The following is a 57,671-nucleotide window of genomic DNA, read 5'->3' as shown; positions in this document are numbered from 1 at the left end:
CATGCCTGGAAACCTTCTCTGTGATATTCCCTATAAGCAGCCCGGCAATGCCGCCCTTGCCAGAACTCCCGATAATGATTAAATCCGCGCCAATTTCTTCGGCGTAGTCGCAGATGCTTTCAGCTGGAGTTCCTTCAAGAACCCGAAAGGATGCGTTTGTATCTCCAAGTCGCCTTTTTGCTTCAAAGAAGATGTGGTCGACACTATTGCTGATGATTGCTTGAGTTGAATGCTGCGCCTGGCTGTATCCAAGGGAGGAAGGCGGGGCTGGCATCCCTTCAATGAGGTAGCCATGAAGCGCAAGGCGCGATTCCCCTGTGATATCTACACGCCTCGTTTCAATTTTTTCTTCATAGACATTCACAACCGTCAATTTAGTTTCCGTATTCCCTTTAACCAAGACCGAAGCAAGGTTCAATGCCTTATCACTCCCATCACTGCCATCGTATGCCAAAATGATTTTTCGGAATTGGACTGGCATTGGGGTTCCTCCTTTAAAAGTGTATTTTCAGAATCTTGCGTCTATTTTATTTACCCTTTCTCGGTTAAACATATTCCATTTTTTTGTTTTTCCGCAAAAATTGTAGATTCCCATTTTCACCCCCACAAAACTTTTTACATCATCGAACCTTTTTGCAAAAGGGGAATGAGGTGATTTGCAATGAGTTCACAGGTACATCCAACCATTAGGAAATGCCTACAGCATTTAGACATAATTGAAGCTGATGATAAAGTTAAGCAAATTGTCTATATGTATATGCAATCCCTTTATAAAGAAATGAACGGCCTAAATCAGGAGGATATTCCGAAAACGGGACTTTCCGGGTAAAAAGCATACGAGAAATCGGATGCTTTTATTTTTTTGCGAAAGTCTTAGGCATTAAGGGGCAGGAGCTGGGAGAGTGTAGATTATCCGCGGCTTGGGTATTAGATACTAAGAAAAGGCACTATGATCCCTATACATCCCATGTTTCTTGGCCTAACAACCAGGAGGTTTTCATACAGGAGGGCATTATGAGAAGGCTATTGTTCAGCGGACTATACGAAAATTGGAAAAAGTGGCATATGACCCAGGTTATCGTCCTGTCCCTAGCGACGATGTTTTTGGGGTTATTGGGCTCTTTTCACTTTTTCTCGAAGGACGCCGATATATCCGCGTTAAAAAATGAATTGAACAAGGCGACCGTTATATATGACGTGCACGAGAAGGTGGCTAGCAAGGTTACGGCCAATAAGAGTGAAGGGACGCCAATTAAGGATGTTCCGGAGCATATGAAAAACGCGGTTGTCGCAATCGAGGACCACCGTTTTTATAAGCACGGCGGAGTGGACTTGATTGGAATTTCACGGGCCTTTTTCCGTAATCTGATTGCTGGCGGCGTCGTTGAGGGGGGAAGCACCATTACCCAGCAGCTGACAAAAAACGCAATCCTTGATTCCGAGAAGACGTATACCCGGAAATTAAAGGAAGCAATCCTTGCCAGGGAAATCGAGAAGGAGTATTCCAAGGATGAAATACTCGAAATGTATTTAAACACCATTTATTTTGGCGACGGTGCGTGGGGGATTAACCGTGCTGCGAAAAAGTATTTTGGAAAGGAAGTAAAGGAGCTTACGCTTGGTGAATCGGCGATACTTGCCGGGCTCATCAAAGCTCCATCCGCCCTCAATCCTTACAAGCATCTGGACAAAGCTATAAAACGCCGGGATGTTGTCCTCGGCATGATGGTTGAGCATGGCTTCATTAAGAAGGAAGAGGCGGAAAAGGCAAAACAGGAAAAGGTAACCCTTGTGGATAAAAGTGTGGATCCATTCAACGGCAAGTATCCTTATTATGTCGACGCGGTTTTTGAGGAAGCAATTAAAACGTATGGTTTTACACAGGATGAACTCTTGACCGGCGGCTATAAAATCTATACGGAGATGGATCCTAAAATGCAGGCGGCTGTGGAAGCAACCTATAAGGATGACTACCTGTTCCCAGCCGGGAAGGACCAGCTTGTCCAAAGCGGCGCGGTCCTGGTCGATGCGAAATCTGGCGGAATCAGGGCTCTTGTTGGCGGCCGCGGCGAGCATGTATTCAGGGGCTACAACCGCGCGACCCAGCTGAAAAGGCAGCCAGGCTCAGCCATTAAGCCGATTGTTCCCTATACGCCAGCGCTCGAGGAAGGCTGGAAAATAACCGACATGGTCAAGGATGAAAAAATGAAGTTTGGCGATTATGAACCGAACAACTACAACGGCAGGTTTGATGGGGAAATTCCAATGTATGAAGCCGTAAAGGATTCGAAGAACGTCCCTGCAGTGTGGCTTTTGAACGAGCTAGGCATTGAAAAAGGCCTTGAATCGATCAAAAAATTCGGTCTCCCCCTTGATAACGAGGACCGTAACCTTGCCGTCGCTCTTGGTGGGCTTCATACAGGGGTATCCCCGAAAAATATGGCGGAGGCGTTTTCTGTTTTTGCCAATCGGGGAGAAAGGGCCGATGCCCATACGATTGTCCGGATTGTCGATGCTTCCGGAAAAGTGGTCGCCGAGAGAAAGGAACAGAAAACGAAGGTTACAACACCTGAAGTGGCCGACAAGATGAATACGATGCTGCTCGGGGTTGTTGAGCACGGAACCGGTAAAGGAGCCAGGATTGAAGGCCGGGAAATTGCCGGGAAAACAGGATCCACCCAAGTTGACATCCCGGGAATTGATGGTGTTAAAGATCAGTGGTTTGTCGGATACACTCCGGACCTGGTCGGGGCGGTTTGGGTCGGTTACGATAAGACCGACAAGAATCATTTCCTGACAACAACTAGCAGTGAAGGAGCCGCGGTTATTTTCCGCAAATCCATGGAAGGCGCGCTTGCAGGAACACCGCCTTCAAGCTTTAATGTCCAGCACATTGATGAATTGATTGCCCAAAGAAAACGTGCCGAGGAAGAGAAGAAACGCAATGCGCTGTGGGATGAACTGAACAGCGGTGCGAAGAAGTGGGAAGAACGGGTTAAAAAAGAACGAGAAAAATGGGAAAAGAAAACAAAGGACAAAGGGAAAGGCAAAGACAAAGGGAAAAAGGAAAAGGGTAAGGGTAAGGATAAGGATTGAAGGATGGCGGGGGAAACCCCGCCATTTTGTTTTGCGTTTTGTGAAGTTACGAGGTTTGAAAGTTGGGCTTGGAATGCTGTAGGTTGGTTATCGGGACAAGAGGGGTTGTGAGTCCGGAGTCAGCTCATGTTTGGACACGGAAGTGTGTTTTCATAGTTTGTGAGTCCAAAGCTGGCTTATGTTTGGACACAAAAGTGAGTTTTCGAAGGTTGTGAGTCCAAAGCCGCCTCATGTTTGGACACAAAAGTGGGTTTTCATAGGTTGTGAGTCCAAAGCTGCCTTATGTTTGGACACAGAAGTAAGTTTTCATAGGTTGTGAGTCCAAAGAGGCCATGGGTTTGTACAAAGACTTGACCTTTCGTAGCATCGGTGCCTGAATAAGCCAGAATTCATGGCAGCATTTTTCTATAAAAATTTCGTAGAGTAGCCAAAGAATGGTGTACCCCAAAATAAAAAACAGGGCACGCGCCCTGCTTTTAAAACTTCGGCAATATATAGTTAATCAAAAACCAGAGGACTCCGAAAAAGATGACCAGGTATGCCGCGTACTTGATGAACGTGCTACCCACGCGGGAGCTGTCGGAATGTTCCTCTTTCCTTACTTCGACATTGCGCTTTTCTTCCACTTCGAACACCTCGTTTCCGCTGGTCAGCCCAGCCAATTTATTAGCAAGTAAATTACGACGATTGCGCCAATCAGTGTAAGGATAGTCCTAATCATGGCGTACCATCCTAAATCTGGAACGTTTCGCTTGTATTAAGGAAACGCTTTTCGCTCTTTCGCAATATCGAGAGTTCAGAAGTGCAGATTTTCTGGATGCCATCAAGATGCTCCTGGACGTTTTCGCCTTCCGCAATGATTTTCACGGCCGTTCCGGGCTCCAAAGTTAATAGGAAAGAGACGAGTTTAGGAAGATTAGCCGCGTCGACTGCCCGATTCCTGCAATACAGGTAAGTTGATCCATTGAATTGCTTGGCAGCCTGAAAAATATCAAGCATTTTCTTCATCATGAATCTATTGAGGATAATAACATTAGCTGACATGATTTCTTTCATCGTTCTTTTCTCCTTTGCCATTTGTCCTATTTTACGTTGTGGTACTTATTTACCCACCCCGATGTTCACTGAAACCACAATAATGCGCCCATCTTTTAAATGCGGTTTTGCCTAATTGCGCGGCTGGGTATCTTTTAGGTATAGTTAGGACAGCGGAGCCGCCTTCTCCTCTAAGGAGGGAGGTGGCTAGTACGTTCCCAGAGAGGAGAAATGCAAAGTGTTAACCCTCATTAAAAACGGGGAAATTTATGCCCCACATTATCTTGGTAAAAAAGACCTTTTAATCGTTGACCGGAAGATTGGCTGCATCGCCGACCAAATTGACGTCCCGGAAAATTTCGCCCCTGTAACGGTTGTCGATGCGGAGGGGAAATATATTGTACCCGGTTTTATTGATGCGCATGTACATATTACCGGAGGTGGCGGCGAGGGGAGCTACCGGACCCGGACTCCCGAATTGCAGCTGACCGATGCGACCCTCGCGGGTGTAACGACAATCGTCGGAGTACTGGGTACCGACGGAACAACTAGGACAATGACAAACCTGATTGCCAAAGCGCGCGCCCTTGATGAAGAAGGCATTACCTGCTATGTCCATACCGGTTCCTATCAGGTTCCATTAAAGACGCTTACCGGTAAAATTGAAGACGACATCATCCTGATCGATAAAGTAATCGGAGCGGGGGAAGTAGCGATTGCGGATCACCGTTCCTCACAGCCAACAGCCGAAGAAATGGCGAAAATTGCATCAGCAGCAAGGATTGGCGGACTATTATCGGGGAAAAGCGGAATCGTGAATGTGCATGTCGGCGACAGCTATAATCATTTAAAGATAATAGAAGAAGTGGTCGAAAAGACGGATATTCCGATCAGGCAGTTTTACCCGACCCATATTAACCGGAACCACCATCTATTCGAAGAAGGCATCCGCTTTGCGAAAAAGGGCGGGTATGTCGACTTCACAACGAGCTCGATTCCGAAGTTTTTTGATGAAGGGGAAGTAAAACCGTCCATCGGCTTGAGAAGGATGCTTGACCAGCATATCGATATTTCACAGATTACGTTTACTTCAGACGCACAGGGAAGCCTTCCGGATTTCGATGAATTCGGAGAGTTGCTAGGATTGAAGATTGGCAAGGTTTCAACACTGTACGATGAGGTCAGGGATGCGATTGTCCAGGAAAGAATCCCAATTGAAATTGCCTTAAGGGTCATCACTCAGAATCCTGCCGCTATCCTGAAGCTTTCTTGCAAAGGGATGATCGCGGAAGGAAAAGATGCAGACATTGTTATACTAGACAAGGAAACCCTTGCGATTAATGATGTTTTTGCAATGGGCAGAATGATGGTCCGTGATGGAACCGCGATTGTAAAAGGCACTTTTTCCTAACAGGTTTCTTTTCGGAAAATAAACCCTTTTTTGGGAATTTTGTTTGACAAACGGCAAGTCCTGGTGTTAACCTAACTTAGTATAAAGTGAACCTTCCCCAGCGGTGGTTTTCCGCTGAGGGTTAAGTGGACCAAACGACCCATTAAGAGTGGAGTAAAAAGGAAAAGGAGGGGCGCGTCATGCTCAGAATTGTTGAAAAATGTTATACAGCTGAATATGGATGGAATTGCACCCTGCCCCTGTTTCCGCCCTTTGCCGCCCATTAATTGAAGGAGGCAAAGCTATCCAGGCAGGCTTGGCTGCGTTCCGAATGAACGCAACATGGTTTGTCTCCTATAGTAGATGATTATTCAGGGACATATCGCAGTGCTGCGGTATGTCCTTTTTGGTGTCTTCTGAATAAAATCATTGAAATGGCATGGGGCACGGCTAACAAAGAGGAGTTGGTTTTACATGTTTTCTGTTTTGAAAAAATTGAGCTGGTTTTTTAAAGAAAATTGGAAAAGGTACACGGTATCGATTATCCTGCTCGCCATCGCGGGGCTTATCGATATCCTGCCGCCGAAATTGATTGGGATGGCAATCGACGATATCCAGACAGGTGCGATGGCAAGGGAGATCATCCTTCGCTATGTCGGGATTCTTTTGCTTGTTACGGTCCTATCCTATTCGATCACGTATATTTGGCACTATAAGCTGTTTGGTGGGGCATTCCTCGTCGAGAGAAAGCTGAGGAGCAATTTTATGCGACATCTTCTCAGGATGGCGCCGCCATTTTACGAAAAAAACCGGACAGGGGATTTGATGGCAAGGGCGACGAATGACATTAAGGCAATTTCCATGACGGCCGGATTTGGAATCCTCACTTTAGTTGATTCGACTGTCTGGATGCTGACAATCCTTTTAACAATGGGGTTTACAATCAGCTGGAAATTGACGCTCGTGTCCATCATTCCGCTGCCAATCATGGCGATCCTAATGAATGCGTACGGAAAGAAGGTTCACGGTAGATTTATGAAGGCGCAAAACGCATTCGGCGAACTGAATGACCGCGTTCTTGAATCAATAGCGGGGATACGTGTCACCCGCGCATACGTCCAGGAAAGGGAAGAGCGAAAGACATTCCACAGCATGACAGAAAGCCTTTTTGAAAAAAACATCGCCGTTGCGAGAATCGATTCGCTCTTTAACCCTACGATTAAAATCCTTGTCGGAGTCAGCTATATGATCGGCCTTGGCTATGGTGCGAAGCTGGTTTTTAGCCAGCAAATCACCCTGGGTGACCTTGTTTCGTTCAACGTGTATCTCGGGATGCTGATTTGGCCGATGTTTGCCGTTGGTGAGCTGATTAACATCATGCAGCGCGGCAATGCATCACTCGACCGCGTTCAGGAAATCCTCGCTTACAAGGAGGATGTTAAAGACAAGGAGGAGACGGTTAGCGCCAAATCTCCTGACAGTATCCATTATGATGATGTGACATTCCGTTACCCAAGCTCGAGCCAGGACAATCTTGCCCAAATAAATGTCCGCCTGAACCAGGGAGAGACGCTTGGCATTGTCGGAAAAACGGGCAGCGGGAAAACAACGTTCATCAAGCAGCTTTTACGCGAATATCCGGCTGGGGAAGGCAGACTGGCGATTGCGGATGTGCCAATTGAGGATCAGCCACTTGAGGACGTCCGCGGCTGGATTGGCTATGTTCCTCAGGACCATGTGCTTTTTTCAAGGTCGATCCGCGAGAACATTTTGTTCGGGAACAAGGAAGCAAGTGAAAATGAGCTTCAGCAGTCAATCGACTCGGCGGACTTCCGGAAGGATTTGGCCAATTTGCCGGAAGGGCTCGAAACGCTTGTCGGCGAAAAGGGCGTTTCCTTGTCCGGCGGGCAAAAGCAACGGATTTCAATCGCCCGGGCGATGATTAAGAATCCGGAAATCCTGATTCTGGATGATTCACTTTCTGCGGTTGACGCCAAAACAGAACAGCAAATCATCGAAAATATCCAGAGGGATCGCGCCGGAAAAACAAATGTCATTACGACCCACAGGATGTCGGCGGTCCAGCATGCTGACCGGATCATTGTGCTTGATAACGGGCGAATCATTGAAGAAGGTACACACGAAGAATTGATGGAAAATGGCGGCTGGTACAAAGAGCAATACGAACGCCAGCTTGCTGAAACGGCCGCGGAGGAGGGAGTGTCACTGTGACAACTGGAAAAAGATTATTTAAATACGCTCTGCAATTCAAAATGATCATTTTTGCGGCTCTGGCGATGCTCACCATATCCGCTGCTGCAGACTTAGCCGGGCCATTCATTGCTAAACGGGTCATTGATAATCATATTCTCGGCATAGAATCGACCTGGCACGAAACATCGAAAGGAAACGAAGCGGTCGAGTTTGAAGGCAGCTATTACAAAAGGGATGCTTATTTTAAAACTGGTGAAGAAAAAGGGAAGCCCGCCCAAATTCTCCAGGCCGGCTCCAAATTTGTCTTCGTCGGCGAAAAGGTAAACGGGGATGGTAAACGAAGCTTTAAAGATGGCGTCCTAAAAATTGAAAAGGACGGCCGGACGGAAAGCTATCCGGCAACGCAGCTAACTGCGAATGACGTAATGAGGTTTTCGGCGCCGGAACTGCCGCGCATCATTAGCCTGCTTGCAATGTATTTCGGCCTTCTGCTCGTATCGGCATTTTTCCAATACTGGCAAAGGTTCACGCTGCAGAAATCGGCCAACCGGATTATCCAGAAAATGCGCGAGGATGTTTTCGCGCATATCCAGAAGCTGCCTGTCCGCTTCTTCGATAATTTGCCGGCCGGAAAAGTTGTCGCGAGAATCACGAACGATACCGAAGCGGTACGGGAGCTATATGTGACCGTCCTGTCGACTTTCTTTACAAGCGCAATCTATATCGGGGGCATCTATATCGCCCTGTTCATCCTAAGTCCGAAGCTCGCGGCGGTCTGCTTGCTGCTTCTGCCAATCCTGTATGCGTGGATTCTTATTTACCGGAAGTTCGCATCGAAATACAACCATATCATCCGGTCGCGCAACAGTGAAATCAATGCAATGGTCAACGAGTCTATCCAAGGGATGAACATCATCCAGGCTTTCGGCAGGGAAAAAGAAACCGGGGCCGACTTTGAAAAATTGAACAATGACCATTTCAGGAACCAAAACAAGCTCTTGAACCTGAATTCCCTGACTTCCCATAATCTCGTCAATGTGCTTCGGAACATTGTTTTCGTCGCATTCATCTGGTACTTTGGCGGTGAAGCGCTGAACGCGGAGGCGGCCATCTCGCTCGGTATGCTGTATGCGTTCGTTGATTACATCAACCGTCTATTCGAACCGGTCGTCGGAGTCGTCAACCAGCTTGCGAACCTGGAGCAGGCACTGGTCGCCGGCGAGAGGGTGTTCACGCTGCTGGATGAATCCGAAGAAGAAGACAATGGAGCCGACCTACCGAATTACAAAGGGAATGTCCGGTTTGACAATGTGTCTTTTGCCTATAAAGAAAACGAGTGGGTGCTAAAGAACATCTATTTCGAAGCGCGTCCCGGAGAGACTGTCGCGCTTGTCGGGCATACTGGCTCCGGAAAAAGCTCAATCATGAACCTGCTCTTCCGGTTCTATGACTGCCAAAAAGGCGCAATCACCATTGATGGGGTGAATGTAAAAACAATCACCCGCAACGCGCTGCGCCGCCATATGGGCATTGTGCTTCAGGACCCGTATCTGTTCACAGGAACTATCGCTTCAAACGTCAGCCTCGGCGATCCTTCGATTTCAAGGGAACGCGTCGAAAAAGCGCTTCGCGATGTCGGCGCGGAGGAAATCTTCAAACATCTTGAAAAAGGCTATGACGAGCCGGTCACCGAAAAAGGCGCCACATTTTCAAGCGGCCAGCGCCAATTGATTTCTTTTGCAAGGGCGCTCGCATTCGACCCGTCCATTCTAATTCTTGACGAAGCTACTTCAAGCATCGACAGCGAGACAGAAGCCGTCATTCAGGAGGCAATGGAGGTCCTTAAGAAAGGGCGGACAACGTTTATCATCGCCCACAGGCTATCGACCATCCGAAATGCCGACCAAATCCTTGTCCTCGATAAGGGCGAAATTGTCGAAAAAGGCAATCATGATGAATTGATGGAACAAAAAGGCCGCTACTACCAGATGTACCAGCTCCAATTTGGGAAAGGGAACCTGGCCGTATAATAGACGAAAGCCCGCCATGTAAGGCGGGCTTTCGTTTCGGTTTTAGGTATAGGAAGAGGCGGCGGACAAAAAAACTATATGGTTCAACATGGAATTATAGTCATATTCTACCTATTTCCCAACAAATATAGTGAATTAGAATCACTGAATCAATACTAGTAATTGTAAAAAAATCAGGAAAGATAGTCGATTTTAAGATGACTGAATATTCACTATAATGGATAAAACCACACTACTCCTTTTAAAAGAATTAAAAACTACTCTGTTGGTGTGAGTTCATCATGACATACATAGTTGCATGGCCATTCTATTATAAGGGAGGAATCCGAATGAAGAAAAAAGTTTTCCTAAATGCTGTGGTGGCGGGACTATTAGTATTTTCCGGAACAGGCACAGCTGTGTTTGCCCATGATGAATTTGGAGGCGGAGAAGAAAAAGGGGAGAATTTGGCCGGAGTGGAATTGTCAGTGCCTCTTCTTGAAGGAAGCAAGAATGTTGGCAACTTAAAGGAAGTGGCGGCTGTCCCCCTGAAGCAAATTCGGGAAGTCAAGAATACAACAGGAGATGTATACGGCTATAAGGGCTATGCCTACCTTGGAACGCATTCCGCAAATGGCGGCGGTGGAGGCGTAAGGGTTTTTGATATGAAGAATCCTTCCAATCCAGTTGAAGTTTCCTACTTTGCGGCCATTCCAGGCACATGGCAGGAAAAAGTCATTGTAAAATCGGTAAACACTCCGAATTTTAAAGGTGATTTAGCTGCCGTAAGCGTCCAGAAGGTAGACCGGAACAACCCCAATGCTAAGGGCGGTTTTGCCTTGTATGATGTCACAAATCCCGCTCAGCCAAAAGAACTCGGTTTTTGGGAAGATACCTCAGGATCGCGGGGAACCCATGAATTGTATTTGACTGTACAGGGAAATAACGTCTATGTCTTGACAGCGAATTGCTATGCCGACTTTTACTCGCACGGTGAAAAAATGGATGTAAACATTGTGGATGTTTCAAATCCTGCAGTGCCGAAAACCATTTATGAATTTGACCCGCGTGACTATATCGGCGAAGTGAGCAATGAAAACTATGATGGTTACAATTGGACGGATGAGGAAGGCGTCAAACGTGTGGCGTTTGCCCATAGTGTAAAAACCGATGTAACAGGAAAAACGGCATTCCTCTCCTATTGGGATTTGGGAACCATCATTCTTGATATCACTAATGCGGATCAACCAGTTTATCTTGGCAGGACCGATTTTGCCAATGAAGTGCAGGGTGCAGCGCACTCAATGGACCTGGCAAAGGGCGGGGACGTCCTTGTTGAAACGAGGGAGGTATTCGGCCCGACAAGGGATGGCTTTGAATCCGCATATGGATATACAATGATTTATGATATTAAAGATAAGACAAATCCAAAGCTTCTCAGCACATTCAGAACTGACTTTACCGAGAAAATTCCTGGTGGGGCAACGGTTCATGATCCAAAAGTCCACGGAAACACTCTGTATTTGTCCCATTATTCAGGCGGAGTAAGGACTGTTGATATTTCAGACCCATCTTCACCGGTTGAAACGGGCGTGTACATTCCAAGTAAATCGAATATCTGGGGAGTTTTTGTTGACCGGAATTACGTTTTGGCTTCCGATATTGGCTCGGGTCTGAAGGTTTTGCAAAAAAACTCAGGCACAGCCAAAGGTGAAACAAAATAGTTTGAAATCCATGTCAAAAACCCGAATAACTTTTCCGTTATAGAAATTGCCGTAAAACCACGCGGGCTTGCCCCGTGGATGTAAGGGCATCGCTCAAGGATGGTCTTTTGACCATCCTATTTGAGCGACTTTAAGAAGTATTTTCTTGCGAACAGGTGTTCCTTAATGGTAAAATAAATGTATAAAATTGGATTGGTACTTGATGGAACTTAGGTGGTAAATAAATGAATTTATCACTTTAATCATTGTAAGTTTCTAGTATAGAAGCGTATAAAAGTATTAATTTTAAGAAGTTTTATTCTCTTTTTGGCACGGTAAATGAAGCAACGGTGAAACGATATACACAAGCGCAAAAGTCAAAAAATTTATAGGAAGGAGTATGTTTTAAATGAATGCAGCAAAAGAAAAAAAGAAAACAAGAAAAAAGAATCCGCCTTCGGAATTCAAAAAAGTGTTGAATGTCATTCGTAGCATGCATACTCCCCTTCATATTATCGAGGTCGAGCTTGATGTTTTGCTTTTGCAGCACTACAGAATGAAACGGATCGGCGAGCACTTACGAGTCATTCGAAATACTGTATTAGGTGAACTATACAAAAACTATCTTCAAATGGCTCGAACGAAAAAATATTACACGTTGCTAAAACGATACGGTTGGATATCGTGTGAACTAACAAAAACCCCCGATGATGCTAGATTACTTGAAAAAGAACTCACTCAACTAAAAGAACAGCTTTCAGAATTGCGGGATTCCCATAATGTCACATTTGATTTTGCCAGAAAGTATGGTGCAAGACTGCGAGAAAAGAAGTTTCAGTTGCTGGACGCTGTGACGGTATGGTCTGTCTGTGAAATGGCGTGGAAGACGATGGAAAAAATAATGTTTAGCGATGGAGAAAAACCATACTTTTATAAAAAAAGCGATCTCATTACTTTTCAAGGCAAACAAGCAGAACGTTGCATAATCTTAAAACACAACAAGAAGACGAATGAATTCTATGTAAGCTACCACGGCATGAACTTCCCTTTGAAAATCAAGCAGAATGATTTATTTATTACAGAAACTCTTTCTCATATTCGTAACTACTACATGGTGAATGGTACAGAAATTGACCGAATAAATGTAGACCGACACTTGGCGGGTAAGCCTATCCTTCCTACATATCGGATTCACAACAATCGCATCGTACGAAAAGAAATCAGAGGCAAAATAAGATATTTTGTTCAAATCACACTGGAAGGAAATCCGGTTTCAAAGCGTAAAAAGGACGGCTCTTTCCGCCATACTCTCGGTACCGGGAGAATTGGCGGGGACATTGGTACCCAGTCCATCGGAATTGTTTCAAAAGACCAGGTATTCTTAAAAAATTTAGCCGAACGCTCTTCGAATACATTTGAAACCGAACGAAAGATTGTAAATATTCAACGGTATTTAGACCGTTCTCGAAGGACAACGAATCCTAAAAACTATAACGTCGACGGAACGATAAAAAAAGGAAAGAAAGAATGGATCTTTTCAAAGAAATATAAAAAAGCTCAAAAGAAATTACGCAACCTGCACCGAAAAGCAACTGAAAGCAGAAAGTACGCACATAACGAAGACATTAATCGATTGCGTTCCGTCGGGGATGTATTAATTATCGAAACCATGAACATCAAGGGACTGCAAAAGAAAGCAAAAAACGATGGCAAAATCGAAAAAACCGGGAAATGGAAACGAAGAAAACGCTTTGGCAAAAGTATTTTGAGGCGAAGCCCTGGCTATTTTATTCAACAAGCCAAATATCGGTTTGCCTTAACGGGCGGAAAAGTGAGCGAAATTAATACGTGGACATTTAAAGCATCTCAATACGACCACATGTCAAATACAACTACTAAAAAGCAATTATCGAGACGATGGCACGTTTTACCTGATGGAACTAAAATTCAACGCGATTTATATTCAGCTTTTTTACTCTATTGTTCAGACAATGAGGGACAAAAGCCCGACCCAGAACGGTGTCAAATTGAATTTGAAAACTTTCTATTATTATATAACGAATGTATTCAACTAATTATAAACAACCGTAAAGTTGTCTTAAATAGCGGCATTAAAATATCTTAAAACAAATCCGGGGGTATGACTTAGCCTCCATTTTCGAAAGAAAAGAAAACAAACGCCAATGTGGTCAACAGACTGCTTGTTTGTTGGTTCTCACCCCTATAGCTAGTGCGTAACGCCGATGGGAGCTTGACTCCATGTACGCTTGCGAGAAACTATATGTGAGAACCCACAGGGCTCGCCCCGTGGAGTAAGTCAGTCGGGTTTTTGTTTTCAGTTGGAGTTTTGCTCCATATGGAATTAATAAGTCAGCGCCGCGCGGCAGTGGAGATAGTCATCGCTTACGAGCAGGCTGTACGCAAAGTCCCCTGTGTCAAAAATCGAAATCGAAGTCGGATTTTCGGGGAGAACGTCCCTGCCGACCCTGTATGTGCCCAGCCGCTCACCGACTGGCAAATACGTCGGGCAGACAGCGGTCCAATCCAGGCCCGAATCCTTCAGGATAAGCCACGCCTTTAAATGTTCTTCCGCATCCTTCGTGCTTGTCCTCCGCGACTCCGGCGACTGGAACCGGTACAGTTCGGGTGCTGTCCGTGCCTGTGTAATGCCGGCTGTGCTAACCATAATGATCCGACTTATTCCGTTTTCCTTCATGGTGGAAACAATATGCGGCATTGAATCGGAAAGGACAGTAGAGGCGCCTGTGTTCAGCGAGCTAATCACCGCGTCGCAGCCTTTCATCGCGGATCGTACATCGTCCGGGTTTGTGGCATCTCCGTTAAAAATTTTCAGTCCGGGGCCTGCATGCTTCAGTTTTCCTGGATCCCGCACGAGCGCATGGACTCCGTAACCGGCGTTCAGGCAGTTTTCGAGGATGACCGAGCCGACCCTCCCTGTTGCGCCAAACAGGCATATGTTCATGAAAAATTCACCTTTCTGTCACTGGATTGTGATTTTGCCCCTCGCCATTCATGGTATTTTAGGAATGGAAGTAACTATTTCAAACAGGGGTGCTGTAAAATGTTTTCGGTAACGCTTACGATCGGCAGTCTTATGATCCTCGTCTATTATATCGGATATATGATTGCAAAACCCTGATTCTGCAGACGGCTGTCTGCAGTTTTTTTTGCTCCGGCTTACGCCCTTTTTATAGCCGATTATCTAGGGTGAGAAATTCTTCTGCATCCTTCGCACATAACTGGAGTCCTTTCTCCCAGAAGCCGCGTGTGGTAATATCTTCACCTAAATGCTCCATTACCAATTCTTCTGCTGTCATTTTCCCTGAATCCCGCAGCAGATTTTTATAGCTTTTCTCAAATTCAGGACCCTTCGTTTTGGCGGCGGCATAGATGCTTTGAGAGAATAGGTAACCAAACGTGTAAGGGAAATTGTAGAAAGGTGATTTTGTCAGGTAAAAATGCGGCGTCCAAATCCACGAACGGACGGAAGGGCTGCCGAACGAATCCATATAGGCTTCATCCATTGCTTCCTGCATCAGCCTATTCAACCGTTCCGCCGGTACATACCCACTTTTTCGTTCACGGAAAAAACGTTCTTCAAATAGGAAACGAGCGTGAATGTTCATGAAGTTCATGACACTCCGCTTTAATTTTTCATCGAGGATGAATCGTTTGTCCTCCATGCAATCTGCCTTTTCGTAAGCTGCATTCAGCAATACCAACTCCGAGAATGTTGACGCCGTCTCGGCCAGGCTCAATGGGTAATAACGATTCATCCCGCGGATCGGTCTTAATGCATGATTATGGAAGGCATGGCCAAGTTCGTGGGCAAGAGTTAATACATTTGTTATCCTGCCGCCGTAGGTCATGAAAATCCGGGACTCACCAGATAATGGGAAGCCTGCGCAAAAGGCGGAGCCTGCTTTTCCGGAGCGGTCCTCGGCTTCAATCCAGCCATTTTCAAAAGCATGGCGCGCAAAGTCTTTCATTTCCGTACTAAAAGTACCGAAATGTTCCGTGATCAAATCCGCCGCCTCATCAAAGGGAATCTCTTGATGCGAGGAAGTGGAGGGAGCCCAAAAATCATAAGATTCCAGTTTTTCAGTGCCAAACAGGTTTGCTTTGAGGTTAAGATATCCAGCGAAAACTGCCTTATAATTTGTAATGGCGCTCCACATGGCATCGAGGGTTTCCTTTGAAATCCGGTTTTCGTGCAAAGGGACCTCCAATACGTTTTCTATGCCCCGGCTTTTATACATCTCGAGCCGGAAGCCGGCAATGTGGTTAAGGATTTTCGCGAAAAGCTCCTCTTTTTCCTTCAAGGCACCTTCCAAGGCATCATGCGCCATTTTTCTTACAATTCGGTCAGGGTGGGAACGCAAATTGATGGCCTGGCCAACGGACATTTCCTTTTCCATGCCATCCATAGGGATTGATAGTTTAATACTGCTCATGAGCGTCTGGTAAAACTGGCCCCATGCATGGTATCCGTCACCACTTAAATCTGCAAGAAGCTTTTCCTCTTTTTCAGGGAGCTGCCTTTTAGCTTTTTTCCGCCAGTCAGTTAAAAGGAATCTGTAATCCTTGAACTCTTCTGATTCAAGCAGCTGCTCCCATGCATTGCTCGTTAAGGTTGTCAGCCGGCTTTGGACAAGTTTTTCTGATTTATCATATCGGGCGTTCAAAGCGGCGGCAATGCCCTGAAGCGAAAGGGCTTCCGGGTCTCTTGGATCTTGCGCGATAAGGCACGTCGTAAACGAAGATGCCTGCGAAAGGTGGATGCGGATGTCGCCAAGGGAATCCAACAGTTTTTTAGTTTCATACGGATTATGTATCTTTGCTTTTTCAACGTCAGCTTCTAAACTGTCAATCAAGTTTTCAGTATGGGTAATGTGCCCGGCGAGTTCTCCGGAATTTTTAAAAAGGCTGTCCAAATCCCAGCTTTGCGGGTACTTGTGCTTTTGCATAGGCTTTCCTCCATGAATTTTTTGCGAACGTATATTCCTGTTTTAATCATCGCCTATTTAGAAGTTTTTTGCAAAAAATAAGAGGTGGTAAGATGGAATTGTGGAAGGGGAGGATTATATGGACATCTCAATCAGGCAGGAAAAAGAAGCGGATTATCAAGCTGTGGAAGAAGTAATCAAGAGGGCATTCACCGATGTGGAGATTAGTGACAAGACAGAGCATCAGCTCGTCAAAAGGCTCCGTGGGTCAAAGGCGTTCATCCCGGAACTCTCGCTTGTTGCGGTCGATGAAGCGACTGGAAAAACGGTCGGACACATCCTTTTTACAAAAGCAAAGGTTGGGGACGCCGAAACGCTGGCACTCGCGCCTGTCTCTGTCCTGCCGGAATTCCAGAACCTTGGAATCGGCCGCCTTCTTGTGAATAAAGGGTTGAAGACGGCAAAGGAACTGGGCTATGAATCGGCAATTGTTCTCGGCCACCCGAATTATTACCCGAAATTTTGTTTTAAAAAAGCATCCCAGTGGGGAATTAAAGCGCCGTGGAACGTCCCGGATGAAGTTTTCATGGCATTGGAGCTTCGCGGGAAAGCTTTTGATGGGGTATCCGGAACCGTTCAATATGCCGACGCGTTCCATCAATAATTAAAAGACCCGTTTTTTGTTGGAAAAAGGACCCTTTCCACTGTCCGGAAAGGGTCTTGTTGTTAAGCCGAATAGACTATTTCTTGCTAATGATTTTATCAATGATCCCGTACTCCAAGGCCTCCTGTGCGCTCATGAAGAAATCGCGGTCTGTGTCCTTGGCGACTTTTTCAACCGGCTGGCCGGTGCGTTCGGAGATGATGCCGTTGACATGCTCGCGCAGCTTCAGGATGCGGCGCGCTGAAATTTCGATTTCGGTCGCCTGGCCGCGCGCTCCGCCTAGCGGCTGATGGATCATGATTTCGCTGTTCGGCAGGGCATATCGTTTTCCTTTCGTCCCGGCAAGGAGTAGCATCGCGCCAAATGACGCGGCCATGCCGATGCAAATTGTGCTGATTTCCGGTTTGATAAGTTCCATCGTGTCAAAAATCGCAAACCCCGCGGATGTCGAACCGCCCGGACTGTTGATGTAGATGGAGATATCCTTTTCCGGATTATCAGCCTCCAGAAACAGCAGCTGCGCAATAACGCTGTTCGCGACCTGGTCGTTGATTTCGTCTCCGATAATGACAATCCGATCCTTCAGAAGGCGTGAATAAATGTCATAGGACCGTTCCCCGCGGCTCGATTGTTCAATTACATATGGAATTGCTGCCAAATGAAATCCTCCCTCATTGCGCGCTGCAACCGGAACCCACTTGCTAAAGGGTTTACGCAGCCACGCAGTAAAATTCGAGAGATGAGCGGGAGTGCTTTTGGGGTGCCAGTTTCCGGACTTCCGCCAGCGAAGCGATTTTATGGAGATTCTTTAGCAAAACAGCCGGATCGCCCTTATTGAGCGCTTCCGAAAATAACTCCTCCATCAGTTCCCTGTCTTCATCGGGCTGCAGGGGGGCGACGGCGTGGAGATGCCGTTCCTTTTCCAATCGGTTTTTTGCCCGGTGGAGAATGGCCTTTACCGCCATTTCCGTCGTATCGAGCAATTCCGCGATTTCGCTGGCCTGATAGCGGAAGCCTTCTTTCAAAAGGAACATGACCGCTTGCTTAGGAGTCAGCTTTTCAAGCAGGAGATTCACGGCGTCCAGCCTTTTATTGGGCTCGTGCTCCTTTTCAGGTGTTTCTGCGGGAACCCCGACAATCTCATTCCGACCCTTTCTGGCAAGGTCAATCCAGTGATGGTAGGCGATTTTTTTCAAAAGGGGAGCGGAAAGCCGGCTAGGAGGGTAATGCTCGATTCCTTTCATGACCGCAGTCTGAAAAAGATCATCTGCTTCCCATTTATTCCTGGCTAGAAAACGGCAATACTTCTGCAGGGAGTCGCACAGCCCTTTAAGCTGCTCTTCTTCATTCTCCGCAATGATTTTCTCCTCCGCTGGCGTGTTCTTGCTGGCAACCATTCAACGTCACTCCTTTTTGCCTCTCTGCCCTCTATAACGGGGGAAGCTTTCAAAAAGATACGGGCAAGGAAAGTTATTTTATTTATCCCACTCTTAACGGGCAGTAAGACCCCCACTTCAAGGTTCAGAGGAATACAAAAGGATAAGTGGGGGGTCAACTGCCCGTAAAGGTCCGATTGGTTCACCTAACCATCAGCGAAAAACCACCGCTGATGGAAGGTTCACTTTATTTTACCATTTGCCTTATGTATACCCGAAATCCCGCTGAATGTTTCTTTTTATAAAAAGAAAACCCCTTATTTGGCTTTTTAAAAGAAAAACGGGGAAAATGGAATAAGGTAATGAAAACGCATTTGGACAATTTGTAAGAGCCATGCTCAAAAAAGCCCGCATATAGCGCGGCGAGAAGTGGGAGGAGAAAAATGGATTATCGTATCGAAAAAGACACGCTCGGAGAAGTGCAGGTCCCGGTTGATAAGCATTGGGGCGCCCAAACTCAAAGAAGCCTGGAGAATTTCAAAATCAGTACGGAAAAAATGCCGCTCGACCTTATTTACAGCCTTGCAACGGTCAAGCTTGCAGCTGCAGTCGTGAACAACGCGGCGGGTAGACTCTCCGACGAAAAGAAGGATGCCATCCTCCATGTAAGCGCTGAAATCCTGGAAGGGAAATACGACAGCCATTTCCCGCTTGCGGTTTGGCAGACAGGCAGCGGCACCCAGACGAACATGAACGTTAATGAGGTCATTGCGAACAGGGCAAACGCTCTGCTAGAGAGTGAAGGCAGCGAAATCAGAATCCACCCAAATGACGATGTGAACATGTCACAAAGTTCGAACGATACCTTCCCGACAGCGATGCACATCGCGGCATACGGAAAGGTTGTTTCGTCGCTGCTTCCGGCAATTGAAAGGCTTTCAGAAACCTTCCGCCAAAAGGAAAAGGATTACGAGAGCCTGATTAAAATCGGCCGCACCCATCTCCAGGATGCAACCCCGCTAACATTGGGACAGGAAATAAGCGGCTGGCGAACAATGCTCGAAAAAAGCGCGGCTATGATCAAGGAAGCGAGCAAGAGCCTGCTTGATTTGGCGATCGGCGGAACTGCGGTCGGGACAGGCATCAATGCGGCACCGGAATTTGGCGATCAGGTCGCCGAGGTCATTTCAGGAGTAACTGGTCATCCTTTCCGTTCATCCGCGAACAAATTCCATGCGCTGACAAGCCATGATGAACTCGTATACGTACATGGCGCGATGAAGGGTCTGGCAGCGGATTTGATGAAAATCGCCAACGATATCAGATGGCTTGCGAGCGGCCCTCGAAGCGGTATCGGTGAAATCTCAATCCCGGCAAATGAACCGGGAAGCTCCATCATGCCCGGAAAGGTAAATCCGACTCAAAGCGAGGCGCTGACAATGGCGGTCTGCCAGGTATTCGGGAACGACGCAACGATCAGCTTTGCCGCCAGCCAAGGTAATTTCGAGTTGAATGTATTCAAGCCGGTCATCATTTATAACTTCCTCCAATCCGTTAGGCTCCTCGCCGATGGAATGGATTCATTCAATAAAAATTGCGCAATGGGTATCACCGCGAATGAAACAGCCATCCAGTCGCAAATGGAACGCTCGCTCATGCTCGTCACTGCGCTCAATCCGCACATCGGCTACGAAAAATCCGCGCAGATCGCCAAACTAGCCTTCAACGAAAACCTAAGCCTGAAAGAGGCGGCCATCAAAACTGGCTACCTGACCGAAAAGGAATTCGACGAATGGGTACGTCCGGAGAATATGGTATAGGCTTGGGTTAAAGGAATTATTGGCTGCTAGAAGTTCACAAAAATCAATCCAGTTGAGTCACTTCAGGCTTTGAATGCAAAATGCCCCCTCGGCATGAGGAGGCATCCTGCTTTGGCTGGGCTGGCCGGAATCGCACCGGCTCGCCGGAACAAACGAAGTAGCCCGGCACTGAAACCCACCGGTAAAAATGCGAACAGTGCCTGTCACTCCCCGAAAAATCTTGTTTCACGGGAGTGTTTCACGGTGCCAAAGACGAAAACGTTCCATTCTTCGGGCTGGTATCCTACCGCACTATCTAGTTTGGACAATCGTCGCGCCGTTATTCCAGCCCAAGCAGGGAAATTTTGCATAGAAACAACAGTGGCGCAAAAACTAAACAAAAAGGGAGGGGATTGCCCATGGGAGTCTGCCCGGTCTGCAACGGACTCAAAAAAGTGGATGTCAACTGCGAAAACTGCACGAACTTAATGGAAGAAAAGGGGCGCTACATGGACTACTTCGACGACTATAGCCCCTACATGCCTATCGACCAAATGAAACTCGAGGACGGCATACCGGACGATTACAAAAACCGCCAATGCCCTCACCTCTACCGCTGCCCCGCCTGCGGAACCGATAGCGTGATTCTGATAGGAGAATAGAAGGGTTACTCAAAAAGCGAACAGTGCCTGTCACTTCTCGAATTTTCTTGTTTCACGGAGTGTTTTACAGCGAATATGCTGTAGGAAAAGCGAACAGTGCCTGTCACTCCCCGAATTTTCTTGTTTCACAGGGATGTTTCACGCATAGGAAAAACCACAAAGCTATAAAATGAACTCCCTCCTAAAGAAGCCAGAAGATTGGCAAACTGCCTTGATTTTTGTATACACGTAAAGAAACCATTTAGCCAAAAGAAAGAATAGCAAAAACAAAAAGAGAGCGCCATCCCACTTCAACGGGGACGGTGCTCTCTTGCATTGCTCTTATTGTTCGCCTGCAGGGCGGATGCGCTGCTCTGTTTCAACATCAAAGAAGTGGACTTTATTCATGTCGAATGCCAGGTCAAGCTTATCGTTCGGATGGATATCGGAGCGGGAATCAACCCTTGCCACGAAATCCTGCCCACCCAGGCTTGAGTAAATCATTGTCTCCGCACCTGTCAGTTCGGAAACATCAACGGTAGCGGTAATTTTTGAACCTTCGGAAGCGTCGATGAACACAGGCTCATCATGGATATCCTCAGGGCGGACGCCAAGTACGACTGGCTTGCCGACGAAACCTTGCTCACGTAGGTATTTCATCTTGCCTTCCGGAACGGCAATTTTCACATCGCCGATTACAAATTTGCCATCTTCAAGCGTTCCGCGGAAGAAGTTCATCGCCGGCGATCCGATAAAGCCGCCGACAAACACGTTCGCTGGCTTTTCGTATACCTCTTTAGGGGAGCCAACCTGCTGGATGACGCCGTCCTTCATAACAACAAGGCGGGTTGCCATTGTCATCGCTTCTGTCTGGTCGTGTGTTACGTAAATTGTCGTCGTGTCAAGGCGGCGGTGAAGCTTGGCGATTTCCGCGCGCATCTGGACGCGCAGCTTCGCATCAAGGTTGGAAAGCGGCTCGTCCATCAGGAACACTTTCGCGTCACGGACAATCGCGCGGCCAAGGGCGACACGCTGGCGCTGACCGCCGGAAAGAGCTTTCGGTTTACGGTTCAGATAGGTTTCAAGGCCGAGGATTTTTGCGGCCTCTTTAACCTTTTTATCAATTTCAGCCTTCGGAATCTTTCGGAGTTTCAAGCCGAATGCCATATTATCATACACAGTCATGTGCGGGTAAAGCGCGTAGTTTTGGAAAACCATCGCGATATCGCGGTCTTTCGGGGCAACATCGTTAACCCGCTTGCCGTCGATATAGAAATCCCCTTTGGAAATTTCCTCAAGGCCGGCAATCATCCTGAGCGTTGTGGACTTTCCGCAGCCGGAAGGGCCGACGAACACGATGAATTCCTTATCCTTGATATGAAGGTTGAAATCTTCAACTGCAGTTACTTTGTTGTCGTACACTTTATAAATGTGATCGAGAATCAATTCTGCCATGTTTTGAATCCTCCCATTTAAAGAAATCTTCTACTCTAAGTGTACGTGATTAGCGGAAAAATCCATATGGACAGGCTGCACAAAAATAAGGCCGCCAATTTTGGGCAATGTGCATGGGGTGGGTTAAATCCGGCCGTTCGTAAAATAAACGTAATTAAGTAGGACCTATTCTGTTGCCTTCTTTAAAAAACTTTGTGTGAAGGTCCGTATCATCGAACACAAAAAAACCGCCAAACATGTTGGCGGTGCTAACTTCTTCCCCGGTCCCGTTCGTATAAAAGACAGGCGAGGTAAACGGTGAAGGCGGAATGGAAATCTTTCAGGCTTACTCCTGTCTTATCTGTAAACTTATCGACACGGTACTGGAGCGTATTGCGGTGGATGTACAGTTTTTTTGCTGCAAGGCTCGCATTTGATCCGTTTTCAAGAAATCCTTTTACCGTTGTGAACATCTCATCGTCACTTCTGAACGCGTCCGTGAAAACAGCGTTCAGCGCTTCGGCAAGCGGCCCGGGCAGCAGTGACGCGACATAGGAAGGGAAAACCTTTTCAAAAGTGTAATAGCTATCCGGGGAAATGTTCCTTTTCGCAAATTCAAAATAATTCATCTCCTCCCTGAACTGGCCAGGCAGCGCATCGGAAACAGGTAGCCGCCTTCCGATATAAATCCTCGTTTTTATGTAAAAATCGCTTTCGAACGCTCCGGCCATTGAAGCAAGGTCCCGTTCGTCAACTGAAAATTCACCGCGGTCCACAGCAAAAGCCCTTTGCGGACCTTGCCAAAGGATCAGGATTTCTTCAGGGAAAAACCCACTAATTGCCGTTTCCAGCTCGTCGCGGTCATGGTTATCGCTTTGGAAATCAAATTGGATGAGCCGGACAGGTTCCCCATCAGAGCCTAAAGGCAGCTCGCCGCCTTCAAAAAGATATTCCTTCCATTGCTGCAAAAGGGGAGGAAGATTTTCAGATGGCGCCTCTGCCTTGACATAAATCGCCCCCAGAAGGTCAACTTCCCTTTGGGTGATTGATTCCACAGGAATGGAAATCCAATTTTGTTCGGACCCATCGTGGAAAATATGTGATTTTACCTGTCCCGGTACGGGTGGGCGTTCCGTGATTAATGCGCCCGGGTATAACGCCAGCAATTTTTCGAACATAAGGGTTCTCCTATTTTAAAAAAAATCGTCTAATTAAATTATACCAATGAACCATTAGAATGCGTTAATGCCGGAGGGGTCCGGCATTAACGGTCGTATACATGGAACAGCATTAGCTCATGAATCTGCTTTTCCAAACCAGTCTGTTCGTCTGTGTCCGGAGCATTCAGTCCCCATTCGATTTTTCCGTTCTGCAGGTAGCGTCCGGTCCGCTTCAGCTTTTTGTAAAAGAATGAAATCTCCCAGCCGGGAATATCCGTGTTTTTGTATAACGGTTTGAATTGAAAATGTGTCAGCAATGCAATCCCCCCAACCCAATTGTACCTTACTGCAACATAAGGGGCGAGGGGAAAGAAGCGAGCGGCCCCGATAAAGGTAAGCTTTGAAATGAGCCGCCCTTTAAACCGCCTGAATCAATGAACTAAACCCCAGCTTAACCCAACAGCCGGTTTAAAAACGCGAAAATCCATACAAGGACCGCCGAAAGGGAAACCATCATAAGAAGCATTTTCACCGGGGCGGCTTTCCAGCCTGAACGCAATGGCGGAAGAGCCTGTAAACCGAAACTTGCTAGAAATACCGCAAGCGGAATCCAATCAAGGATCGATTCCCTGTGTGAACCATCGAGAGCGTCTGAAATCATCCTCGCAAAAAAGTAAAAAAACGTTCCGGCATGCATCACGCAGGCCAGCAGGAACAGCGGTAGCGCCCGCTTATTTTTGAACATGGAAACTAACTCCTTCGATACAGCATTTTTTCTATTCTATGCAACTAAATTATACACGCGAACCGGGAAAACCTTGTGTTTTTCCGGTATAATGAAGGTAAAATCGTAGTATTTTTGCGACCAAGAAAGAAGGGTCCTGCTTTGCTCCAAAAAGCGAACGAATTATTAAAAACGTATTTTGGCTATTCGGCATTCAGGGAAGGACAGGAGCGGGCCATTGCTACAGTGCTGGAAGGCAGAAACACTCTTTGCGTCATGCCGACCGGAGGCGGTAAATCGGTTTGTTACCAAATACCAGCGCTAATGCTTGAAGGTACGACCGTAGTCATTTCCCCGCTTATCTCACTGATGAAGGACCAGGTCGACGCCCTTGTCCAGCTTGGGATTGATGCGGCCTACATCAACAGCTCCCTTTCAAGCCAGGAGGCGGCTGAACGGATGGAGGACGCACTCGCGGGAAGGTACAAGCTATTGTATATCGCCCCCGAGCGGCTGGAATCTCCTTATTTTATCGAGCAGCTTGGAAAAATGGACATCCCGCTTATCGCCGTCGATGAAGCGCATTGTATTTCCCAGTGGGGCCACGATTTCCGCCCAAGCTACCGCCATATTGCAAAAATGGCGCAGGGTCTTCGCAATCGGCCGGTGAAGCTTGCGCTGACGGCGACCGCGACTCCGATTGTCCGGGACGATATTTGCGCCTCGCTAGGCATTGAAATCGGGAATGAGATCATCACGGGCTTTGAACGGGAGAACCTTTCGTTTTCCGTGATAAAAGGCCAGGACCGCGGCAAGTTTCTGAAACGCTTTTTACAGCAGAATGAAAAAGAAACGGGTATTATTTATGCCGCGACCCGGAAGACAGTCGACCAGCTTTATGAAAGCCTGAAAAGGGGCGGCATATCGGTCTCCCGATACCATGCCGGAATGAGCGATACGGACAGGTTTGGCGAGCAGGAGCGTTTCCTCCGCGATGAAGCCTCCGTTATGGTGGCCACATCCGCATTCGGGATGGGCATCGATAAAAGTAACATCCGCTATGTCATTCATTATCAGCTTCCCCGGAACATGGAGAGCTATTACCAGGAAGCGGGACGCGCCGGCCGGGACGGACTTCCGAGCTCGTGCATCGTCCTTTATTCGCCGCAGGATATCCAGGTCCAGCGTTTCCTGATCGAACAATCGGTCGAGCGGGACCGGTCCGCTTCGGAGTTGGAAAAGCTTCAGGGCATGGCGGACTATTGCCACACCGAAAGCTGCCTCCAGGAATACATTCTCCGCTATTTCGGGGAAACGGAAACAGAACCGTGCGGACGCTGCGGCAATTGCACCGATTCAAGGGAAAGCGAGGATGTTACTAAAGAAGCGCAAATGGCCCTCTCCTGCATCATCCGGATGGGGCAGCGGTTCGGCAAGGCGCTCACCGCCCAGGTTTTGACAGGATCGCAAAACAAAAAGATTGCCGAGTTTGGCTTTGATAAACTTTCTACGTACGGAATTATGGAAACTTGGTCCGCGAAAGATGCGGCAAGCTTTATCGAATTCTTAATTTCCGAGGACTTTATCGGGGTGGAACATGGAACCTACCCGACCATTTATGTTTCGCCCAAGGGGAAGGAAGTTTTACAGGGAAGGCTGCAAATTTCACGGAAGGCAGCGGTCCGATCCGTGGAAATTTCGGTAGAAGACCCGTTGTTTGAGGAACTAAGGGCTATAAGGAAACAGTTGGCCGACGCAGCGAATGTCCCGCCATTCGTCGTATTCTCGGATGCTTCGCTGAAGGATATGTGCCTGAAGCTGCCCCAATCGGATGAGGATTTCCTTGAAGTAAACGGGGTAGGAGCGAATAAACTTGAAAAGTACGGCGAACCGTTCATTTCGGCGATACAAAAATTTCTTGCAGACAATCCAGACCGTGAGCCTGTTTTTGCAGAAGAAGCGAGGCCAGCGAAAAAACGCCCTGCTGCAAAGCCGACGAGTGACTCCCATCTTGAAACGCACCGACTTCACCTTGAAGGGCAGTCGGTTGGAGCAATCGCCGCCAGCCGGGGGCTTGCCGCCAGCACGGTCGAGAACCATCTATTAACCTGCCACCAGCAGGGAATGCCGGTTCATTTTGAGAAATTGATTCCAGAAGAGTTTTTGCCGCTGCTCGAAAACGCGGTCACCGAAGCAGGGCGGGAGCGATTGAAGCCTATCAAGGAACTATTGCCTGATGAGGTAACCTATTTCATGATCAAAGCGTTTTTAATAATGGAAAAGCGCCGCACACTCTCTTAGGTGCGGCTTTCCATTTCCATAGTATTTTTTCCAAAAATAACTATTCCGTATGTTAAACTATTCCTAGATTAACAGAAATGGGTGGTCTTTATTTTACATAATGAAGAAGTGGTCCTGGCACTGAGAGATTTGCGGAAGAATTACGGCGCGAAACCAGTGCTGCAGGGAATCGACCTTACTGTTACCCGAGGGCAAATCATCGGATATATCGGGCCGAACGGAGCAGGAAAAAGTACAACGATCAAGCTGCTCCTCGGCCTGGAGGAAAACTATCAGGGAGAAATACAGATTTTCGGGCAAACGCTTAAATCCGGAGATTATGAGTATAAAAGAAAAATAGGCTATGTCCCCGAAATTGCCGAGCTTTATGACAACCTGACGGCAATCGAGTACTTGACCTTTACGGGTGAACTGTACGGGATGGACCCTGAAAAAGCGGAAATTAAGGCCAAAAAGCTGATGCGCGCGTTTGGCCTAGATAACGTGTTCTATAGCCGGATTTCGTCTTTTTCAAAAGGGATGAAGCAAAAGGTGATGATTATTTCAAGCCTTCTGCATGATCCTGAACTGCTGTTCCTTGACGAGCCGCTGAGCGGGCTGGATGCGAATTCAGTTATGATTTTCAAGGAGATCCTCTCCCAGCTTGCGGCAAGCGGAAAAACAATTTTCTATTCCTCCCATATCATGGACGTTGTCGAAAAAATCAGCAGCAGAATCATTTTGCTTAACGGCGGAAAAATTGTCGCGGATGGAAGTTTTGAACAATTGAAGGAACAAAGCGCGGAGGGTTCCCTGGAACAGATTTTCAACCAGCTTACGGGCTTTGATGAATTCCGGGATCTGGCGGGCGAATTTGTTTCAATCGTCCGGGAGGTGTGATCCTTGAAGGATTTAAGGACGTTGAGGGTGCTCGATAAGTTCAGGTGGATGTTTGAACGGCTTGGTGCCGATTATCCGATGATGCGGAGTATCCTCGCACTGAAGCTGGCGATGGACCAAAGGAGGGCGCCGACCATCCTTGGCGGTGCCCGGAACAAGAGCGACCACAGCCATGAAGACGAGAACCGTTTCATGAAGTCGCTTTGGGTCTATTCGATTTATGGGCTCCTGCTGGTGCCGCTGATTCTGATGGGAAACCATTTTTTCTTTCAAATGACAACCTTTTTCGGCATTTTGATTTTTTTAATCATGACATCGCTCATCTCCGACTTTTCGTCGGTCCTCCTGGATTTGAGGGATCGGAATATTCTTTTGGCCGGTCCTGTTGGCAGGAAGACAATCAGCCTTGCCCGCGCAGTGCATGTTACCGTTTATTTGTTCTTCCTGACAGGCTCTTTGGCGGCCGCGCCATTGCTTGCGGGGCTATTCAGGCATGGGCCGGCCTTTTTCCTTATTCTTATGGCCGCGCTTATTTTCGCCGATTTGCTAATCATGGCTGCAACGGCTTTGGTGTATTATTTCATTCTTCGTTTCTTTGATGGGGAGAAGCTTCGGGACATTATTAACTATGTACAGATTTTCCTGTCTGTTTCACTCGCTCTGGGGTATCAGCTCGTTGGGAGGACGTTCGAACTGATCGAAATGGAACGGGCCATCGATCCGGCCTGGTGGCAGGCAATCTTTCCGCCGGTTTGGTTCGGCGCCCTGTTCGAACTTGGGATGAACGGGGTTTCTTCGCCCCAGTTTGCCCTGTTTGCGAGTTTGGCCATTTTGGGGCCGGCGTGGGCGTGGGCTTTGTATGTGAAAAAGATGCCGGCCTTTGAAAGCGGGATTCAAAAGCTTTCATCCGGAAGCGGTCCGAGCAGGGTAAAGGTGCCCCCATTAAATACGGTGGCATCAAGGCTGCTGTGCCGGGATAGGGAGGAGCGGGCATTTTACCGGTTCGCGCTTGCAATGATGAAAACGGAACGTGATTTCCGGCTCAAAGTCTATCCGTCAATCGGCCTTTCGCTGGTGGTCCCGCTCATTCTCCTATTAAACCAGATCAGGTGGGATTCCTTCGAAAGCCTTGTCCACAGCAAGTACTATTTATCGATTTACATGGCAGCGATTGTCATTCCTACATCAATCATGATGCTGAAGTACTCAGGCCGTTACAAAGGCTCGTGGCTGTTCGGGACCGCGCCTTTAAAAACATATGCACCATTTTATAGCGGAACACTGAAAGCCTTTCTGAGCAGGCTGTTTTTTCCCGTCTATGCCATTTCGGGTGTGATCTTTTGTTATATTTTCGGGATTGGCGTACTGCCGGATATAGTCGGGGCTTTTCTTGCCGCAATCGTCTATACCGTGTTCTGCACGTATTTGCTGAAAGGGTCCTTGCCTTTTTCGGAATCATTCGAGGCAAGCCAGGAAAGCGAAGGCTGGAAAATCATCCTTTACCTCATCCCAATGTTCGCCTTCATGGGCGTCCATTATTTGTTCACCTTCATCCCATATGGAAGTTTTCTGTATGTGCTAATCATGCTCGTTGCCTCTTCCGTCTCCTGGAAGATTGCCAGCCGCAGGATTTGGGTGTAACAACGTAGAGTGATGGAGTATCTTTTGCTTCAGTCCCGGAATACCGAAAAAAGGGGACGTATCCTTCTCCTCGCAACGAGGCCTGGATGCGTCCCCTGATTCATTTTTAATGATAGATTTCCTCGGGTGCTTTGACGGATTTTTCGGCAAGGTGGATGGCATAGTCAATGGGCAGTTTTCTTGTTAGATATTCATACTTACGCATTCCCCGGTGGTGGAAAATCGACCTGCCTGGTTTTGAGTTGACCTCGAATAACCAGACAATGCCGTCCCGGTCAATCCCAAAGTCAAAGCCGAATTCAGCTGAGATTCCCTCGAGCCGCTCCTCGAGTATTTCGCTAAGCTCCAATGCCGCCTCCGAAAGCTTCCGCTCGTATTTAACCGCATCCTTTTCACCGAATAGCTCCTTTAGCGTATGGACGTCCCCGCCGTTTCTGACATGGGTCGTGATGCTTCCAAAGCCTGCCTGTTTTCCGGCGATGGCGGATACCTGCCACTTCCCTTTCCCGTCCTTATTCGTATGCACCCTGAAATCAACTGGCCTGCCGCCCACTTTTAAAAGGAGGATCCTTTGTTGGATCAGGATATTTTTAAGGCCGCGTTTGCCGAACATCTTTGAAGTGAGCGCGTGAAGGCTATTGAATTTCAGCAATTTGTTGCTGCCCGTTTGGTCCCGGAAGCGGCAATAACAGGTGGACCCGGGAAATTCGGCGATCACTTGGCGGATTCCAATGCCCAATGTGCCGTGAATAGGCTTTAAGTAGATGGAACCATGTTTATCGAGCAGGCGCCTGGTCTCGGTTACCGAAGTGAACAAATGGGTCTCAGGCAAGTATTTTTCCGCATGCCGGTTTTCCTTCAGGCGTTCAAAAATATCCAATTTATTAAAAAAGCCTGGATTGAACCAAGGGATCAAATAATCTTTTTGAAGTCTTTCTTTTGCAAGTTTGCTTTCCGGCCTGCTTTCGCTCTTCCTTGTCGGCAGCCGGTCATAAACGACATTTGGAAAAGGGACAAGCCGGCTCTCCCAACTTCCTCCGCTAAAAAAATAGCCTTTGACCAAATTTTTCTCCCAATCAATTCCCTGTCCGGTAAACAGAAAGCCTGAAGCACCGGATGCCCCGCATGTATCGAGCAACTTTGAAAACGAATTTGTCCTTTCCCCAGCGGGCTGGGTGCTTGAATCAATTAAGTTCGAAGTGAAAATGCCGATCAAGGGACCTAAAAAGAGGGTGTCTTCATTTAAAAAAATTCCAAACTTCGCGACACCTTCAGGAATATGAAGGCCTTCTAGGACCGTTTTGCTGATTCCGATGCTGTCGTTTTCCTCTGGGTGGGGCAGGATAGCTGCATCCATGGATGCGGAACCGAATGCCGCCTTCCGGACCGCGGGCAATGGCCCGAGGCGGGGAGGGTAATAAACAATGGGCTTGTCATGGTCGAGCGTTTCAACTGGGTAAAACTTTGCCATTTTACTCACGTCCTTTTTATTTGAAAGGCTGGATTTTTTTAAAAGGAAGAACGGAACCAACCGCCAACGGAATCCGTATGAATATCCGGAAGCTGCCCTCACGAAGGAAGAAACTGCTTCTTACGCACAAGGCGATTTTTCCGGGAAGATTTCATTCACGGAAGAAACATCACCCATTTTTTATTAAAAAGGGTGAGCGCCTGCGAATTTTGGGTAAAGATGGGCAAAAACTGTTATAGTATCGTATGTATAGGACAAACAAAATGTTCGTGTTATTTTTCGGAAAGGTTGATCCATCATGAATATATTTATAACAATCTTGTTTATGGTAGTGATTGGCGCCCTTATCGGCGGGTTTACGAATCACTTGGCGATTAAAATGTTATTCCGCCCGTATAATGCGGTTTATATTGGCAAATGGCGGGTCCCATTCACCCCCGGCCTGATTCCGAAAAGGCGGGATGAACTTGCCCGGCAGATGGGCAGGATGGTCGTCGAGCATTTGGTCACCCCGGAAAGCATCCGCTCGAAATTCATGGATAAAGATTTTCAGAGGGATATAACAGAGCTCGTCAAAAAGGAACTCCGGACGCTTATGGAATCCGATATGACAATAAATGGCCTGCTTGAAAAGGCGGGAATCAAGGACGGGACGGAACGGATTGAAAAACGGATCGGGCGGTTTGTCGAAGGGGTTTATGAAAAAGCGATGGGGAAATACCGCGGCCAGCCGATTGCGGCCATCCTGCCGCAGCCTCTCCTGGAAGGCGCGGAGCGGAAGATTCCGGAGATCACCGCCTATATCCTTGGAAAAGGGGAGGATTATTTCTCCAGCTATGAGGGCAAGGTGCGGATCCAGGCGATGTTTGATGAGTTTTTCAAGGATAAGGGAATGATAGGCAATATGATTCAGATGGTCCTTGGCAATGTAAGCATCGCTGATAAAATCCAGCCTGAAATCATCAAGTTTTTCAAAAGTGACGGGGCCCATCTCCTGATTACGAGCATCCTCAAAAAGGAGTTGGAAAAACTTCTTGCGCGTGATGCGGCCGAACTGGAAGCGATGGCCGGCAGGGAAAAAATCGTCTCAGCCCTACAAGGCTATGCGATCAATCTTGCCGGGACGGAGCAGCTATTGTCGGCTCCGGCTTCCCAGCTACTCGCTTCGTACAAAGAGACGATCCTTGAAAGGACGGCGCCTCATCTCGTTATTATGCTCGGGGACTGGCTGACTTCAAGAATTGAAATGATGATGGAAAAGCTGCATTTACAGGAGCTTGTCCGTGCCCAGGTGGAAACCTTTTCACTCCAGCGGGTAGAAGATATGATCCTGGGCATCACAAAGAGCGAACTAAAGATGATTACGTATCTTGGCGCGCTTCTCGGCGGACTGATTGGAGTTTTTCAGGGAATATTCGCGATCCTGTTTTCATAGGATATACCGTTATGGCGTATTTCGCGGGGCATTTCCTTCACGCGCCCTGTTTGGTATAGTGGACAGGAATGCCACATTGAATAAGGGAGTGTTACCATGGCAGTAAATTTATATGATGCGGCCTATGAACTTGAAAAAGCGATCAGGCAGAGCGATGAATTCAGAAGGCTAAAGCAGGTGTATGATGCGGTGAATGCCGATGACTCGGCACGGAGGATGTTCGAAAACTTCCGGAATATCCAAATGAACCTTCAGCAAAAGCAGATGATGGGCCAGGAAATCAGCCATGAAGAAGTTGACCAGGCGCAAAAATCGGTTGCCCTTGTCCAGCAGCATCCCACCATTTCCAAACTGATGGAAGCGGAACAAAGGATGGGGATGGTCATTGGCGAGTTGAACCAACTCATTATGAAGCCGCTTGAAGAATTGTACGGAAATCCAACTGGCAGATAAACAAGACCATCCCGGCAAACAATGTTTGCCGGGATGTTTTTCTTTTTTAAGGCTGCCTGTTTTCAGCCAAGCTGTATTTATTGCCCTTGAAGTCGAAAACCCGTTCATTCCTGACAATTTCGGAAAGATAGTTCATTGTAATTCGCATCGCTTCATCAGGCTCGTAGTCCCGCCGATTGTTAAGGGTATTTGTGAGCATCCCCTGCCAGACGAGAATCGTCATTTCATTGATTGCATCGACGTTCTCATCCTGTATGTACCCTTCCCTGAGCGCTGCTTCCAGATACGATCTTCCCCTCTTGCTCATATTCCGTTCAAACAGGATCGGTTTCAAATCTTCCGGGATTTTAATCAATTCATTTGGATAAAGTTCATAATACCGCTGAAGCAATTTCTCCGGTTGGCCGCCAAGGTCCATAATGAAAACGGCATGGAAAATTTGCGGGTTCCGGAAAGAGTGCTTGCAAAAGCATTCCCACGCCAGCAAGTACTTTTCAAGCGGATTGGCCCCTTTCTCCATATAGAGAGGAACCTCGTCGGTATACGGCTTAAGGAATTTCATGGACGCGAAAAAGATTAAATGCGAGATTTCCGAAAAATAATTATAAATGGTCGCGCTGTTGTAGCCGGCCTTGTCGGCGACCTTCCTGATTGTTACTTTATCTATGCCTTCTTCTTCAATAATCTCTGCTGTCGCCTCTACGAAATATTTCCACATCCGGCTCATTTGGATTTTCTTCTTATCCACGCCAAACCTCCTAGTATTTATGAAAATAGTATAAACCGTTTTTAGAATATTTGTATTCTTTTAAATTTATGTGTTAATATAATCGTACTCTAAAAAGTAATCATGATTATTTTCTAATCAATCTTATCATGGATGGAGGCATTTGGAAATTATTTTGTTGGAAATTTAAAACTAAAAAGAGGTGAAACAAATGGGGAAGGTAAAAATTGATCCGATTGTATTTTGGTCATCATTAATCGTTATCGTCGCCGCAACACTCTTGCTCGTTTTAAACAGGGAATCAGCCGAGCCGGTCCTGAATAATTTAATGACGTCAATTACATTTAAACTCGACTGGGCGTTTCAATTATTAACTGCCGGGCTGTTTGTACTGCTTGTCTGGTTGATTTTTGGAAAATATGGAAACGTCAAGCTCGGGGAAGGAAAACCTGAGTTTTCCAACTTCAGTTGGGGATCGATGCTTTTTTGCGCAGGCATGGGGACAAGCATCATGTTCTGGTCCATTATGGAACCAATCTACTATTATACGGGTCCTCCATTTGGAATTAAGCCGAATTCGGCCGAAGCGGCGGAATGGGCTGTTGCATACGGGATGTTCCATTGGGGCATTTCCGCCTGGTCGCTTTATGCCCTGCCGACCGTCACGATTGCCTATTCTTTTTTTGTGAAAAAGCATGCCTCTTTGAAAATCAGCACTGCTTGCCGTGGGGTTTTAGGAAAGCATGCCGATGGATGGGCAGGAAAAGTCATCGACATCCTGGTCATCTGGAGCCTGGTCGGTGGGCTTGGTACATCCCTTGGGCTTGGGGTCCCGATGATTTCCGCTGTAATTGGAGAAATCCTTGGACTTAAGCAATCACTTATGCTAAGTGTTATCATCATTGCGATTTGGACAGTCATTTACTGCTCAAGTGCTTATATGGGACTTTATAAAGGAATCAGGAAACTGAGCGACATCAACGTTTATCTCGCCTTGGCGCTTGCGATTTTCGTTTTATTAGCGGGCCCCACATTATTCATTCTCTCTTACTTTACAAACAGCTTCGGTATGATGCTCCAGAATATTGTCAAAATGAGCTTTTACACGGATCCCATTTCAAAAGGAGGATTTCCGCAGGCGTGGACAGTCTTTTACTGGGCATGGTTTGCCGCCACTGCGCCATTCATGGGCCTATTTGTAGCTCGTATTTCAAAAGGCAGGACGATAAGGGAACTAATCAGCTATGTCCTGCTTTGGGGATCGCTGGGAAGCTGGCTGTATTTCGCAGTATTTGGCGGATATGCGATGCATCTCCAGCTGAATGACATCCTTCCTATCTCTCAAATCCTTGAGGACAAGGGCGGGCCTGCGGCAATAGTCGAGGTGCTGAAAACACTCCCGCTCAGCAAGCTCGTCATAATCTTTTTCGTTGTTTTAGGATTTATTTTTCTTGCTACATCTCTCGACTCGGCAACCTATATTTTGTCGGCGATCGCCACTAAGGAATTGGTCGGCCAGCAGGAACCCGCGCGCTGGCATCGCCTGCTTTGGGGTGGAATCCTCGCTGTCATGGCGGTTGCTTTGCTGATGATCGGGGGCTTGAAGGTCATTCAAACATCCTCCGTCATCGTCTCGGTACCGGTTATCCTTATTTATCTGCTGCTAACAGTATCACTTTTAAAATGGCTCAAGCAGGATTACGGGACACCGACTTCCAGCGGGGAAGATATTAATCTCGAAAAAAAGCAGGATAAAGCCTGTTAATCAGCAGGGACATTTCTAGAAAAGGGCGCGGAGGGCAGTCAATGTCCGCCGTGCCCCCTTTCATGTGACCGACAAGCTACATACTATTGAAATATTTGGAGGGGAACAAATGGTTTTTAACGTACGCGATTCACAATTATCAATCAAAACAGATTTTCCGCGGAACATCCGCGAAATCGAACATGTTTGGATTTCGATGTCCGATGGGACGCGCCTTTCAGCGCGTATCTGGCTGCCGGAGGATGCGGAGCAAAATCCTGTGCCGGCGATACTTGAATACATCCCATATCGGAAGAATGACTTTACGGCGTTAAGGGATTCCATCCGCCACCCGTACTTCGCCGGCCATGGCTATGCGAGCATCCGTGTGGATATGCGTGGTTCCGGTGATTCTGATGGCATTCTGTATGACGAATATTTGCCCCAAGAGCAGGATGACGCCCTTGAGGTCCTAAGCTGGATTGCCGAACAGCCATGGTCCACAGGCTCTGTTGGCATGATCGGCAAGTCATGGGGAGGTTTCAATGGCCTCCAGGTCGCGGCAAGGCGCCATCCATCACTCAAGGCGATCATCACCCTTTGTTCCACGGATGACCGCTATGCGGATGATGTCCACTATATGGGCGGTGCTGTGCTCGCCTCGGATATGCTTTGGTGGGCTTCGACGATGCTTGTCTACAATGGGCGTCCGGCGGATCCGGCGATTGTCGGTGAAGCATGGCGCGAGTCCTGGCTTGAACGGCTTGAAAAAACCCCTCCATTTGTCGAGGAATGGATGCTTCATCAACGCCGGGACGCTTATTGGAAGCATGGCTCCGTCTGTGAGGATTATTCTGATATTACTATCCCGGTATTCGCTGTCGGCGGCTGGGCCGATGGGTATACGAATGCGATTTTCAGGCTCCTTGAAGGGCTTCCCGGCCCAAGGAAGGGCTTGATTGGCCCTTGGGCGCATGAATATCCGGAAGTCGCGGTGCCTGGCCCCGCCATCGGCTTTCTGCAGGAATGTATCCGCTGGTGGGACCACTGGCTGAAAGGGATTAACACCGGCATTATGGAGGAACCTATGCTAAGAGCCTGGATGCAGGAGAGCGTTCTGCCGCAGGTTGATTATGACGAACGCCCCGGCCGCTGGGTGGCGGAAGATTCCTGGCCATCGGAAAACAGCAAGCCAAGTGAATTCTGGCTTGCAGGAGACGGCTTGAGTGCATCCGTCCCGGAAAAAGCTCAAGAAGCTATTGTTTCAAGCGTTCAGCAGCACGGCCTCTATGCAGGCGTCTGGTGTCCGTTTGGCCAGCCTGGAGACCTTGCTTCCGACCAGAGGCTTGAAGACGGGTTGTCAAGTTGTTTTAGTTCGGAACCACTAAAAGAGCCGATGGAGATCCTCGGTTTTCCAGAAGTTGAGGTGGAGCTTTCTTCAGATAAGCCTTATGCGCTGCTCGCGGTAAGGCTGTGTGATGTATCCCCGACGGGCGAATCTACCTTGGTTAGCTGGGGGATGCTTAATTTAACCCACAGAGAAAGCCATGAATTTCCGTCCGCTCTTGTACCGGGAGAAAGGTATAAGGTAAAGGTGCGCCTAAACGCGATCGGCCATGTTCTCCCCGTAGGGCACCGCTGGCGTATAGCTTTATCGCCAACCTATTGGCCGCACGCATGGCCTTCACCAGAGCCTGCCACTTTGACTGTATTTCCTGGAGAAAATACGAAACTAGTTCTGCCGGTAAGGCGGCCGTGCGAACTTGATGGGTCGCTTCCAGAATTCGGGCCGCCTGAAACCGCCGCGGTCGCGGAACGGGAAATTTTAAGGGTTGAAAGCAGGAGCCGGAAAGTCCATAATGATTTGATCAACGGCGTCTGGGTTCTCGACGACTATTCCGATGAGGGTGCTCGCCGCCTGCCGCATAACGGACTTGAATATGGGAGCACGAACCGGAACATTTATACAATAAAAGAAAACGATCCGCTTTCCGCGGAAGTACGCTGTGAATGGACACTTGACGTCGGCCGCGGAGATTGGCAGACAAGCCTTAAGAGTGTAAGCGTCATGTCCGCGGATGAGGGGCACTTTTATCTAATGAACGAGCTTACAGCCTTTGAAGGCAAGGAGCAGGTGTTTACTAAGACTTGGAAAACCGCGATTCCGCGTGATTTGGTTTAAGAAGGCCGTATTGTGTTATAGAACTATGGACTGCCGGTTTTGATTACCGGTAGTTTCAATGGCGGAGGAGTTTTAATGAGGCTGGATTTAAGAGTCAAAAGATTGAGGGCATATATGGAGGAAGAGGGAATCAGCCTAAGTCTCATCTGGGAACCGGATAATCAGTACTATTTATGCGGATTTCGGGCAATCAGCTATTCACGGCCGATTGTAACAGCGATTGGCCAGGAAAAAACCGAATTAATCATCCCGGGGCTTGAAGAACTTCATGCGGCGGAAAAAGCGAATGTGGACAAAATCCATGTGTACCATGAACAGATTGCTCTAAAGGATTTGGAAATTTCCTATCTCGGTCATTTAACAAAGTTATTAAAGAGATATCCCGGGGGGACCAGGATCGGGATTGAAATTGCAAGCCTTCCAGCCTCTGTCTATATTTTTTTGAAGGAATTCGGCTTTGCCCTGGTGGATGTCGGCCAAAAGATTACCGCGATGCGGGCGATAAAAGACGCCGATGAAATTGAGTTTCTTAAAATTGCCGGCCAACTTTCGGATTACGCAATCGGAAGGTCGATGGAGCACGCCCGGGTTGGTATTAGCGAGCTTGAATTCGATTCGGCTGGAGATTCGTACTTGCTTGAAATTGCGACAAGGGATTACCCCGGAGAGTTGATTGGGTATGAGGATTGGACATGCTCCGGAATTGAGCGGAGTGCCATGCCGCATCTTTATTCGAATACAAGGAGATTCGAGGATGGCGATGTTGTCATTCACAGCCGCCAGGTATGGTTCAATGGTTACAGGGCGGAAAATGAACGAACTTTTTTTGTTGGGAAGCCTTCTGAAAAGCAAATGGATTTGCTAAAGCTCGCGATTGAAGCCCAGCGAGTGGGAATGGAGATGATCCGGCCCGGGATTGCGGCGAAGGAAGTGGATATCGCGACGTACCGGATTTTTGATAAGGCCGGTTATGGGGAATATGTAAATCATCGCGCCGGCCACGGATTGGGATTGTCGGAGCACGAAGAACCTTACTTGCGATTTGATAATGGCCTCATCCTTGAAGAGGGCATGGTCTACACGATTGAACCGGGTATTTACGTTCCGGGCCTTGGGGGATACAGGCATTCAGACACTGTCATACTAACAAAAAAGGGCAGCTATTCAATTACCAGGCACCCAAGGGAAATCGAACATTTGCGTTTTTACTAACAATCGGGGTGAACACTATGCCGTCTATTATTCTCACCATTATCGGAATTAATATTTTGTATGTTTCCTTATTTACATTAAGGATGATGATTGTCATCAAAGGATATAGGTTACTGGCGTCCATCATATCAATGGGCGAGGTTTTTATTTACTTGATGGGTTTAACGATTGTCCTTGATAACCTCGATGAGCCCCTGAATATCGCGGCTTATTGCTTTGGCTGGGGCCTAGGGGTATTTATAGGCAGTAAGATTGAAGGTTATCTGGCACTCGGATATGTTGTCATGGAAGTGATTGTGGATTCGTCCGACTTAACGGTCCCCACAAAAATTCGGGAGAAAGGGTATGGCGTCACTTCTTGGGTGGCTGACGGGAAGGATGGTAAACGCCTGGTAATGAAGGTGCTCGCAAAGCGGAAGAACGAGCAAAAGTTAAAAAAACTAATTCTCTCGTTTTACCCAAAAGCCTTCATGATTTCATACGAACCTACCCACTTTAATGGAGGGTTCATGCTCGGGAGGCTCCGTTAACTGTATTGCGGAATATCATTGGGCGCTAGTCCCATAAGGGCTGGCGCTTTCGTTTATGAATATTTTTCCGCATGCCTGTTCTATAAAAAACCTTTGTTTCATACAAGTGAAATAAGGATGATTCCATGAGGACAGGGGGCACCACCATGATTTACCGAATGCTTGCTCTAAATATCGACGGCACGCTTCTCGAAAGCAGCGGGAAACTTCATAAGACCACAAAGGAAGCAATCCGTTACGCCCAGGATAAAGGGGTCTATATCACCCTCCTAACTTCACGTAACTACGCTTCCGCGAAAAAGGCCGCTCGCACCCTGAAGCTAAAAGGGCTATTCGCCTCCCATCACGGAGCTTATATATCCACCGCCTATGACAAACCTGAATTCGTAAAAAGAATCAGCGAGGACGTAACATATGAGATTGTCCGGTTGCTTGAAAGCTTTCAATGCCAAATCCGGCTTGTCCACGAGAAATTTTCGCTCGCGAACAAGCTTCAATTGAATAATAATCTCCTGGCCAAAGCGATTTTTACTTCCGGAGACCCGCTTGCGTATTCGCACCAATTTGTTTCCGAGTTAAGCGAATCATTGGTCGACACGCCTGTCGCCCCACCCAAAATTGAAGCTTATTTCGAATCCGAACAGGATCTAAAAGATGCGCGGAAAGCAGTGGAATCCATGTTTAACGAGGTAGAAGCGGCATGCAGCGCCCCGGGCAAGCTTGATATTGTACCGGCTGGCGTCTCCAAACTGTCGGGCTTGATTTACATTTGTGACCGTCTTGGAATCAGCCTGAAGGAAGTAGTGGCTATTGGGGACGGCGCGGACGACATTCCATATATCCAGGCCGCGGGGCTTGGGGTAGCAATGGGAAATGCCCCGTACGAAGTCAAACGCGCGGCTGACTGGGTAACCCGAACAGAAAACGAGCATGGCGTCGCATATATGGTAAGGGAGCATTTCAGAAGGCAGCATCCAATCGCCTTTTTGCAGAAAATGAACATTCTAAAAAAATAATAAAAGGGCGGCAAATGCGGTGAGGACTGCTTTTGCCGCCTTTCGCTATTGTCTAGGAATAGGGCTAGGGCATGTTGACTGAAGCCAAAGGAGCCAGTGCCTGAATATTGCGAAGAAGACTCCATTTTAATGAGTCTAGCGAAGCAACATCGCCAATTGGCAGATTTTCCATTATATTGACCTTGGTTACCCAATTCTGTACACTAGAGTAAGCAAAAATGTAAAGGTGGATAAATGTGCGAATTTCAATTACCGGCCTGTCGGATGAACGGTTGGAACGGCCGCTGCAACTTATTGCCAACCTGTTTTTCGAGGAAACCGAAATTCATTTAAATGAATGGAAGAAGCCGATTTCTCCATAAAATTCACGATTAAACAAAATGGCGCGGCCCTCTATGTTTCCGGTATTTTGGAAAAGGAGGGAGACGCCCCTGTCAATAAGGCGCACAATGGCGAGGTCGACCCATCCCTTTCGGAAAAGGAACAATTCAAGGCAGTGAAAAATGCCGTGTCCCAGGTTTACCTGAAATTGCTTCAGGAGATGACGGGCATCATACAGAAGTGGGGAATCCTGACCGGGGTCCGGCCGACTAAACTGCTTCATAGCAAATTGAGAGCCGGAACAAGACCTGAGGTTGCCCACAAGGAACTGGCTGATGAGTATTTGATCACCCCGGAAAAGGCAGGGCTCATGCAGAAGATTGTTGACCGCCAGCTTGCCGCTGTTCCGGATTTGTATGATTTGAAAAAAGAAGTCAGCATCTATATCGGCATCCCGTTTTGCCCGACAAAATGCGCCTACTGCACATTCCCGGCGTATGCGATCAACGGCCGGCAAGGCTCGGTGGATTCCTTCCTTGGCGGGCTTCACCATGAGATGAGGGCAATCGGCGCCTGGCTGAAGGAAAAAGGGATCCGAATTACGACCGTCTATTACGGCGGCGGGACTCCGACGAGCATCACGGCTGAAGAGATGGATATGCTTTATGAAGAAATGTACGCCTCATTCCCGGATGCAAGTGAAATCAGGGAAATTACGGTCGAAGCGGGGCGTCCGGATACGATAACCCCCGAGAAGCTTGATGTTTTGAAAAAGTGGGACATCCATCGGATCAGCGTCAATCCCCAGTCATATATCCAGGAAACGCTCAAAGCGATTGGCCGCCACCATACGGTTGAGGAAACGGTTGTGAAGTTCAAGCTGGCCAGGGAAATGGGGATGGACAACATCAACATGGACTTGATCATTGGCCTTCCGGGTGAAGGAACGAAAGAGTTTACACACACGCTTAACGAAACCGAAAAACTAATGCCTGAATCGCTGACCGTCCATACCCTGTCCTTTAAACGTGCTTCGGAAATGACAAAGAACCGCAACCGGTACAAAGTAGCGGATCGGGATGAAGTTGAACGGATGATGGACCTTGCCGAGGAATGGACAAAGGAACATGGCTACGAGCCATATTATTTGTACAGGCAAAAGAACATTCTCGGCAATCTGGAAAACGTGGGCTATTCGGTTCCCGGCCAGGAAAGCATCTATAATATCATCATTATGGAAGAAATGCAGTCGATTATCGGGCTTGGGTGCGGCGCGTCAAGTAAATTCGTACACCCGGAAACAGGGGCGATTACCCACTTTGCCAATCCGAAGGACCCGAAATCGTATAATGACAGCTTTGAGCATTATACAAACGAAAAACTGAAAATCCTTGAAGAATTATATTCTGAAAAGAAAGAGCCCGCATCGCGTTGATGCAGGGCTCGTTTTGTTCCCTTGCAGGGGGAGCGGCTCCATAAAGCCGGATTTTTCTTTTATAATCCACAGGAAAATTATACCTATAAGTATGAACAATCTCTATAATGGAAGTAAGGGATTATGAAGGAGGCGTTGAAGTTGCCATTCAATTTTGTTACTGAAAAAGTTGATGTCCATGTTGTTGGGCGTGTCGCAACTGTCAAAATGAACAGGCCTGATGCTTTAAACGCACTGGATAAGGAGATGATCAAAGGTCTTGTCTCGAGGTTGAAGAAAATCAGTGTTTCCGATGAGATTGACATCGTTGTCCTGTCCGGAACGGATAAGGCATTTTCCTCTGGAGGGGACATTAAAGCGATGCTCTCCCTTGAAGACGAATATGAATTCCTCTCCATTATGGATTGCATCAATGAACTCGTAATTACCCTGCACAGCCTTCCAAAGATAACAATCAGCGCCATCTCCGGACCTGCTGTAGGCCTTGGCTTCAGCATCGCGCTGGCAACGGACCATATCCTGGCGAGTGATACGGCGAGGATAGCCATGAATTTCATTGGCATCGGATTGATTCCCGACGGCGGAGCCCATTTTTTCCTATCAAAAAGTATCGGGGAAAGGAAAGCGAAGCAATTGATCTGGGAAGGAAAGACGATGCCTGCGGAAGAGGCGTTCAAGCTGGGGCTCATCCATGAGGTGGCCGCTGATTTGGAGACAGCTTTAAAAGACAGGATCGACGGGTATTTGCGGCAGCCCATCCAGGCGATGATTAAAACAAAGAAAATTTTTGCCGAGGTAAATCGGCCCCACCTATTGAAAGTGCTCGAGCTCGAAAAATACGCCCAACGGAAAATGAGGGAAACCGAGGACCATAAGGAAGGAATACGGGCTTTCGTCGAAAAAAGAAAACCGGTTTTTATTGGGAGGTAGGATTCCCCGCTTTTGGGCATTTCAATATATGAAGCCACACGTGAAAAAAGAAGCCGGCCATCCGGCTTCCCTTTTTAGCATTAGTTGGATTGTCATGAATGGAAAAGGAGCAGCTTGCCGGCCGGGGACGTACAGCGATGGGCCTTTTTATTGAGCTCCTTTTCCTCCAATGTTTTCCGGCCAATTTCCTTGGCGGCATCATCGTTTTCCGCTTGGAATGATTCGTCGAGGAGCTTTTCCCCGTCCCTCTCAAACACAGTCAATTTATAGGTTTTCACGCTGATTCCCCCTGATCATTCAATTAGCTCCATTTTTACATATCCCAAAAAATTCCGCAAAGAATCCGCCCAAAGCGCAGATGCCGCCTTAACCGCTGAAACAGAACGTGCATTCGTATTTTTAAGATGATAGAATAGAAGGAAGAAAATCGTCAAAGAAGCCCGAATAAAGGGAGGCCATGAAAGGATTGGTGTTTTTATGAAAAAGGTGAGTTTCATCCATGCAGCCGACCTTCATCTGGATAGCCCAATGGCCGGATTGAGGGAGTTGCCGCAGCCCATCCTGAAGAGGCTGCGTGAAAGCACATTTGCCGCGTTGAGGAAAATCGTCGATGCAGCCATCTCGAATGACGTCGATTTTGTCATCCTCGCGGGTGATCTGTATGACGGGGACGACAGGAGCCTTAAGGCACAATCAAGGTTCAGGACGGAAATGGAGCGGTTATTGGAAAAAAACATCGCTGTCTATGCGATTCATGGAAATCATGACCACTTACAAGGGACTTGGGTGAAAATCGCTATGCCGGACAATGTCCATATTTTTGGGACCGAAACAGGGGCTGTCCGCCATAGGGCGAAATCGGGGGCGGAGGTTTGGATTTACGGGTTCAGCTACCCATCAAGGCACGTCACGGAAAAAAGAATACATACGTATGAAAAAAGAATCGGAGGGGACTTCCATATAGGAATCCTCCACGGTAACGACGGATCCAGTTCGGAGCATGGCAACTATTGCCCATTTACGGTCGGAGAGCTGGCCGATAAGCAATTCGACTACTGGGCGCTCGGCCACATCCATAAACGGGCAGTCCTTTCGGAGAACCCGCCTATCATTTATCCAGGCAACATTCAGGGCAGAAACCGGAAGGAAACGGGCGAAAAGGGCTGTTATCTTGTCCAGCTAGGAGAGAACGGAGCCCAACTTGATTTCATTGAAGCATTTGATGTGATTTGGAAAGAAGCTGAAATCAGCGCCAAGGGAGCCCGGGATTTTGATTCGATCCTGCGGCGTTGCCTTGATTGGAAGGAAAGGCTGAGAAATAACGGAACCGGGGTCTTGCTGTCGATCACATTGAAGGATGTAAACCTTGAAGATGGAAGTGAATGGGATAGCCTGCACGGCAGCCTTGCCGAGCTTATCCAGGATGGCGAGGAGGGGGAAAGCTCATTCGTCTGGACCCATCGGGTTGCGATTGAGGAGGAAGCTTCCTGGAAAAGGGAAGAGCTCGCGGCGGAATCCGATTTTTACAATGAACTCTTTCAGTTGGCCGGGAAGTTTGACGATATAAACGATGTGCTCGAACCCCTCTATGGAAGGCTTCCAGGAAGAAAGTACCTTTCCCGGATTGAAAAAGATGAGGGTAACCGCATCCTCGCAGAGGCGGAGCACATGCTTGTGCATCTCCTTAGGGAAAAAGGATAGGGGGGCTGGCGATGAAAATTGAAGAACTGCACATATATGGATACGGCAAGCTTGAAAACAGGACGATTTCCGGCCTAGGGGATTTCCAGGTGTTCTATGGTGAAAATGAGGCGGGAAAATCGACTATCATGGCTTTCATCCATGGCATCCTGTTCGGCTTTCCAACGAAGCAGCAGCAGGAGCTCCGCTATGAACCGAAGGGAGGGGGAAGGTATGGCGGGAAGCTTTCATTAAGCCACCCCGATTATGGACTCGTGGTAATTGAAAGGGTCAAAGGGAAGGCGGCCGGGGATGTCACCGTCCTTCTCGAGGATGGAACCTCCGGAGGGGAAGAACTTTTAAAACCCCTGCTCGGGAATTTTGATAAAAACATGTTCCAGGCTGTTTTTTCTTTCAACCTCCACGGACTGCAAAATATCCATCAAATGAAAAATGAAGATATCGGCAGGTTTTTATTTTCCGCCGGAACGCTTGGGACGGACAGGCTGGCCAAGGCGGAAATTGAGTTGCAGAAGGAACTCGAAGCCCGGTTCAAGCCTTCCGGAAAAAAACCGGCCTTGAACGCCAGGATGGCAAACCTTCGGGCACTCGAAACGGAACTTGGGAAAGCCTCAGAGAAAAATGCCAGGTACGGGGAGCTTATTAAGGAACGTGATACAATCCTGGAGGGCATAAGATCTTATACTGAAGAGATTCCAGTTCTTGTCCGGGAAGCAGAAAAACTGAGGGAATGGGAACGAATCGAAGGAATTGCCCGCGAGGAGGCGGCGCTGGCCGATGAGCTTGGCCGGACAGAGGAAGTGAAATTCCCGGCGCGGGGCATCGAAAGGCTCGAAGCATCCAAACAAATGCTAATTCCATACACCTTGCAAATCGAAGGGATTAGAGAGCGAAAGGAACTGCTCCAAAAAGAGGTTGATTCCATCGTCCTTCATAAAGGAATTTTGGAAAACGAAGCCGAAGCCGGCGCGCTTTCCGCACTGGTTCCAGCCTATGACCAGTCAAGGAGGGAGTCCGCCCAGCTTGAAGAGCGGCTTTCCCAGCTTGAAGAATACATCGCAATTGCAAAAGGAAAACTGCATCTCGAGCTTGATGAGGAAGAAATTGCGTCAATCAATACGGATATTTATTTGAAGCAGCAGGCTGAAGAAGCGGATGAACGAAGAAAAAGGACAGCCGCGCTTAAAGTTCAGCTTGAAGCGGATTTTCAGGAAGAAAAGGCCGGGCTTGAACAAGTTGAAAAGGAATTAAAGGGTGCAAGGGAGCAGCTTTTGCCACAAGATAAGAGAAGCCATTTTGAAAAACTCGCCCGGGCTGGTGCCGAGGACGCTGTCCGCAGTCAGCTTGATGCATGCAGGGAAAGGATTTCGCTCCTGGAAGAGGCTGTGAAAAGGGATGAAGCCTACCGGAACAAATCCCGTATAACCGGCGCGGCGATGATAATCGGTGCGCTTGCCTTGGCTATTTACGGATACCTGGGTGATGAATGGATGGTGCTAGGGGCAGGAATCATTTTCGCAGGAATCGCAGCCTCGGTTTTTGGGAAAAGCCTTTTTTCTTCGGGGCCAGCAAAGCCTTCCGAAGAACTTGTCCGGCAAAAAGCAAAGGCAAACCAGCTTGAAGAGGAGCTCCTTTCCATGAAGCCGGGGCACTCGGAAGCAGCGGCATTGCAGCTTGAAAAGGATGACCAGGAGAGGATGAAGGTGAACGGCCTGATGGCGCGCTTCACCCAGCAGACCGCCCAATATGAAAAAGTCCTCGCGCGTTTTGACCATTTGGAAAAGGAAGAAGCATTGCTTCGTGAACAGGTAGCCTTGCTATGCAGGGAACTGAAAATTAGCGGTTCGATTGGGAAACATATGCCGGCCGAGGCATTCAAGATTATTGAAGAGTGCAAAACCGCCATACTTGAAAAGAAACGAATTCAGGGAAAAATCCTCACATTGAAGGGGGGCCAATCGGAAGTAGAAATGAGGGCTGAACAACTCGGCCGCATTTTTCCTGAAACGGTCGGGAATGATCTAAACCTAATCGCCCATACCGCCAAGACAATGCTTGAAGAGGAGAAAAAGAAGGCCATCCTGCTTAAGGAAAAGTCGATGAAGCTCGAGGAAATGGAGTTTGATTTGGCAAAGCTTGAAAAGGAACGCTCAATCCATGAAAAGGCCATCCGGGATCTTTTTTCCCTGGCAGGGGCTGATAACGAAGAAGATTACCATGCCGCCGCCAAACAGGCCATGCAGCTGGAAGAAAAGCAGGCAAGGCTTAATGAATTGCGAACCGAACTTTCTTTTTCCATCCTCGGAAAAGAAGAGATCGAGGCGCTTCTTCTTACTCGAAATGCACCGGAGCTGCTCCATGAGCTGAATGGAAAAGCGGAAAATGCAAAACGGGAAATCGAAATGCTCCAACTGCGGCTGGCCGAGGTGCGCTACGAGATTCAGGTGCTGGAAGAAGGAGGTACATATTCGGAACTGCTTCATTCTTTCAGGCTGGCCAAATCGGAATTTGAAGAGGAAGCAAGAGAATGGGCTGTCTATAAAGTGGCTGGCGAACTATTGCAAAGGACGACCGGCAGGTTCAGGGAATACCATCTTCCAAGGCTGCTGAAAAAAGCGGGGGAATATCTTGCCTTCCTTACCGGCGGACAATACCCGAGGCTGTTCCTCGCCCCGTCCGGGACCGGTTTTTTAATAGAGCGGAGAGATCATACAAGATTTGAGGCGAATGAACTCAGCCAGGCGACAACCGAGCAGGTTTATGTATCATTAAGGCTTGCTCTTGCCGAAACAATCTATGAGAAGTTTTCGTTCCCGTTTATAATAGATGACAGCTTTGTTAATTTTGATGGACTGCGGACTAAGAGAATGATAGAGCTTCTGAAGGGCATGGATGGGCGACAGGTATTGTTTTTCACCTGCCATTCCCATCTATTGGGGCATTTTGGCGAAGGACAAGTCCATCTTCTTGATAGAAGCCATGCGAATATTCAGGGATAACCGGCCTTTGGCTGTATGGTATAGTGTTGATAACGGGAAGGAGCGACTATGACTATGGGGAAAAAAATACTAGAACACGAGACCGGGGAACAGGTAGAACAATTTTTGCTTATAAAAAGCTCGGTTAAAGGGATTGCCAGCAATGGGAAACCATTCCTAACCCTGGTCCTGCAGGATAAAAGCGGAGAGATCGAAGCAAAGCTATGGGATGCCGGGGAGGATGACGAGAGGAATTACTGCGCGCAAAGCATCGTGAAAGTAGCCGGGGAAATCCAGAATTACAGAGGGAAGAACCAGCTGAAAATCCGGCAAATCCGCCCGTCAGGCCCTCATGATGCGGTCAAGCTGGATGACTTTCTGGAAACGGCGCCGCTGAGCCGGGAAGAGATGGCCGGCAAGCTGACCCAGTACATTTTTGAAATGAAGAATCCGAACATCCAGCGGATTACCCGCCATTTACTTAAGAAGCATCAAAATGCATTTATGGAATTCCCGGCCGCTACAAAGAACCACCATGAGTTTGTTTCCGGGCTTGCCTACCACGTCGTTAGCATGCTGGATCTCGCTAAGGCGATAGCGAATCTGTATCCGAGCCTCGACAGGGATTTGCTGTATGCGGGCATTATCCTCCATGATATGGGAAAGGTGCTCGAGCTTTCAGGGCCGATTTCGGCTGCATATACAATTGAGGGCAATTTGCTCGGCCATATTACTATCATGGTAAATGAGATCGGGAAAGCAGCGGAAGAGCTGAGCATTGGAGGGGAGGAAGTGCTGATTCTACAGCATATGGTCCTTTCCCACCACGGCAAAGCGGAATGGGGAAGCCCAAAACCGCCGATGATAAAAGAAGCAGAGATTCTCCATTATATTGATAACCTTGATGCAAAAATGAATATGCTCGATGGCGCCCTTGAGCGTGTGAAGCCTGGCGAGTTTTCTGAACGGGTGTACGCTCTTGATAACCGCTCATTTTATAAGCCTGTATTCCACAAATAAAAGCCTGGAAACAGGCTTTTTTTGTCGGGAAAGATTTGCTCAAATACAGAAAAGGTGCCGCACAGCCTTGATCCGTCCAGAGCCAAAGCGTATACGTACTTTTACTCCGTGATTGATAGGTAATCAAGTTTTTTGCCCGGTTGCCGCGCCCTATGGGAATATTACGCCTCGGCCTGAAATATGAATACAGTAGCGGACAACCATTACAGGGAAAGGAGCAGTAGACATGACAATACCTCTCTGGATTTATGCAATCATCGCCGGCATCGCGCTAAGCGCAGGAATGGCGGTTAAAACCGGCAAAGAAGAGCGCAAGATTGAATTGGAAACGATTGAGAAAGAGGGCGAAATTTATATGAGGCGCCTGGAACTTGAAAAAGAGCGAAGGGGACTTTCAGGATAACGGTACATGAGGGGCATAAAAGTCATTATTTAACCATAAAGCAAAACAAAAACCTGTGCAGAGCTGTTTCCGCACAGGTTTTTTCATTATATAGCTCGTCCATTTGGCAATTTGCAGGACTTATTGCTGCGAACTTGTTTCGAAGGTGTCCTTCAGATCTTTATCCTTGATTTTTACATTGGCATCCTTCAGCTCACGCTTCATTGCTTCGTTGATCATTTCCGGAGTTACTTTCTTCGATTTTACTTCATATTCGATTTCTTTTTTCATATCTTCGTACGATTTCTTCTCTTTTATGTCAGTAACCTGGATGATGTGGTAGCCAAATTCGGATTTTACAGGTTCGCTGATTTCACCCTTTTTCAGCTTGGCCGCTGCGGCATCGAACTCTTCCACCATTTTACCCGTGCCAGGCCTGAACCAGCCGAGTTCGCCGCCTTCAGCAGCGGAACCAGGATCAGTCGAGTATTCCTTAGCCAGATCCTCAAACTTTTCGCCTTTGTCCAGCTTTTCCTTCACCGTCTTCGCGGTTGCTTCATCTTTTACAAGGATATGGCGGGCCTTGATTTCAGGTTTGTAGTTGTCGTAGTATTCTTTCATTTCCTTTTCGGATGCTTTTACATCTTTCAGGGCTGCTTTTTCCTGGAGCAGGCCGATCCTGAATGTTTCCTTCAGGTCTTCCTCGCTATTATAGCCGTATTGGGCAATGGCGGCTTCGAAATTGGCGCCAAGGTCCTTTTTTAATTCATCAATCTTTTTATTGACTTCTTCATCGGTCACTTTGTACTTATCGGAAAGGACCTTCTCGTATACAAGCTGTTGAAGAGCCGGCTTTCCAGCCTTGTCCTTCATTAAATTATACATATCATCTTTTGTAATATTGCCGGCTTTCGTTTCGGCAACAGTTTCTCCGCCGTTTCCGTTATCCGTATTATTGCAAGCGCCAAGGGTCATAACCCCGCCAGTGAGAACGAGGGCAAGCATCCATTTTTCATGATGTATCTCTCCTAAAAAGTAAATTTCCAGCAGGTTTTTAACCCACATCCATTACTATATCATAAATGAACATGAGTGCCAAAAATCTGGGGAAAAAATAACTTTGCGTGAAAAGGAAGGAAGGATGGGCCAAAAATAAAGAATGGAATGTGGACAGCCGCCCATGTCCAAAAACAGAGGAGAGGAATAGTATATGGTAGCTTTCCGTAAAGGAGGTGCCGTTATGGGCCACGGAGGTTTCGGAGCAGGCTTTGCTTTAATCGTCGTCCTTTTTATACTTTTGGTTATTGTAGGGGCTGCCTGGCTATAAACAAGGGGGACATGGAGGCGGGCAAAGCCCCATGTTCCATTATGTTTATCCGCCAACTAGAAATTAAGAAAAAAGTACTTCTACATAAGATGAAATCAACAGGATTGTCACCAGTATATTGATGGTCCTAAAAACCCTTTGCTGGTTCTCTTCGGGTATTTCCTTTTGGATACAAAGGGAGGTTGTTAACCTATTTACTGAATATAAGATAAAAAAGGCGAAAATAATAAAAAAGTAGTTCATGAGGACTCCCCCCTTGCGTATGTCATGCTAATTTACAATATCAAATTATTTTTAAAAAGGAAAGTTACAAATTCCGGGTTTTAGCAAGGCATCCGGCTAAATTATGGTTTACCCAAAACGGGAAAAGGTGAATAATAGAAGGGGAACAGGTAGGGAAATGAGGGTTTGGTATGGATGTAAGGGAAATTGCGGAGAGACTTCGGACAGTTGAGTACCATCTCCGGCTGATGGCGGATGCGCTTGGCGGAACGGAACATCAATTTACGAAACTAGTGGTTCAAAATAATCTATCGGAAAAGGAAACAGAATCGTTCTTTTCATTGTGTGAGGAAATGAACAAAAGGATGGAAGAACAAAAAGCGGAAGGTTTTTTAAATTTTCATCCGCTTTTCAACGAATTTTCATCTTTATTGACATCCAAGCTAAATCCCAGGGATGCCGTTTATGCGTGCATAAACGAAAAAGTGTATCTTTCGTTAATGCTTGAATTTAAAAAGTTCGTGTAATTAGACAACTTCTCTGGACTTTCCGTTTTTGCGTAGTTTGCCTTCTTCTTCTGTGAATTCGCATTCAATATTATTGAACGATTTTTCAAAAATCTCCATGAAATCATCGCCATAGATATTGCGGACGATGGCCATCATTTCAATAATGTCCGGGAATTTACCATAAAGCTCCCTTAAAGGCATCGCCCCCGAAAAGACCGAATTGCTGCCGGGGTCATACGATTCCATTAATTGAAGCAAGATTGATTCACCCATCTCGGTCAATTTGATATACGTATTGCGTTTATCATTTTCCCTTTTGGAAAATTGCAGCAAGCCCCTTTCTTCGAGTTTCTTGGAGAAATTGAAAGCTGTGGAAACATGCATTACCCCGAATTTGGCTACATCGGAAATCGACGCACCGTTGAGGTGATAGGCAATCCATAAAATATGATGTTCATTAATATTGAGATCATAGGGTTTGATCCATTGCTGCCAATCTTTCTCGACCGATTTCCATAAAGCCTTGCTTAACTGGGCAATTCGCTGGCTAAAGAGCATTGCTTCTTTCATGCTATATTGTTTTTCAGCCATTCTTTCTCACCTCTTAAAAAATGTTGTTTACGAGGCTCCCCTGCGGAGACCTTGGGGCGCATTCTTAAAGCTGTAATTTGAAACTAAGGGAAGAGGGGCGCTAAGCCAATCATTCTTATTTTCTATATTATCATTATGCCAATAAAATAAAAATTAATAAAGATATAAATTTACTAAATTTTTAGAAATTGATAATTTTTTCCGTAAAAAGCATATATTTTAAAAAATTCCTTCTTCCGCCATTTGCAGAAGAAGGATTTTTTAGTTTGTCTAGCCCCACAAGGAACGCTTCTGCAGCAATCTCAGGCAAATAACTCAGGCAGTTGCTTCCCTCCAGTCCATACGGCGCTAAACGGGCGCTTCCGCTTTTCTTAGTTACTGGCGCTTTTTTCAGACTGGTGGGAAGCCAATTCGGTTTCCAGTTGGCTGATCGCAGCTTCAATTTCACCCAGTTCCTTTTGGATTTCAATTTGCTGAGGCAGTGTTTCGGCCTTCCATTTTCCGATTGCGGTATTCACTTCCTGGATGAAGTGGGACACATGGATACGGCCTTCTTTTGTCGCATGTGCCGATGCTTCCTTTACATCCATAATGCTTGCTTTCAAGTCCTTTAATTGGCTGATAAACATGTCTTTATTCGTTTTAATGGCTTCCCTTGTTTCCCGGCCCGACTGCGGGGCGGTGAACAGCGTGGCCAATCCGGCGGCAGCGCTTCCAAGCAGGAATCCATAAAGGAATCTTTTGGCTCCCATTTTATACACCTCTCTAAATAAATTGCCTTTCCTATATTTTACACAATTTGAGAATAGCATGACAAATCCAGCCATAATCTTTAATAGCACAAAACGAGAATGTTAAACCTTTGTACCGCCCGACTACAACGTTGGAGGCGCTTATTTGAAGAAAGCCAAAGGAGGCTTTTAGGATGAAAGCTGCGGCACTTTTATTCTTTATGGCTGGGGCAATGTTTGCGGTGGCGGCCCTGTATCATATCGGACTCTACAAAAGGCCGGGAATGTACCCACCAAAACAGATCCTGAAAGCGAGGGCGGTTGCCCTGGCTGCCGGGGCAATCATTTTTCTTTTGTTCGGAGTGCTGATTGTTTTTTTGGGATAATGGAGAAGGATGGAAAATCAGCAATGGAGATTTTTGGCTATAAAAAAAGAACCCGGCTCATCGTCCGGGTTCTTGGCATGTATCATCTTTATTTTTGTTCCTGGATCGCAGGGCTTGCGGGTGCATAGCCGCTTCGTTTCATAATCGATTGGACAATTGGGTAAACAATCACAATAATAATCGTGTTAAGCACCATCGTAGGAATGACAATGCCGACGAACAGCGCCCCAAATGTCATCGAACCTGGAAGGCCAGCGAGGAATTGCGCTGAGCCAAGGAATACAGATCCGGAAACGATCGTACCCACGGCAGTCAATGCGCCTGCCTTCACCAAAGTCTGGCTGAATTTCTTAAGTGCAATGAACATCAGGTAAAACACAAACGCCGTTACAAACTTATCAATGATATTCGGGACCAAACCGCCAGGGAACGTAGTGGTCAAACCAGATAACACGCCTGTGACAATCCCGACCAGCAGGACGTTCTTTTTATCCGGGAAAAGCATAATCCCAAGGAACGTCATCGTCAGCATCATATCCGGCTTCATGCCGTTCCCGATTCCCGGGATGACAGCGTGGAGCACTGCCCCGATTCCAATCAATAGGGACAGGATCACCAGGTTCTTCGTATTCATTTCTCATCTCTCCTCTGCTTTGCTAAGCTAATTTGTTTTCGTTCCTCCTGCAGTGCGCTCGTCGCCTGCAGCGAAAAACTTGTTGTCATTATAGCACATTAATTCCTTTGGTAAAAGGGTTAATTTTTTCGAAAATTCAGGCAAAAATGCCAAGGTTAGCGAATGTGCGAGGCGATTGCCTTTGCCATCGCTTGTAAATCGTCGCCTGTATAGCCACTTTCATTCGTTTTCCAAACCGCGCCGAAGCCGTCGCCCTGTCCGTAACGTGGAAGTAGATGTAAATGGAAATGGAACACGGATTGCCCAGCTTTTTCGCCATTATTGTTCAGCGTGTTCAAGCCGATTGGCGAATATTCTTCCTTTAGCGCGTTTGCGATAGCCGGTACAGCCTTGTAAAGGTTCGCCGCGATCTCCGGAGTAAGTTCGTAAATATTTTCTTTATGTACTTTTGGAATGACAAGCGTATGCCCCTTTGTAACCTGGCTGATGTCAAGGAATGCGAGGACATGTTCATCCTCATAAACCTTTGACGACGGAATGTCTCCTTTAATAATTTTGCAGAAAATGCAATTGTCCATGCCATACCACACCCTTCAATGTTTTCCCGTATTTTAGCATAAAACCGCAGTAGGAAAAACCATTTTGGCCGGTTTAGGGCAAGTTAATCAAAAAGGGCGGAATCCGCGTGGAATCCCGCCCTCTTGGAAGGGGAAATCTTCTTCTTTTTCGTCCAATCAGGAAGTTTCTTTAACAAACACCTCATTTGGCAATGAAATGTACAGGCTTAAGCGGATTCGTCCAAGATGACCATCTCCAAACTCTTATAAGTTGTCTTCAACATATAAGGCTGTTTGATGTTCTTTTGTAAACACCTCATTTTTTTAAAAATGCCGCCTGCGGATCAGGCGGTCCGGTGCCGTTTTTGGTCGAAAGGCCTGTGCAAGACAACCATCCCCTCGGTTTGAACGTTTTAAAGCAGCTTATATTGAATCGAAACTGTCTTTAACAGACACCCCTCTTCAATCTGGTTGTAAGCTAGTTCCCCTTCAATCAATAGATTGGCCCAAATTGGACCCTAATATAGATGGAATCGGTTGCCAGTCCAGCCAAATAGAAAATGGCCGAAATTTCGCAAGAAGGGGATTTTTTGTTAAAATAGATGGTATTAAGCAAGGAAGGGCGTTTACTATGTCTTTATTAACAATTGACGGACTTACAGGCGGCTATACGAAAAATCCTGTCCTGAAGGATGTTTTTTTCGAGGTCGGGGCCGGGGAGCTCGTCGGCCTGATCGGCCTGAACGGAGCCGGCAAAAGTACAACCATAAAGCATATTATCGGCCTGATGGAGCCTCATAAAGGTGAAATCAGGATTAACGGCAAGTCTTTTACGGAAAACAAGGAAGAATACCGCAAGCAATTTACTTTCATTCCCGAAACCCCAATCCTATATGAGGAACTGACCCTTGAGGAGCACCTTGAATTGACAGCGATGGCGTACGGGCTCAAGCTCGAACAGTATAAGGAACGGATGCCCCTCCTTTTGAAGGAGTTCAGGATGGAGAAAAGGTTCAAATGGTTTCCGGCCCATTTTTCGAAGGGAATGAAGCAAAAGGCAATGATCCTTTGCGCATTCCTTGTCCAGCCGTCCCTCTATATCGTGGATGAGCCGTTTGTAGGCCTTGACCCATTGGGCATCCAGTCGCTTTTGGATTTGATGGATAAAATGAAGCAAAACGGCGCGGGCATCCTAATGTCGACGCACATTTTGGCGACCGCAGAACGGTATTGCGACAAATTCGTCATCCTTCATGAAGGCAGAATCCGGGCAAAAGGGACGCTTGAAGAGCTTAGGCGGGAATTCTCCATGCCGGGTGCGACCCTTGATGATATCTATATTCAGCTGACAAAGGAAGAAAGCCATGTTTGACGAAAATAAGCTGTGGAGGGAACGTGCCGGCAACACGATGAAGGAATTGAGCCGGTACCTGAAATATATTTTTAACGGGCACATTGTCATCGTCCTATTTTTCCTTTTGGGAACAGCCGCGTTTTATTATCAAAACTGGCTGAAAACAGTCGACCCGGGCTTTCCGACGGAAATCATCATGGGCCTTGTTTTTAGCGTGGCGCTTACGTTCAGCCCCGTCTACAATTTTTTAAAAGAACCGGATAAAGTTTTCCTTCTACCGCTTGAGGACAGGCTTCGGAGCTATTTTCTCCGTTCGGCGGTTGCTAGCGGCGCCTTGCAGGGATATGTGCTTTTAATGCTGCTTGCCTTGTTCATGCCTCTGCTTGCGAGGACGACAGAAGCTGGGTTTGGGAACTTTTTGCCGATTTTGCTGATTCTCCTGGCTTTGAAGGCCTGGAACATCACCGCGGAGTGGAAAGTTGCATTTTTGGGGGATTCGGCAAAAATACCCGCCGACAAGCTTATCCGTTTTATTTTAAATGCAGGCTTCAGTTATTTTCTTTTTAGCTGGAATGGCCTTTTTATTCTTGTGCCGTTTGCCGGAATAATGTTCGCCTATCTGGGATATTGCCTTTCTGCGGCAAGGGGCAAAGGATTGAAATGGGAAGCTCTAATTGCCGGCGAGGAGCGGCGGATGATGGCATTTTACAGGCTTGCGAATATGTTCACGGATGTCCCGCATCTTAAGGAAAGTGTGAAAAGGCGCCGCTGGCTCGACTTTTTGCTCGCGAAAATCCAGTTTGGCGGAAAGCATGCCTCCCTTTATCTGCTTTCACGGACTTTTATACGCTCCGGCGATTACCTAGGCCTTTCCATCAGGCTTGTGGTTATTGGCGCGCTAGCCATCGCGCTTATCTCCTATTGGCCGGGACAAGTATTTTTTGCTGTGCTATTTCTTTATTTAACCGGGTTTCAGCTTATGCCGCTTGCTTCCCATCATGAAAACTCCTTATGGGAATCGATCTACCCGGTTCCAGATGGCGCGAAAAAAGCGGCGTTTCAGCATGTGCTCGGCCTCGTGATGGCCGTCCAGTCGGTAATTTTTGCTGCGGCAATCGCCTTCAGGGGAGAATTGGCGCCAGCGCTTGGTGCACTAGCCGCTGGAGCGCTGTTCACCTTTGTCTTTGTCCGGTATTACAGCGTACGGAAACTGAAAAACTGATCCCTTTCCAAATGGAAGGGGTTTTTTTGAAGACCTAGTTGAAACCTAAATGTGGGTTTTTTCGTAAAAAAGCTGCAGTAAAAAAAACGTGATTAAGACGGTTTACTCCCGCCAGAAAAGAGGTTGTCCGCATGTTGAACGAATATGAATTGAAGGTATATGGGGAAGTTGTCGATTGGAAGCGGAAATTATCTGTCCGCTCAGGGCTTTTCAACCGGCTGTCAAAAAAGGCACAAACAAAAGTCAACGGGCTTATCCCTGAAAAGGTGCATCAGGCATTAACGGAAGGGATCAAGGGTATGGTCAAGGCGACGCTGGCCGGATCAAATATAACAACAAAAAAACCGATTGAACCGAGGCCGCCCCTTGCGGCAATGGATGATGAGGCCAGGAAAAAAATCAATGTCTTCCAAAAGACTGCGATGATTGAAGGGGCTGGTACAGGCGCCGGGGGAATTTTGCTCGGGCTTGCCGACTTTCCTTTGCTGCTGACAATAAAAATGAAATTCTTATTTGAAATTGCTTCCGTATATGGCTTTAATACGGAAGAGTATGAAGAAAGGCTATTTATCCTCCATGTGTTCCAGTTGGCATTTTCAAGCGATGAAACGAGGATTGAAACGCTTGATACAATTGAGAATTGGGAGGAGAGGAAAAGGACGCTTGCGGATATGGACTGGCGCGAGTTCCAGCAGGAATACCGGGACTATATCGATCTTGCAAAGATGCTTCAGCTCGTCCCCGGCATTGGGGCTGTAGTCGGTGCGATTGCCAACAACAAGCTGCTTGGCCATTTGGGAGAAACCGCGATGAATGCTTATAGGTTAAGGGTGCTGGAGGGAGACCTTTCCCCGAGGGCTGATTATTAGGGGGATTGTTGTCTATTGAAGAAGAAAAATATTGTGGTTTTTATGGTGTTATCGGCTGTTGTTCTTTTGCTCCTCCTGCCAGGAGTCATACAGGGGAGGGATCTGCTAATCGACCGGGTTGTCAAGGGGCTGTTTAGTAATGTTCCTGATTCCCTTGACCCAATATTTATCGCAATCACGCATCTTGGAGATAAAAAAGGTGTTGGCATAACGGCGCTGATTATGCTGGTTTGGTTTTTGTTTAAGCGGAGGGATTATTTCGCAATGGGCATTTTCGCCCTGGCAGTTGCGTTTGGCAATGAGCTGAACAAGTTTTTGAAGGTATTGATTGGAAGGGAACGGCCTTCGCTAGAGCATCTTGTTCAAGTGAAAAGCCTTAGTTTTCCGAGCGGCCATGCGATGGTCAGCTCAATCCTGTACATAATGATCGCGTTCTTCCTACTGACAGAATACAAAGATCCTGCTGCGCGGAGGGTTATAGTCGGCGTTGCGGCTGCCGTTGTCCTTTTGATTGGGGCAAGCAGGATTATATTGAATGTGCATTACCCCTCGGACATTTTTGGAGGCTATGCTTTTGGTTTTCTTTGGTCAGCGTTATTCATTTTTGTCTATGAAAAACTGCGGGATGCCTTTCCTATGTTGAAGACAAAACGGGAGCGGAAGTAAAAAACAGCCTGCGGCTGTTTTTTACATTGAGGA

At 47.3% G+C, this 57,671-nt stretch carries 54 protein-coding genes (1 of these 54 running past the window's edge); 34 read left to right on the top strand and 20 right to left on the bottom strand.

Going from position 1 to position 57,671, the window contains the following annotated elements; translation table 11 throughout:
• On the bottom strand, positions 1-481 hold the 5' portion of the coding sequence (locus tag DRW41_RS18830; protein ID WP_115453577.1) for a universal stress protein. 29 nt of this gene lie to the left of the window's left edge; only the first 481 of its 510 coding nucleotides appear in the window; the start codon lies at positions 479-481; the stop codon falls past the left edge of the window.
• A gap of 180 nt (positions 482-661) precedes the next feature.
• Between DRW41_RS18830 and DRW41_RS23135 the strand changes: the two genes are divergently transcribed.
• Positions 662-829, top strand: coding sequence for a hypothetical protein (locus DRW41_RS23135; RefSeq protein WP_181884640.1), 168 nt, complete (start codon positions 662-664; stop codon positions 827-829).
• Between the two features lie 185 nt (positions 830-1,014).
• On the top strand, positions 1,015-3,096 hold the full coding sequence (locus DRW41_RS18825; RefSeq protein WP_115453576.1) for a transglycosylase domain-containing protein: 2,082 nt from the start codon (positions 1,015-1,017) through the stop codon (positions 3,094-3,096).
• A 476-nt stretch (positions 3,097-3,572) separates the two neighbouring features.
• Here DRW41_RS18825 and DRW41_RS22705 read toward each other — a convergent pair whose 3' ends face one another.
• Together DRW41_RS22705 and DRW41_RS18820 are read right to left on the bottom strand one after the other, a co-directional pair.
• Positions 3,573-3,758 carry a hypothetical protein gene (locus DRW41_RS22705; protein ID WP_142752254.1) on the bottom strand — a complete coding sequence of 62 codons (186 nt, stop codon included), beginning with the start codon at positions 3,756-3,758 and terminating at the stop codon, positions 3,573-3,575.
• Positions 3,759-3,828: 70 nt separating this feature from the next.
• On the bottom strand, positions 3,829-4,152 hold the full coding sequence (locus tag DRW41_RS18820; RefSeq protein WP_115453575.1) for an HPr family phosphocarrier protein: 324 nt from the start codon (positions 4,150-4,152) through the stop codon (positions 3,829-3,831).
• A gap of 217 nt (positions 4,153-4,369) precedes the next feature.
• Here DRW41_RS18820 and iadA point away from each other — a divergent pair, with 217 nt between their 5' ends.
• From iadA to DRW41_RS18795, 5 genes are all read left to right on the top strand, one after another.
• Positions 4,370-5,542 carry a beta-aspartyl-peptidase gene (gene iadA / locus DRW41_RS18815; RefSeq protein ID WP_115453574.1) on the top strand — a complete coding sequence of 391 codons (1,173 nt, stop codon included), beginning with the start codon at positions 4,370-4,372 and terminating at the stop codon, positions 5,540-5,542.
• A gap of 453 nt (positions 5,543-5,995) precedes the next feature.
• Positions 5,996-7,753 (top strand): ABC transporter ATP-binding protein, encoded by a 1,758-nt coding sequence (locus tag DRW41_RS18810; RefSeq protein WP_115453573.1) that lies wholly within the window; start codon positions 5,996-5,998, stop codon positions 7,751-7,753.
• Positions 7,750-9,765 (top strand): ABC transporter ATP-binding protein, encoded by a 2,016-nt coding sequence (locus DRW41_RS18805; protein WP_115453572.1) that lies wholly within the window; start codon positions 7,750-7,752, stop codon positions 9,763-9,765. Before DRW41_RS18810 ends, DRW41_RS18805 begins: the two co-directional genes overlap by 4 nt.
• A 329-nt stretch (positions 9,766-10,094) precedes the next feature.
• Positions 10,095-11,468 (top strand): LVIVD repeat-containing protein, encoded by a 1,374-nt coding sequence (locus DRW41_RS18800; protein WP_115453571.1) that lies wholly within the window; start codon positions 10,095-10,097, stop codon positions 11,466-11,468.
• Positions 11,469-11,856: 388 nt separating this feature from the next.
• Complete coding sequence (locus DRW41_RS18795) at positions 11,857-13,572, top strand: hypothetical protein (protein WP_115453570.1); 1,716 nt, start codon at positions 11,857-11,859, stop codon at positions 13,570-13,572.
• A 237-nt stretch (positions 13,573-13,809) separates the two neighbouring features.
• Here DRW41_RS18795 and DRW41_RS18790 read toward each other — a convergent pair whose 3' ends face one another.
• Both DRW41_RS18790 and DRW41_RS18785 read right to left on the bottom strand, forming a co-directional pair.
• Positions 13,810-14,430 (bottom strand): NAD(P)-dependent oxidoreductase, encoded by a 621-nt coding sequence (locus DRW41_RS18790; RefSeq protein WP_115453569.1) that lies wholly within the window; start codon positions 14,428-14,430, stop codon positions 13,810-13,812.
• A 226-nt stretch (positions 14,431-14,656) separates the two neighbouring features.
• The gene (locus DRW41_RS18785) at positions 14,657-16,435 is read right to left on the bottom strand and encodes a M3 family oligoendopeptidase (RefSeq protein ID WP_115453568.1); all 1,779 of its coding nucleotides are present in this window, start codon (positions 16,433-16,435) and stop codon (positions 14,657-14,659) included.
• Positions 16,436-16,553: 118 nt separating this feature from the next.
• Here DRW41_RS18785 and DRW41_RS18780 point away from each other — a divergent pair, with 118 nt between their 5' ends.
• Positions 16,554-17,078: a GNAT family N-acetyltransferase gene (locus tag DRW41_RS18780; protein ID WP_115453567.1), complete on the top strand. Its 525-nt coding sequence runs from the start codon at positions 16,554-16,556 to the stop codon at positions 17,076-17,078.
• Between the two features lie 76 nt (positions 17,079-17,154).
• On the opposite strand, the gene clpP is transcribed toward DRW41_RS18780, so the two are convergent.
• Both clpP and DRW41_RS18770 read right to left on the bottom strand, forming a co-directional pair.
• Positions 17,155-17,736, bottom strand: a complete 582-nt coding sequence (gene clpP, locus DRW41_RS18775; protein ID WP_115453566.1) for an ATP-dependent Clp endopeptidase proteolytic subunit ClpP — start codon at positions 17,734-17,736, stop codon at positions 17,155-17,157.
• A gap of 52 nt (positions 17,737-17,788) precedes the next feature.
• Positions 17,789-18,475: a sigma-70 family RNA polymerase sigma factor gene (locus DRW41_RS18770; protein ID WP_115453565.1), complete on the bottom strand. Its 687-nt coding sequence runs from the start codon at positions 18,473-18,475 to the stop codon at positions 17,789-17,791.
• Positions 18,476-18,897: 422 nt separating this feature from the next.
• On the opposite strand from DRW41_RS18770, the gene fumC reads away from it, so the two are divergent.
• Both fumC and DRW41_RS18760 read left to right on the top strand, forming a co-directional pair.
• Positions 18,898-20,274: a class II fumarate hydratase gene (gene fumC / locus DRW41_RS18765; protein WP_115453564.1), complete on the top strand. Its 1,377-nt coding sequence runs from the start codon at positions 18,898-18,900 to the stop codon at positions 20,272-20,274.
• Positions 20,275-20,672: 398 nt separating this feature from the next.
• On the top strand, positions 20,673-20,915 hold the full coding sequence (locus DRW41_RS18760; RefSeq protein WP_115453563.1) for a hypothetical protein: 243 nt from the start codon (positions 20,673-20,675) through the stop codon (positions 20,913-20,915).
• A 321-nt stretch (positions 20,916-21,236) separates the two neighbouring features.
• On the opposite strand, the gene DRW41_RS18755 is transcribed toward DRW41_RS18760, so the two are convergent.
• The 4 genes from DRW41_RS18755 to DRW41_RS18740 all read right to left on the bottom strand — a co-directional run bounded on the left by DRW41_RS18755 (position 21,237) and on the right by DRW41_RS18740 (position 24,233).
• Positions 21,237-22,349 carry an ABC transporter ATP-binding protein gene (locus DRW41_RS18755; protein WP_115453562.1) on the bottom strand — a complete coding sequence of 371 codons (1,113 nt, stop codon included), beginning with the start codon at positions 22,347-22,349 and terminating at the stop codon, positions 21,237-21,239.
• 248 nt (positions 22,350-22,597) lie between these two features.
• Complete coding sequence (locus tag DRW41_RS18750) at positions 22,598-23,506, bottom strand: PucR family transcriptional regulator (RefSeq protein WP_115453561.1); 909 nt, start codon at positions 23,504-23,506, stop codon at positions 22,598-22,600.
• Positions 23,507-23,592: 86 nt separating this feature from the next.
• Positions 23,593-23,805: a YheE family protein gene (locus tag DRW41_RS18745; RefSeq protein WP_115453560.1), complete on the bottom strand. Its 213-nt coding sequence runs from the start codon at positions 23,803-23,805 to the stop codon at positions 23,593-23,595.
• Between the two features lie 134 nt (positions 23,806-23,939).
• Complete coding sequence (locus tag DRW41_RS18740; RefSeq protein WP_115453559.1) at positions 23,940-24,233, bottom strand: hypothetical protein; 294 nt, start codon at positions 24,231-24,233, stop codon at positions 23,940-23,942.
• Positions 24,234-24,374: 141 nt separating this feature from the next.
• Here DRW41_RS18740 and recQ point away from each other — a divergent pair, with 141 nt between their 5' ends.
• The 3 genes from recQ to DRW41_RS18725 all read left to right on the top strand — a co-directional run bounded on the left by recQ (position 24,375) and on the right by DRW41_RS18725 (position 29,033).
• Positions 24,375-26,513, top strand: a complete 2,139-nt coding sequence (gene recQ / locus DRW41_RS18735; RefSeq protein WP_115453558.1) for a DNA helicase RecQ — start codon at positions 24,375-24,377, stop codon at positions 26,511-26,513.
• Between the two features lie 108 nt (positions 26,514-26,621).
• Positions 26,622-27,392, top strand: a complete 771-nt coding sequence (locus DRW41_RS18730; protein ID WP_245959494.1) for an ABC transporter ATP-binding protein — start codon at positions 26,622-26,624, stop codon at positions 27,390-27,392.
• Positions 27,393-27,395: 3 nt separating this feature from the next.
• On the top strand, positions 27,396-29,033 hold the full coding sequence (locus DRW41_RS18725; protein ID WP_115453557.1) for a hypothetical protein: 1,638 nt from the start codon (positions 27,396-27,398) through the stop codon (positions 29,031-29,033).
• A 106-nt stretch (positions 29,034-29,139) separates the two neighbouring features.
• Here DRW41_RS18725 and DRW41_RS18720 read toward each other — a convergent pair whose 3' ends face one another.
• Positions 29,140-30,504, bottom strand: a complete 1,365-nt coding sequence (locus DRW41_RS18720) for a YheC/YheD family endospore coat-associated protein (RefSeq protein ID WP_115453556.1) — start codon at positions 30,502-30,504, stop codon at positions 29,140-29,142.
• A 298-nt stretch (positions 30,505-30,802) separates the two neighbouring features.
• On the opposite strand from DRW41_RS18720, the gene DRW41_RS18710 reads away from it, so the two are divergent.
• Both DRW41_RS18710 and DRW41_RS18705 read left to right on the top strand, forming a co-directional pair.
• Positions 30,803-31,939: a DUF445 domain-containing protein gene (locus DRW41_RS18710; protein WP_115453554.1), complete on the top strand. Its 1,137-nt coding sequence runs from the start codon at positions 30,803-30,805 to the stop codon at positions 31,937-31,939.
• Between the two features lie 96 nt (positions 31,940-32,035).
• Positions 32,036-32,392, top strand: coding sequence for a YlbF/YmcA family competence regulator (locus tag DRW41_RS18705; RefSeq protein ID WP_115453553.1), 357 nt, complete (start codon positions 32,036-32,038; stop codon positions 32,390-32,392).
• A gap of 46 nt (positions 32,393-32,438) precedes the next feature.
• Here DRW41_RS18705 and DRW41_RS18700 read toward each other — a convergent pair whose 3' ends face one another.
• Positions 32,439-33,140, bottom strand: coding sequence for a TetR/AcrR family transcriptional regulator (locus DRW41_RS18700; RefSeq protein ID WP_245959493.1), 702 nt, complete (start codon positions 33,138-33,140; stop codon positions 32,439-32,441).
• 190 nt (positions 33,141-33,330) lie between these two features.
• On the opposite strand from DRW41_RS18700, the gene DRW41_RS18695 reads away from it, so the two are divergent.
• The 8 genes from DRW41_RS18695 to DRW41_RS18665 all read left to right on the top strand — a co-directional run bounded on the left by DRW41_RS18695 (position 33,331) and on the right by DRW41_RS18665 (position 42,489).
• Positions 33,331-34,884, top strand: a complete 1,554-nt coding sequence (locus tag DRW41_RS18695; protein WP_115453552.1) for a BCCT family transporter — start codon at positions 33,331-33,333, stop codon at positions 34,882-34,884.
• 109 nt (positions 34,885-34,993) lie between these two features.
• Positions 34,994-37,045 carry a CocE/NonD family hydrolase gene (locus DRW41_RS18690; protein ID WP_115453551.1) on the top strand — a complete coding sequence of 684 codons (2,052 nt, stop codon included), beginning with the start codon at positions 34,994-34,996 and terminating at the stop codon, positions 37,043-37,045.
• Positions 37,046-37,120: 75 nt separating this feature from the next.
• Entirely contained in the window at positions 37,121-38,257 is a 1,137-nt protein-coding gene (locus tag DRW41_RS18685; protein WP_115453550.1) for a M24 family metallopeptidase, read from the top strand.
• Between the two features lie 17 nt (positions 38,258-38,274).
• A complete protein-coding gene (locus DRW41_RS18680) occupies positions 38,275-38,787 on the top strand; it encodes a DUF2179 domain-containing protein (RefSeq protein ID WP_115453549.1) in 513 nt (170 codons plus the stop codon).
• 146 nt (positions 38,788-38,933) lie between these two features.
• Complete coding sequence (locus DRW41_RS18675; RefSeq protein ID WP_115453548.1) at positions 38,934-39,803, top strand: Cof-type HAD-IIB family hydrolase; 870 nt, start codon at positions 38,934-38,936, stop codon at positions 39,801-39,803.
• A gap of 236 nt (positions 39,804-40,039) precedes the next feature.
• Positions 40,040-40,165 (top strand): hypothetical protein, encoded by a 126-nt coding sequence (locus DRW41_RS23890; protein ID WP_439330884.1) that lies wholly within the window; start codon positions 40,040-40,042, stop codon positions 40,163-40,165.
• Positions 40,141-41,559, top strand: coding sequence for a coproporphyrinogen III oxidase (locus tag DRW41_RS18670; protein ID WP_439330883.1), 1,419 nt, complete (start codon positions 40,141-40,143; stop codon positions 41,557-41,559). The genes DRW41_RS23890 and DRW41_RS18670 overlap by 25 nt, the downstream gene beginning before the upstream one ends.
• A 141-nt stretch (positions 41,560-41,700) precedes the next feature.
• On the top strand, positions 41,701-42,489 hold the full coding sequence (locus DRW41_RS18665) for an enoyl-CoA hydratase (protein ID WP_115453547.1): 789 nt from the start codon (positions 41,701-41,703) through the stop codon (positions 42,487-42,489).
• 92 nt (positions 42,490-42,581) lie between these two features.
• Here DRW41_RS18665 and DRW41_RS18660 read toward each other — a convergent pair whose 3' ends face one another.
• Positions 42,582-42,767 (bottom strand): YhzD family protein, encoded by a 186-nt coding sequence (locus DRW41_RS18660; RefSeq protein ID WP_115453546.1) that lies wholly within the window; start codon positions 42,765-42,767, stop codon positions 42,582-42,584.
• A gap of 199 nt (positions 42,768-42,966) precedes the next feature.
• Here DRW41_RS18660 and DRW41_RS18655 point away from each other — a divergent pair, with 199 nt between their 5' ends.
• The 4 genes from DRW41_RS18655 to DRW41_RS18640 all read left to right on the top strand — a co-directional run bounded on the left by DRW41_RS18655 (position 42,967) and on the right by DRW41_RS18640 (position 48,591).
• Positions 42,967-44,190 (top strand): metallophosphoesterase family protein, encoded by a 1,224-nt coding sequence (locus DRW41_RS18655; protein ID WP_115453545.1) that lies wholly within the window; start codon positions 42,967-42,969, stop codon positions 44,188-44,190.
• 11 nt (positions 44,191-44,201) lie between these two features.
• Positions 44,202-47,189 (top strand): ATP-binding protein, encoded by a 2,988-nt coding sequence (locus DRW41_RS18650; protein WP_115453544.1) that lies wholly within the window; start codon positions 44,202-44,204, stop codon positions 47,187-47,189.
• A 54-nt stretch (positions 47,190-47,243) separates the two neighbouring features.
• Positions 47,244-48,188 carry a 3'-5' exoribonuclease YhaM gene (yhaM, locus tag DRW41_RS18645; protein ID WP_115453543.1) on the top strand — a complete coding sequence of 315 codons (945 nt, stop codon included), beginning with the start codon at positions 47,244-47,246 and terminating at the stop codon, positions 48,186-48,188.
• Positions 48,189-48,414: 226 nt separating this feature from the next.
• On the top strand, positions 48,415-48,591 hold the full coding sequence (locus DRW41_RS18640) for a sporulation YhaL family protein (RefSeq protein ID WP_115453542.1): 177 nt from the start codon (positions 48,415-48,417) through the stop codon (positions 48,589-48,591).
• A gap of 120 nt (positions 48,592-48,711) precedes the next feature.
• Here the strand turns inward: DRW41_RS18640 and DRW41_RS18635 are convergent, their stop codons facing one another.
• Positions 48,712-49,635, bottom strand: coding sequence for a peptidylprolyl isomerase (locus DRW41_RS18635; protein ID WP_115453541.1), 924 nt, complete (start codon positions 49,633-49,635; stop codon positions 48,712-48,714).
• A 175-nt stretch (positions 49,636-49,810) separates the two neighbouring features.
• Between DRW41_RS18635 and DRW41_RS18630 the strand changes: the two genes are divergently transcribed.
• Positions 49,811-49,897, top strand: a complete 87-nt coding sequence (locus tag DRW41_RS18630; protein WP_115453540.1) for a YjcZ family sporulation protein — start codon at positions 49,811-49,813, stop codon at positions 49,895-49,897.
• A 63-nt stretch (positions 49,898-49,960) separates the two neighbouring features.
• On the opposite strand, the gene DRW41_RS23475 is transcribed toward DRW41_RS18630, so the two are convergent.
• Complete coding sequence (locus tag DRW41_RS23475; RefSeq protein ID WP_115453539.1) at positions 49,961-50,140, bottom strand: hypothetical protein; 180 nt, start codon at positions 50,138-50,140, stop codon at positions 49,961-49,963.
• Positions 50,141-50,310: 170 nt separating this feature from the next.
• Between DRW41_RS23475 and DRW41_RS18620 the strand changes: the two genes are divergently transcribed.
• Positions 50,311-50,646, top strand: a complete 336-nt coding sequence (locus DRW41_RS18620) for a DUF1878 family protein (protein WP_115453538.1) — start codon at positions 50,311-50,313, stop codon at positions 50,644-50,646.
• On the opposite strand, the gene DRW41_RS18615 is transcribed toward DRW41_RS18620, so the two are convergent.
• Positions 50,647-51,219 carry an HTH-type transcriptional regulator Hpr gene (locus tag DRW41_RS18615; RefSeq protein ID WP_115453537.1) on the bottom strand — a complete coding sequence of 191 codons (573 nt, stop codon included), beginning with the start codon at positions 51,217-51,219 and terminating at the stop codon, positions 50,647-50,649.
• A gap of 371 nt (positions 51,220-51,590) precedes the next feature.
• Positions 51,591-51,971, bottom strand: coding sequence for a YtxH domain-containing protein (locus DRW41_RS18610; RefSeq protein WP_181884638.1), 381 nt, complete (start codon positions 51,969-51,971; stop codon positions 51,591-51,593).
• Positions 51,972-52,144: 173 nt separating this feature from the next.
• On the opposite strand from DRW41_RS18610, the gene yhzF reads away from it, so the two are divergent.
• Positions 52,145-52,336, top strand: a complete 192-nt coding sequence (gene yhzF / locus DRW41_RS18605) for a membrane protein YhzF (protein ID WP_115453535.1) — start codon at positions 52,145-52,147, stop codon at positions 52,334-52,336.
• An 88-nt stretch (positions 52,337-52,424) separates the two neighbouring features.
• On the opposite strand, the gene DRW41_RS18600 is transcribed toward yhzF, so the two are convergent.
• Both DRW41_RS18600 and DRW41_RS18595 read right to left on the bottom strand, forming a co-directional pair.
• Positions 52,425-52,970: a tryptophan transporter gene (locus DRW41_RS18600; RefSeq protein ID WP_115453534.1), complete on the bottom strand. Its 546-nt coding sequence runs from the start codon at positions 52,968-52,970 to the stop codon at positions 52,425-52,427.
• Positions 52,971-53,125: 155 nt separating this feature from the next.
• Positions 53,126-53,548 (bottom strand): HIT family protein, encoded by a 423-nt coding sequence (locus tag DRW41_RS18595; RefSeq protein WP_115453533.1) that lies wholly within the window; start codon positions 53,546-53,548, stop codon positions 53,126-53,128.
• A 610-nt stretch (positions 53,549-54,158) separates the two neighbouring features.
• Between DRW41_RS18595 and DRW41_RS18590 the strand changes: the two genes are divergently transcribed.
• The 4 genes from DRW41_RS18590 to DRW41_RS18575 all read left to right on the top strand — a co-directional run bounded on the left by DRW41_RS18590 (position 54,159) and on the right by DRW41_RS18575 (position 57,638).
• Entirely contained in the window at positions 54,159-54,899 is a 741-nt protein-coding gene (locus DRW41_RS18590; RefSeq protein WP_115453532.1) for an ABC transporter ATP-binding protein, read from the top strand.
• Positions 54,892-56,103, top strand: coding sequence for an ABC transporter permease (locus DRW41_RS18585; protein WP_115453531.1), 1,212 nt, complete (start codon positions 54,892-54,894; stop codon positions 56,101-56,103). The genes DRW41_RS18590 and DRW41_RS18585 overlap by 8 nt, the downstream gene beginning before the upstream one ends.
• A 134-nt stretch (positions 56,104-56,237) precedes the next feature.
• Positions 56,238-56,972, top strand: a complete 735-nt coding sequence (locus DRW41_RS18580; protein ID WP_115453605.1) for an EcsC family protein — start codon at positions 56,238-56,240, stop codon at positions 56,970-56,972.
• 15 nt (positions 56,973-56,987) lie between these two features.
• Complete coding sequence (locus tag DRW41_RS18575) at positions 56,988-57,638, top strand: phosphatase PAP2 family protein (RefSeq protein WP_115453530.1); 651 nt, start codon at positions 56,988-56,990, stop codon at positions 57,636-57,638.
• The last annotated feature ends 33 nt before the right edge of the window (positions 57,639-57,671 follow it).

The organism is Neobacillus piezotolerans, from assembly GCF_003362805.1.
Classification (GTDB): Bacteria; Bacillota; Bacilli; order Bacillales; family Cytobacillaceae; genus Bacillus_D; species Bacillus_D piezotolerans.
This window is presented reverse-complemented; position numbering and strand designations above follow the sequence as displayed.

What these genes read in the sequence shown, in the direction of transcription:
- DRW41_RS18680 (WP_115453549.1), top strand. Translation starts at nt 38,275, where the DNA reads ATGCCGTCTATTATTCTCACCATTATCGGAATTAATATTTTGTATGTT.
- DRW41_RS18670 (WP_439330883.1), top strand. Translation starts at nt 40,141, where the DNA reads ATGGAAGAAGCCGATTTCTCCATAAAATTCACGATTAAACAAAATGGC.
- DRW41_RS23475 (WP_115453539.1), bottom strand. Translation starts at nt 50,140, where the DNA reads ATGAACTACTTTTTTATTATTTTCGCCTTTTTTATCTTATATTCAGTA.
- DRW41_RS18595 (WP_115453533.1), bottom strand. Translation starts at nt 53,548, where the DNA reads ATGGACAATTGCATTTTCTGCAAAATTATTAAAGGAGACATTCCGTCG.
- DRW41_RS18635 (WP_115453541.1), bottom strand. Translation starts at nt 49,635, where the DNA reads ATGTGGGTTAAAAACCTGCTGGAAATTTACTTTTTAGGAGAGATACAT.
- DRW41_RS18610 (WP_181884638.1), bottom strand. Translation starts at nt 51,971, where the DNA reads ATGGGAGCCAAAAGATTCCTTTATGGATTCCTGCTTGGAAGCGCTGCC.
- DRW41_RS18770 (WP_115453565.1), bottom strand. Translation starts at nt 18,475, where the DNA reads ATGGTTGCCAGCAAGAACACGCCAGCGGAGGAGAAAATCATTGCGGAG.
- DRW41_RS23135 (WP_181884640.1), top strand. Translation starts at nt 662, where the DNA reads ATGAGTTCACAGGTACATCCAACCATTAGGAAATGCCTACAGCATTTA.
- DRW41_RS18615 (WP_115453537.1), bottom strand. Translation starts at nt 51,219, where the DNA reads ATGGCTGAAAAACAATATAGCATGAAAGAAGCAATGCTCTTTAGCCAG.
- DRW41_RS18785 (WP_115453568.1), bottom strand. Translation starts at nt 16,435, where the DNA reads ATGCAAAAGCACAAGTACCCGCAAAGCTGGGATTTGGACAGCCTTTTT.
- DRW41_RS18620 (WP_115453538.1), top strand. Translation starts at nt 50,311, where the DNA reads ATGGATGTAAGGGAAATTGCGGAGAGACTTCGGACAGTTGAGTACCAT.
- DRW41_RS18740 (WP_115453559.1), bottom strand. Translation starts at nt 24,233, where the DNA reads ATGTTCAAAAATAAGCGGGCGCTACCGCTGTTCCTGCTGGCCTGCGTG.
- DRW41_RS18795 (WP_115453570.1), top strand. Translation starts at nt 11,857, where the DNA reads ATGAATGCAGCAAAAGAAAAAAAGAAAACAAGAAAAAAGAATCCGCCT.
- DRW41_RS18590 (WP_115453532.1), top strand. Translation starts at nt 54,159, where the DNA reads ATGTCTTTATTAACAATTGACGGACTTACAGGCGGCTATACGAAAAAT.
- DRW41_RS18600 (WP_115453534.1), bottom strand. Translation starts at nt 52,970, where the DNA reads ATGAATACGAAGAACCTGGTGATCCTGTCCCTATTGATTGGAATCGGG.
- DRW41_RS18825 (WP_115453576.1), top strand. Translation starts at nt 1,015, where the DNA reads ATGAGAAGGCTATTGTTCAGCGGACTATACGAAAATTGGAAAAAGTGG.
- DRW41_RS18655 (WP_115453545.1), top strand. Translation starts at nt 42,967, where the DNA reads ATGAAAAAGGTGAGTTTCATCCATGCAGCCGACCTTCATCTGGATAGC.
- DRW41_RS18685 (WP_115453550.1), top strand. Translation starts at nt 37,121, where the DNA reads ATGAGGCTGGATTTAAGAGTCAAAAGATTGAGGGCATATATGGAGGAA.
- DRW41_RS18630 (WP_115453540.1), top strand. Translation starts at nt 49,811, where the DNA reads ATGGGCCACGGAGGTTTCGGAGCAGGCTTTGCTTTAATCGTCGTCCTT.
- DRW41_RS18780 (WP_115453567.1), top strand. Translation starts at nt 16,554, where the DNA reads ATGGACATCTCAATCAGGCAGGAAAAAGAAGCGGATTATCAAGCTGTG.
- DRW41_RS18760 (WP_115453563.1), top strand. Translation starts at nt 20,673, where the DNA reads ATGGGAGTCTGCCCGGTCTGCAACGGACTCAAAAAAGTGGATGTCAAC.
- DRW41_RS18800 (WP_115453571.1), top strand. Translation starts at nt 10,095, where the DNA reads ATGAAGAAAAAAGTTTTCCTAAATGCTGTGGTGGCGGGACTATTAGTA.
- DRW41_RS18790 (WP_115453569.1), bottom strand. Translation starts at nt 14,430, where the DNA reads ATGAACATATGCCTGTTTGGCGCAACAGGGAGGGTCGGCTCGGTCATC.
- DRW41_RS18650 (WP_115453544.1), top strand. Translation starts at nt 44,202, where the DNA reads ATGAAAATTGAAGAACTGCACATATATGGATACGGCAAGCTTGAAAAC.
- fumC (WP_115453564.1), top strand. Translation starts at nt 18,898, where the DNA reads ATGGATTATCGTATCGAAAAAGACACGCTCGGAGAAGTGCAGGTCCCG.
- DRW41_RS18750 (WP_115453561.1), bottom strand. Translation starts at nt 23,506, where the DNA reads ATGTTCGAAAAATTGCTGGCGTTATACCCGGGCGCATTAATCACGGAA.
- DRW41_RS18810 (WP_115453573.1), top strand. Translation starts at nt 5,996, where the DNA reads ATGTTTTCTGTTTTGAAAAAATTGAGCTGGTTTTTTAAAGAAAATTGG.
- DRW41_RS18705 (WP_115453553.1), top strand. Translation starts at nt 32,036, where the DNA reads ATGGCAGTAAATTTATATGATGCGGCCTATGAACTTGAAAAAGCGATC.
- DRW41_RS18690 (WP_115453551.1), top strand. Translation starts at nt 34,994, where the DNA reads ATGGTTTTTAACGTACGCGATTCACAATTATCAATCAAAACAGATTTT.
- yhaM (WP_115453543.1), top strand. Translation starts at nt 47,244, where the DNA reads ATGGGGAAAAAAATACTAGAACACGAGACCGGGGAACAGGTAGAACAA.
- DRW41_RS18640 (WP_115453542.1), top strand. Translation starts at nt 48,415, where the DNA reads ATGACAATACCTCTCTGGATTTATGCAATCATCGCCGGCATCGCGCTA.
- DRW41_RS18710 (WP_115453554.1), top strand. Translation starts at nt 30,803, where the DNA reads ATGAATATATTTATAACAATCTTGTTTATGGTAGTGATTGGCGCCCTT.
- DRW41_RS18585 (WP_115453531.1), top strand. Translation starts at nt 54,892, where the DNA reads ATGTTTGACGAAAATAAGCTGTGGAGGGAACGTGCCGGCAACACGATG.
- DRW41_RS18820 (WP_115453575.1), bottom strand. Translation starts at nt 4,152, where the DNA reads ATGAAAGAAATCATGTCAGCTAATGTTATTATCCTCAATAGATTCATG.
- DRW41_RS18720 (WP_115453556.1), bottom strand. Translation starts at nt 30,504, where the DNA reads ATGGCAAAGTTTTACCCAGTTGAAACGCTCGACCATGACAAGCCCATT.
- DRW41_RS18755 (WP_115453562.1), bottom strand. Translation starts at nt 22,349, where the DNA reads ATGGCAGAATTGATTCTCGATCACATTTATAAAGTGTACGACAACAAA.
- DRW41_RS18675 (WP_115453548.1), top strand. Translation starts at nt 38,934, where the DNA reads ATGATTTACCGAATGCTTGCTCTAAATATCGACGGCACGCTTCTCGAA.
- DRW41_RS18695 (WP_115453552.1), top strand. Translation starts at nt 33,331, where the DNA reads ATGGGGAAGGTAAAAATTGATCCGATTGTATTTTGGTCATCATTAATC.
- yhzF (WP_115453535.1), top strand. Translation starts at nt 52,145, where the DNA reads ATGAAAGCTGCGGCACTTTTATTCTTTATGGCTGGGGCAATGTTTGCG.